This window comes from Streptomyces rugosispiralis (genome assembly GCF_024505145.1).
GTDB lineage: Bacteria > Actinomycetota > Actinomycetes > Streptomycetales > Streptomycetaceae > Streptomyces > Streptomyces rugosispiralis.
In genome coordinates this window covers 56,724-113,554 of record NZ_JANIAA010000008.1, presented here as the reverse complement: position 1 = coordinate 113,554, position 56,831 = coordinate 56,724, and the positions used below count along the sequence as shown (strand labels likewise).

General features: G+C 71.4%; 53 protein-coding genes and 2 pseudogenes (2 of these 55 cut by a window edge). 31 read left to right on the top strand and 24 right to left on the bottom strand.

Annotated features, from left to right (window positions below; all coding sequences use genetic code 11):
- From NP777_RS15750 to NP777_RS15735, 4 genes are all read left to right on the top strand, one after another.
- A protein-coding gene (locus NP777_RS15750) for a TerB family tellurite resistance protein (RefSeq protein ID WP_256650768.1) crosses the window boundary here: on the top strand, positions 1–405 show its 3' portion. The gene continues 306 nt to the left of window position 1, outside the view; 405 of the gene's 711 nt are visible here — the last part of the coding sequence; its start codon lies beyond the left edge, outside the window; the stop codon is at positions 403–405.
- A gap of 129 nt (positions 406–534) precedes the next feature.
- Positions 535–2,745: an MMPL family transporter gene (locus tag NP777_RS15745; RefSeq protein WP_256650767.1), complete on the top strand. Its 2,211-nt coding sequence runs from the start codon at positions 535–537 to the stop codon at positions 2,743–2,745.
- 272 nt (positions 2,746–3,017) lie between these two features.
- Complete coding sequence (locus tag NP777_RS15740) at positions 3,018–4,463, top strand: sensor histidine kinase (RefSeq protein ID WP_256650766.1); 1,446 nt, start codon at positions 3,018–3,020, stop codon at positions 4,461–4,463.
- On the top strand, positions 4,460–5,239 hold the full coding sequence (locus NP777_RS15735; protein WP_391858522.1) for a response regulator transcription factor: 780 nt from the start codon (positions 4,460–4,462) through the stop codon (positions 5,237–5,239). Before NP777_RS15740 ends, NP777_RS15735 begins: the two co-directional genes overlap by 4 nt.
- On the opposite strand, the gene NP777_RS15730 is transcribed toward NP777_RS15735, so the two are convergent.
- Together NP777_RS15730 and NP777_RS15725 are read right to left on the bottom strand one after the other, a co-directional pair.
- Positions 5,208–5,402, bottom strand: a complete 195-nt coding sequence (locus NP777_RS15730; protein ID WP_256650765.1) for a YegP family protein — start codon at positions 5,400–5,402, stop codon at positions 5,208–5,210. The genes NP777_RS15735 and NP777_RS15730 overlap by 32 nt on opposite strands.
- Before the next feature lie 151 nt (positions 5,403–5,553).
- Complete coding sequence (locus NP777_RS15725; protein ID WP_256650764.1) at positions 5,554–6,198, bottom strand: GNAT family N-acetyltransferase; 645 nt, start codon at positions 6,196–6,198, stop codon at positions 5,554–5,556.
- A 124-nt stretch (positions 6,199–6,322) separates the two neighbouring features.
- On the opposite strand from NP777_RS15725, the gene NP777_RS15720 reads away from it, so the two are divergent.
- Entirely contained in the window at positions 6,323–6,871 is a 549-nt protein-coding gene (locus NP777_RS15720; RefSeq protein ID WP_256650763.1) for a GNAT family N-acetyltransferase, read from the top strand.
- Positions 6,872–6,976: 105 nt separating this feature from the next.
- Here the strand turns inward: NP777_RS15720 and NP777_RS15715 are convergent, their stop codons facing one another.
- The 7 genes from NP777_RS15715 to NP777_RS15685 all read right to left on the bottom strand — a co-directional run bounded on the left by NP777_RS15715 (position 6,977) and on the right by NP777_RS15685 (position 13,235).
- The gene (locus NP777_RS15715; protein ID WP_256650762.1) at positions 6,977–7,240 is read right to left on the bottom strand and encodes a hypothetical protein; all 264 of its coding nucleotides are present in this window, start codon (positions 7,238–7,240) and stop codon (positions 6,977–6,979) included.
- Complete coding sequence (locus NP777_RS15710; protein ID WP_256650761.1) at positions 7,237–8,580, bottom strand: S8 family peptidase; 1,344 nt, start codon at positions 8,578–8,580, stop codon at positions 7,237–7,239. The genes NP777_RS15715 and NP777_RS15710 overlap by 4 nt, the downstream gene beginning before the upstream one ends.
- Positions 8,581–8,767: 187 nt before the next feature.
- Positions 8,768–9,619 (bottom strand): NmrA/HSCARG family protein, encoded by an 852-nt coding sequence (locus NP777_RS15705; protein WP_256650760.1) that lies wholly within the window; start codon positions 9,617–9,619, stop codon positions 8,768–8,770.
- Positions 9,620–9,809: 190 nt separating this feature from the next.
- Positions 9,810–10,496, bottom strand: coding sequence for a DJ-1/PfpI family protein (locus NP777_RS15700; RefSeq protein WP_256650759.1), 687 nt, complete (start codon positions 10,494–10,496; stop codon positions 9,810–9,812).
- A 207-nt stretch (positions 10,497–10,703) separates the two neighbouring features.
- The gene (locus tag NP777_RS15695; protein WP_256650758.1) at positions 10,704–11,177 is read right to left on the bottom strand and encodes a carboxymuconolactone decarboxylase family protein; all 474 of its coding nucleotides are present in this window, start codon (positions 11,175–11,177) and stop codon (positions 10,704–10,706) included.
- A gap of 197 nt (positions 11,178–11,374) precedes the next feature.
- Positions 11,375–11,524: a hypothetical protein gene (locus NP777_RS15690; RefSeq protein ID WP_256650757.1), complete on the bottom strand. Its 150-nt coding sequence runs from the start codon at positions 11,522–11,524 to the stop codon at positions 11,375–11,377.
- A 1,063-nt stretch (positions 11,525–12,587) separates the two neighbouring features.
- On the bottom strand, positions 12,588–13,235 hold the full coding sequence (locus NP777_RS15685; protein WP_256650756.1) for a CGNR zinc finger domain-containing protein: 648 nt from the start codon (positions 13,233–13,235) through the stop codon (positions 12,588–12,590).
- Positions 13,236–13,342: 107 nt separating this feature from the next.
- Here NP777_RS15685 and NP777_RS15680 point away from each other — a divergent pair, with 107 nt between their 5' ends.
- On the top strand, positions 13,343–14,044 hold the full coding sequence (locus tag NP777_RS15680) for a haloacid dehalogenase type II (RefSeq protein ID WP_256650755.1): 702 nt from the start codon (positions 13,343–13,345) through the stop codon (positions 14,042–14,044).
- Between the two features lie 108 nt (positions 14,045–14,152).
- On the opposite strand, the gene NP777_RS15675 is transcribed toward NP777_RS15680, so the two are convergent.
- Positions 14,153–14,722 carry a TetR/AcrR family transcriptional regulator gene (locus NP777_RS15675; RefSeq protein ID WP_256650754.1) on the bottom strand — a complete coding sequence of 190 codons (570 nt, stop codon included), beginning with the start codon at positions 14,720–14,722 and terminating at the stop codon, positions 14,153–14,155.
- Positions 14,723–14,988: 266 nt separating this feature from the next.
- Here NP777_RS15675 and NP777_RS15670 point away from each other — a divergent pair, with 266 nt between their 5' ends.
- The 4 genes from NP777_RS15670 to NP777_RS15655 all read left to right on the top strand — a co-directional run bounded on the left by NP777_RS15670 (position 14,989) and on the right by NP777_RS15655 (position 18,528).
- Positions 14,989–16,449: an MDR family MFS transporter gene (locus tag NP777_RS15670; RefSeq protein WP_256650753.1), complete on the top strand. Its 1,461-nt coding sequence runs from the start codon at positions 14,989–14,991 to the stop codon at positions 16,447–16,449.
- A gap of 218 nt (positions 16,450–16,667) precedes the next feature.
- A complete protein-coding gene (locus tag NP777_RS15665) occupies positions 16,668–17,366 on the top strand; it encodes a hypothetical protein (protein WP_256650752.1) in 699 nt (232 codons plus the stop codon).
- Positions 17,367–17,516: 150 nt separating this feature from the next.
- Positions 17,517–17,894 carry a VOC family protein gene (locus NP777_RS15660; RefSeq protein WP_256650751.1) on the top strand — a complete coding sequence of 126 codons (378 nt, stop codon included), beginning with the start codon at positions 17,517–17,519 and terminating at the stop codon, positions 17,892–17,894.
- A gap of 166 nt (positions 17,895–18,060) precedes the next feature.
- Positions 18,061–18,528 (top strand): DUF1062 domain-containing protein, encoded by a 468-nt coding sequence (locus NP777_RS15655; RefSeq protein ID WP_305889806.1) that lies wholly within the window; start codon positions 18,061–18,063, stop codon positions 18,526–18,528.
- 49 nt (positions 18,529–18,577) lie between these two features.
- On the opposite strand, the gene NP777_RS15650 is transcribed toward NP777_RS15655, so the two are convergent.
- Complete coding sequence (locus NP777_RS15650) at positions 18,578–18,781, bottom strand: hypothetical protein (RefSeq protein ID WP_037946278.1); 204 nt, start codon at positions 18,779–18,781, stop codon at positions 18,578–18,580.
- 580 nt (positions 18,782–19,361) lie between these two features.
- On the opposite strand from NP777_RS15650, the pseudogene NP777_RS15645 reads away from it, so the two are divergent.
- Positions 19,362–19,490: pseudogene (locus NP777_RS15645) on the top strand (hypothetical protein); the annotation flags it as partial.
- A gap of 95 nt (positions 19,491–19,585) precedes the next feature.
- Here NP777_RS15645 and NP777_RS15640 read toward each other — a convergent pair.
- From NP777_RS15640 to NP777_RS15630, 3 genes are all read right to left on the bottom strand, one after another.
- Positions 19,586–20,254: a class I SAM-dependent methyltransferase gene (locus NP777_RS15640; RefSeq protein ID WP_256650750.1), complete on the bottom strand. Its 669-nt coding sequence runs from the start codon at positions 20,252–20,254 to the stop codon at positions 19,586–19,588.
- Between the two features lie 123 nt (positions 20,255–20,377).
- On the bottom strand, positions 20,378–21,559 hold the full coding sequence (locus NP777_RS15635) for a methyltransferase domain-containing protein (protein WP_256650749.1): 1,182 nt from the start codon (positions 21,557–21,559) through the stop codon (positions 20,378–20,380).
- Positions 21,556–21,984: an ATP-binding protein gene (locus NP777_RS15630; protein WP_256650748.1), complete on the bottom strand. Its 429-nt coding sequence runs from the start codon at positions 21,982–21,984 to the stop codon at positions 21,556–21,558. Before NP777_RS15630 ends, NP777_RS15635 begins: the two co-directional genes overlap by 4 nt.
- Positions 21,985–22,146: 162 nt before the next feature.
- Between NP777_RS15630 and NP777_RS15625 the strand changes: the two genes are divergently transcribed.
- The 4 genes from NP777_RS15625 to NP777_RS15610 are packed head-to-tail and all read left to right on the top strand — an operon-like array spanning position 22,147 to position 24,937.
- Positions 22,147–22,995, top strand: a complete 849-nt coding sequence (locus NP777_RS15625) for a Scr1 family TA system antitoxin-like transcriptional regulator (protein WP_102934623.1) — start codon at positions 22,147–22,149, stop codon at positions 22,993–22,995.
- Between the two features lie 10 nt (positions 22,996–23,005).
- On the top strand, positions 23,006–23,209 hold the full coding sequence (locus NP777_RS15620; RefSeq protein ID WP_256650747.1) for a DUF397 domain-containing protein: 204 nt from the start codon (positions 23,006–23,008) through the stop codon (positions 23,207–23,209).
- Positions 23,210–23,224: 15 nt separating this feature from the next.
- Complete coding sequence (gene recO / locus NP777_RS15615; protein WP_256650746.1) at positions 23,225–23,974, top strand: DNA repair protein RecO; 750 nt, start codon at positions 23,225–23,227, stop codon at positions 23,972–23,974.
- A 57-nt stretch (positions 23,975–24,031) separates the two neighbouring features.
- Entirely contained in the window at positions 24,032–24,937 is a 906-nt protein-coding gene (locus NP777_RS15610; RefSeq protein ID WP_256650905.1) for an isoprenyl transferase, read from the top strand.
- Between the two features lie 139 nt (positions 24,938–25,076).
- Here NP777_RS15610 and NP777_RS15605 read toward each other — a convergent pair whose 3' ends face one another.
- On the bottom strand, positions 25,077–26,021 hold the full coding sequence (locus tag NP777_RS15605; protein ID WP_256650745.1) for an NAD-dependent epimerase/dehydratase family protein: 945 nt from the start codon (positions 26,019–26,021) through the stop codon (positions 25,077–25,079).
- 201 nt (positions 26,022–26,222) lie between these two features.
- Between NP777_RS15605 and NP777_RS15600 the strand changes: the two genes are divergently transcribed.
- The 5 genes and pseudogenes from NP777_RS15600 (at position 26,223) to NP777_RS15580 (ending at position 29,967) form a co-directional block, all read left to right on the top strand.
- A complete protein-coding gene (locus tag NP777_RS15600; RefSeq protein WP_256650904.1) occupies positions 26,223–26,588 on the top strand; it encodes a hypothetical protein in 366 nt (121 codons plus the stop codon).
- A gap of 64 nt (positions 26,589–26,652) precedes the next feature.
- Entirely contained in the window at positions 26,653–27,231 is a 579-nt protein-coding gene (locus tag NP777_RS15595) for a TetR/AcrR family transcriptional regulator (RefSeq protein WP_256650744.1), read from the top strand.
- Between the two features lie 128 nt (positions 27,232–27,359).
- Complete coding sequence (locus NP777_RS15590) at positions 27,360–28,241, top strand: SDR family NAD(P)-dependent oxidoreductase (protein ID WP_256650743.1); 882 nt, start codon at positions 27,360–27,362, stop codon at positions 28,239–28,241.
- 58 nt (positions 28,242–28,299) lie between these two features.
- Positions 28,300–29,559: pseudogene (locus tag NP777_RS15585) on the top strand (RHS repeat-associated core domain-containing protein); the annotation flags it as partial.
- Positions 29,560–29,565: 6 nt separating this feature from the next.
- On the top strand, positions 29,566–29,967 hold the full coding sequence (locus tag NP777_RS15580; RefSeq protein ID WP_256650742.1) for a hypothetical protein: 402 nt from the start codon (positions 29,566–29,568) through the stop codon (positions 29,965–29,967).
- Positions 29,968–30,427: 460 nt separating this feature from the next.
- On the opposite strand, the gene NP777_RS15575 is transcribed toward NP777_RS15580, so the two are convergent.
- The 5 genes from NP777_RS15575 to NP777_RS15555 form a co-directional block, all read right to left on the bottom strand.
- Positions 30,428–31,594, bottom strand: coding sequence for a Cmx/CmrA family chloramphenicol efflux MFS transporter (locus NP777_RS15575; protein ID WP_256650741.1), 1,167 nt, complete (start codon positions 31,592–31,594; stop codon positions 30,428–30,430).
- A 377-nt stretch (positions 31,595–31,971) separates the two neighbouring features.
- Positions 31,972–32,397, bottom strand: coding sequence for a Fur family transcriptional regulator (locus tag NP777_RS15570; protein WP_256650740.1), 426 nt, complete (start codon positions 32,395–32,397; stop codon positions 31,972–31,974).
- Between the two features lie 166 nt (positions 32,398–32,563).
- Positions 32,564–33,436 carry a metal ABC transporter permease gene (locus NP777_RS15565; RefSeq protein ID WP_256650739.1) on the bottom strand — a complete coding sequence of 291 codons (873 nt, stop codon included), beginning with the start codon at positions 33,434–33,436 and terminating at the stop codon, positions 32,564–32,566.
- A 1-nt stretch (position 33,437) separates the two neighbouring features.
- On the bottom strand, positions 33,438–34,313 hold the full coding sequence (locus tag NP777_RS15560; protein ID WP_256650738.1) for a metal ABC transporter ATP-binding protein: 876 nt from the start codon (positions 34,311–34,313) through the stop codon (positions 33,438–33,440).
- A gap of 11 nt (positions 34,314–34,324) precedes the next feature.
- Complete coding sequence (locus NP777_RS15555) at positions 34,325–35,314, bottom strand: metal ABC transporter substrate-binding protein (protein WP_256650737.1); 990 nt, start codon at positions 35,312–35,314, stop codon at positions 34,325–34,327.
- A gap of 150 nt (positions 35,315–35,464) precedes the next feature.
- Here NP777_RS15555 and NP777_RS15550 point away from each other — a divergent pair, with 150 nt between their 5' ends.
- Complete coding sequence (locus tag NP777_RS15550; protein ID WP_256650736.1) at positions 35,465–36,847, top strand: glycine--tRNA ligase; 1,383 nt, start codon at positions 35,465–35,467, stop codon at positions 36,845–36,847.
- A 137-nt stretch (positions 36,848–36,984) separates the two neighbouring features.
- Positions 36,985–37,278 carry a hypothetical protein gene (locus tag NP777_RS15545; RefSeq protein ID WP_256650735.1) on the top strand — a complete coding sequence of 98 codons (294 nt, stop codon included), beginning with the start codon at positions 36,985–36,987 and terminating at the stop codon, positions 37,276–37,278.
- Here the strand turns inward: NP777_RS15545 and NP777_RS15540 are convergent.
- Positions 37,247–37,750, bottom strand: a complete 504-nt coding sequence (locus NP777_RS15540; RefSeq protein ID WP_256650734.1) for a hypothetical protein — start codon at positions 37,748–37,750, stop codon at positions 37,247–37,249. The two genes, NP777_RS15545 and NP777_RS15540, sit on opposite strands and share 32 nt — an antisense overlap.
- Before the next feature lie 174 nt (positions 37,751–37,924).
- Here NP777_RS15540 and NP777_RS15535 point away from each other — a divergent pair, with 174 nt between their 5' ends.
- Together NP777_RS15535 and NP777_RS15530 are read left to right on the top strand one after the other, a co-directional pair.
- Positions 37,925–39,139 (top strand): sensor histidine kinase, encoded by a 1,215-nt coding sequence (locus tag NP777_RS15535; protein ID WP_256650733.1) that lies wholly within the window; start codon positions 37,925–37,927, stop codon positions 39,137–39,139.
- Positions 39,127–39,777, top strand: a complete 651-nt coding sequence (locus NP777_RS15530) for a response regulator transcription factor (RefSeq protein ID WP_256650732.1) — start codon at positions 39,127–39,129, stop codon at positions 39,775–39,777. The genes NP777_RS15535 and NP777_RS15530 overlap by 13 nt, the downstream gene beginning before the upstream one ends.
- 269 nt (positions 39,778–40,046) lie before the next feature.
- Here NP777_RS15530 and NP777_RS15525 read toward each other — a convergent pair whose 3' ends face one another.
- On the bottom strand, positions 40,047–40,262 hold the full coding sequence (locus NP777_RS15525) for a hypothetical protein (RefSeq protein ID WP_256650903.1): 216 nt from the start codon (positions 40,260–40,262) through the stop codon (positions 40,047–40,049).
- Positions 40,263–40,266: 4 nt separating this feature from the next.
- A complete protein-coding gene (locus tag NP777_RS15520; RefSeq protein ID WP_391858521.1) occupies positions 40,267–41,736 on the bottom strand; it encodes an MFS transporter in 1,470 nt (489 codons plus the stop codon).
- 101 nt (positions 41,737–41,837) lie between these two features.
- Between NP777_RS15520 and NP777_RS15515 the strand changes: the two genes are divergently transcribed.
- Positions 41,838–42,764, top strand: coding sequence for a helix-turn-helix transcriptional regulator (locus NP777_RS15515; RefSeq protein WP_391858520.1), 927 nt, complete (start codon positions 41,838–41,840; stop codon positions 42,762–42,764).
- Between the two features lie 365 nt (positions 42,765–43,129).
- Here the strand turns inward: NP777_RS15515 and NP777_RS15510 are convergent, their stop codons facing one another.
- Complete coding sequence (locus tag NP777_RS15510) at positions 43,130–44,620, bottom strand: MFS transporter (RefSeq protein ID WP_256650731.1); 1,491 nt, start codon at positions 44,618–44,620, stop codon at positions 43,130–43,132.
- A 195-nt stretch (positions 44,621–44,815) separates the two neighbouring features.
- Between NP777_RS15510 and dusB the strand changes: the two genes are divergently transcribed.
- The 6 genes from dusB to ppdK form a co-directional block, all read left to right on the top strand.
- The gene (gene dusB, locus NP777_RS15505; protein WP_256650730.1) at positions 44,816–46,078 is read left to right on the top strand and encodes a tRNA dihydrouridine synthase DusB; all 1,263 of its coding nucleotides are present in this window, start codon (positions 44,816–44,818) and stop codon (positions 46,076–46,078) included.
- Positions 46,079–46,240: 162 nt separating this feature from the next.
- Positions 46,241–47,512 (top strand): hypothetical protein, encoded by a 1,272-nt coding sequence (locus NP777_RS48085; RefSeq protein WP_256650729.1) that lies wholly within the window; start codon positions 46,241–46,243, stop codon positions 47,510–47,512.
- Complete coding sequence (locus NP777_RS15495) at positions 47,509–49,743, top strand: VMAP-C domain-containing protein (protein WP_256650728.1); 2,235 nt, start codon at positions 47,509–47,511, stop codon at positions 49,741–49,743. The genes NP777_RS48085 and NP777_RS15495 overlap by 4 nt, the downstream gene beginning before the upstream one ends.
- Positions 49,744–49,760: 17 nt before the next feature.
- Positions 49,761–50,723 (top strand): AAA family ATPase, encoded by a 963-nt coding sequence (locus tag NP777_RS15490; RefSeq protein WP_256650727.1) that lies wholly within the window; start codon positions 49,761–49,763, stop codon positions 50,721–50,723.
- Positions 50,720–54,229, top strand: coding sequence for an SAV_2336 N-terminal domain-related protein (locus NP777_RS15485; protein WP_256650726.1), 3,510 nt, complete (start codon positions 50,720–50,722; stop codon positions 54,227–54,229). The genes NP777_RS15490 and NP777_RS15485 overlap by 4 nt, the downstream gene beginning before the upstream one ends.
- 614 nt (positions 54,230–54,843) lie before the next feature.
- Positions 54,844–56,831, top strand: partial view of a pyruvate, phosphate dikinase gene (gene ppdK / locus NP777_RS15480; RefSeq protein ID WP_256650725.1) — the 5' portion only. The gene runs 730 nt beyond the window's last position; the window shows 1,988 of its 2,718 coding nt (coding positions 1–1,988); the start codon lies at positions 54,844–54,846; its stop codon lies off the right edge, out of view.

Below are 56,831 nucleotides of genomic sequence, written 5' to 3'. Positions count from 1 at the left end.
GTCCTCGCCGCGGGCGGCACCGAGTCGACGGCGGTCCGGCAGGTCGCGGTCGGCGCGGTGCGCGCCGCCGGGTTCGCCGACTGCAGCGAGGAGCAGCTGCTCGCGCTCATCGAGGCCCTCGCCGCCGACACCGGGCGGCTGCCGGGCGCCTGCGGCGAGCGGGACGGCCTGGACCCGTGCGGTACGGCGCTGGCCATCGAGCTGCACGAGGCCCTGGAGCCGCTGGCCCCGCATCTGGCCCCCACCGGCCGGGAGGCCATCCTCCTCCAGGGCGCCCGGATCGCCGTGGCCGACGGCCCGTACCGCCCGGCCGAGCGCGCGGTCCTGGAAACGGTCGGCCGGGCGCTGATGATCTGTCCGGACGACACGGCCCGCCTGCTGGCGGCCACAAGGGCGGCGTTCTGAGCGGAGGGCTCCGGTCCGCTCTCCGTACTCCCCAGGGAGTAATCGCCCCCGTCCCGCCCCCGGGGTAGTAGCCGCCATTTCCGTCGTCGGCGCGACGTATCGGCCGCCGGGCGCCGGAAGCCTGGGGGCATGCAGACGACATCGTCAGGGATCCCGAGAGATCACCTTCAACCGGACGCGTCGCCGCCAGGCGCGGCCGAGGTGCCGCCCGCCGCGGCCGGCGGCGGCAAGCGGCGGCGCTCGCTGCCCTGGGCGGTCATCGCGGGGTGGGTGCTGCTCCTCCTCGTCGCCGTCCCCTTCGCGGGCAAGCTCGAGGGCGCCAAACGGGACACGGCCGTCGACTACCTCCCGGCGGGCGCCGACTCCACCCAGGTGGCCCGGCTCCAGGAGCGGCTGCCCGGTGGCGACACCATCGACCTCGTCCTCGTCTTCCACCGCGACGGCGGGCTGACCGATGCCGACCGTAAGGCGGCCGGCGGGCGGGTCGCCGAGGTGGCGGGGCGTCATGACCTCGTGGGCGGCACCGCGCCGCGCGCCGTCCCGTCCAAGGACGGCACGACCGTGATGTACCCCATGGCGCTCACCGGACTGACGGACGAGAAGGAGCGCGCCGACGCCGTCAAGGACGTCCGCGCCGAGCTGGCCTCCCACCCCGAGGGCCTGACCGTCCAGGTCGGCGGTCCCGGGGCGCTCAGCGCCGACTCGCAGGAGGTCTTCGCCTCCACCGACGGCACGCTGATGTTCGCCACCGCCGGGGTGGTCGCCCTGCTGCTGATCATCACCTATCGCAGCCCGCTGCTGTGGCTGGTGCCGCTGGGGGCGGTCGGCGTGGCCGCCATGGCGGCGATGGCGATCGTCTACGGCCTCGTCCAGGGCTTCGACCTCATCGTCACCAGCATGAGCTCCTCGATCATGACGGTGCTGGTCTTCGGCGCGGGCACCGACTACGCCCTGCTGATCGTGTCCCGCTACCGCGAGGAGCTACGCCGCCACCGCGCCCCGTACGACGCGATGCGCGCGGCCCTGCGGGGCTGCGGCCCGGCCGTGCTCGCCTCCAGCGGCACCGTGGCCGCCGGGCTGCTGTGTCTGCTCGCCGCCGACCTCAACAGCAGCAGCGGACTGGGCCCGGTCGGCGCGGTCGGGGTCATCTGCGCGCTGGCCGCGATGATGACGCTGCTGCCCGCGGTGCTGGTGCTGCTGGGGCGGCGGGTGTTCTGGCCGCTGATCCCCGTCTACGGCGGTGAGCCGCGGGCGACCCGGCGCGGGTTCTTCGAGGCGATGGGCGGCTCGGCCCGCCGCCGGCCCGGAACAGTGCTCCTCGGCGGTGCCGCGCTGCTGGGCGTGCTCGCCCTCGGGGTGCTCAATCTGTCCGGCGACCTCAAGCAGGAGGACACCTTCGCCGACAAGCCCGAGTCGGTGGCCGCCGTCCAGACCCTCGCCGACGCCTATCCGGACAGCAGCAGCCAGCCCATCAGCGTGATGGCGCGCACCGCGGGCGCGGACGAGGTGCTGCGGCGGGCGCGCGACACGGAAGGCGTCGTGCGGGCGGACACCGGGCGCAGCGGCGGCGGCTGGACGGAGATCGACGTCTTCCCGCGGGGCGCCCCGCAGTCGGCGGAGGAGACGGCCACGCTGCACGCCCTGCGCTCCGGTCTGGTGCGGGTCGAGGGCGCCGACACGCTGGTCGGCGGCCCCAGCGCCCAGCAGCTCGATATGAAGGACACCAACGCCCGCGACCGGATGCTGGTCATCCCACTGGTGCTGATCGCCGTGCTGCTGATCCTCGCCGCCCTGCTGCGCAGCCTCGTCGCGCCGCTGCTCCTCGTAGTCGCCGTGGTCGCGGTGTGGGGCGCGGCGATGGGGCTCGGCGGGCTCTTCTTCGACCCGGTCTTCGGCTTCGCCGGGGTCGACCCCGGGCTGCCGCTGCTCTCCTTCGTCTTCCTGGTCGCCCTCGGCGTGGACTACGGCATCTTCCTGATGCACCGGATGCGGGAGGAGTCGCTGCGCGGGGCGGACGTCCCGGACGCGGCGATGACCGCGCTGCGCACGACGGGCGGGGTGATCGCCTCGGCCGGTCTGGTGCTGGCGGCGACCTTCGCGGTGCTGGCCACGCTGCCGATGGTGATGCTGGTCGAGATGGGGTTCGTGGTGGCGGTCGGCGTGCTGCTCGACACGTTCCTCGTGCGGACGTATCTGGTGACGTCGGCGAGCGTGCTGCTGAAGCGGTGGGTGTGGTGGCCGGGCGCCCTCTTCCGCCGTACGCCCGCCTCGCCGGTCCGGGCCGCCCAGGACGGGTCCGCCGCCGGGTCCCGTCCCGAACCGGCCGTACGCGGCGGCTGACGCCGTCCCTGGCCCGGACCGGCCGAACAGGGGACGGCCGGTCCGGGGCCGCTTCGTACGACCCCCTTCGTACGCCCTGTAGCCGCCCCCTGGCCGCTGTTTGGCCGCTCTCCGGACCCCCTGCCGCCCTGCGGGAGCCGCGCCGCCCTGTGGGACGCATACAGGCCCTGTGGGAGTGGCGCCCCCATGGGACGCCTACAGCCCCATGGGACGCATACAGCCCTATGGGACGCATACAGCCCTATGGATCGGCCCGAGGCGGATCCCCGAGGATGGAGCCCGTGCCCGTACCTCCTGCGACCACCCACTCCACGGCGAAGCCCGCGAGCACCTCACGGGCGCGCTCCGCCGTCCACCGCGCGATCGCCTCCGCGTCGCGCGCCCTGCACAACGGCCCCCGCCCCGCCGAGGCCCCGGACGAGGCCCGCGGGCGGCGGCGGGTGGACGCCCGGATCGCCGGTGCGGTGCTGGTTCTCCAGGTGGCCCTGGCACTGCTCAACCCCGACCGGAACGGCCACCGCCCGGACGCGTTCGGCTGGGCGCTGCTCGCCGCCAGCGCCACGGTGCTCATCGGGCGGCGGCACAGCCCGATGGTGGTCACCGTGGTGGTGGTGTTCATGGTCGGGCCGTACCACGCCATGGACAACGTCCATATCGCGGTCGTCCCGGCCGGGCTCCTCGCCGTCTACACGCTCGCCGTCATGGGCCCGCCGCTGCGGTCCTTCCTCACCGTCGCCGCGGTGATCTCGATCATGGTCTCGGTGATGGCCCTGAGCGGGAAGCCGCACGCCGGTCTCGACATGCTGCGCACCTCCGGCTGGGTGCTGTCGGTCGTGGTGATCGGCGAGGCGGTCCGCATCCACCGCAAGTACATCGCCGCGATCCTGGAGCGGGCCGAACGCGCCGAGCGGACCCGCGAGGACGAGGCGGCCCGGCGGGTCGCCGAGGAACGGCTGCGCATCGCCCGCGATCTGCACGATCTGCTCGCGCACAGCATCACTCTCATCGGCGTCCAGACCTCCGTCGCGGCGCATGTCCTGATCGCCGACCCCGAGCGGCTGGACCGCGAGACGATGGCCAAGGCGCTCGACTCGATCGCCGACACCTGCCGGGACGCCCGCGCCGAGCTCCGGGCCACCCTCCAGGTGCTCCGCGGCGGCGCGGGCGGCGACGCCGACCGCGCGGACGAGGAGGACACCGGGCCGCTGCCGGGGCTCGCCGGACTCGCCGACCTGGCCGCGGCGGCGGAGGCGGCGGGCGTCCGTGTGGACCTTACGGTCGACGTGGAGGCGTCCGAACTGTCGCCCGCCGTGGGCGCGGCCGCGTACCGGATCGTGCAGGAGGCCCTGACCAACGCCGTCCGCCACGCGCCCGGCACGAGGGTGCGGATCACGCTCGTACGGGGCGAGGGGGAGCTGTACGTCGCCGCCGTGGACGACGGGCCGAGGGGCGAGGACGCGCCCCTTACCGAGCCCGTCGAAACGGGCTACGGCATCGTGGGCATGCGCGAGCGGGCCCGCAGCGTCGCGGGCACCCTGTCCGCCGGACCCCGCGAGGACGGGCCCGGCTTCGCGATCAGGGCCGCGCTGCCGTGGGGGAGGGGCGGTCCGCCCGGCGGCCGTACGGGCATCGCCACCGGCTCCGCCTCCGGCGTCACCACTGGCACCGCCACCGCCACCGGACAGACCGCCGCACCGCCCAGGGAGGCCACCGCATGACCACACCGCCGGATCCGCCGTCCGGGACCAGCTCCGCCGACCCGCCGTCCGGGGGCACCTCACCGGACCCCGCCCCCGGGGCCGCGGCGCCGATCAGGGTGTTGCTCGCGGACGACCAGACGCTGGTCCGTTCCGCCTTCGCCATGCTGGTCTCCTCGGCCCGTGACATGGACGTGGTCGGGCAGGCGGGCACCGGCCGCGAGGCCGTCGAACTGGCCCGCACCACCCGCGCCGACCTCGTGGTCATGGACATCCGGATGCCCGATCTCGACGGCATCGAGGCCACCCGCCGGATCGCCGCCGACGAGGACCTCGCCGGGGTCAAGGTGCTCGTGCTGACGACGTACGACACCGATGAGCACATCGTCGAGGCGTTGCGCGCGGGCGCGTCCGGCTTCCTGGTGAAGGACACCCGGCCGGCCGAACTCCTCGACGCCATACGGACCGTGGCGGCGGGGGATTCCCTGCTCTCGCCCGGTCCCACCGCCCGGCTCATCGCCCGCGTCCTGCGCCTGCCGGAGGCCCCGCCGCCCGGCGTACCCGCGCCCGCCGCACTGGCCGCACTCTCCGAGCGCGAACGGCAGGTGCTGGCGCTCGTCGCCCGGGGCCTCAACAACGCCGAGGCCGCGCAGACGCTCGGCCTCTCACCGCTCACCACCAAGACCCATGTCAGCCGCATCATGGGCAAGCTGGGCGCCCGCGACCGCGCCCAACTCGTCATCGCGGCCTATGAGTCCGGCCTGGTCAGCCCGTCTTGTCGGTCGGGATCTCCTTGATCTCGGCCGTCGGGGCGTTCTTCTTGACGGATTCGACGCCCTTCTGCGCGGCGGACTTGGACTCGTAGGCCTCGCCGACCGCGATGATCTCGCCGTTGCCCGCCTTCAGCCGGAAGCGGTGCTTGCCGCGCTTGTCCTCGTAGATCTCGAACTTGCCCGCCATGGATGCCACCTCCATTAGCCGTCCCGGCCCCCTCAAACCACCGTAGAGCGGGCGATGCGGGCTCGCACTCCCGCGGCCACGGCTCGCACCCCCGCGCGGCCACGGCTCGCACCCCCGCGGCCAAACCTCGTGCTCCCGCGGCCGAAGGGCGTCAGGAAGCGCCGAACAGCGCGCGGCACGGCTCCAGTCCGGCGACCTCGACCGGGGTGGCGCGGTGCTCCTCCCAGGCCGCGCGGTCCAGCCGCAGCCGCTGAAGGGTACGTGCCGCGCCCCTTACGGCGAGCACGGACAACCCGTCGGGGCGGTAGCCGAGCCGCCGGGACACCCCCAGCGAGCGGCCGTTCTCCACCATCGCGCCCGAGATCAGCGACAGCGCGCCCAGCCCCTCGAACGCCAGGTGCGCCACCGCCGCCCGCATCTCCGTGCCCAGGCCCTTGCCCTGGTGGGCGATGCCCAGCCAGGAGCCGGTCTCGGCCTCCCGGGTGATGGCGAACTCGGTCGCGAACAGGTCCTGCCGCCCGATCACCGTCCCCTCGTGCAGCACCGCGAGGCTCAGCGTCCACCGCTCCGGCCGCCATTCGGCGATGGTGCGCAGCACATGCTGGAAGGCGCCGCGTCCGCGCTCCTCCGGCGGCACCTCGGTCCAGGGGACGGCGAAGGGCATCTCGTCCGGGTCGTGCACCCCGCCTGCCGCGACCGCGGCCAGCTCGTCGAGCAGGGGGACGTCGGGGAGCCGCAGCTCCAGGCGTGGCGTACGCAGGCGGAGCCCGTACAGGGGCCAGTAATGGGGGTCCATGACGGGAGGCTGCCGGAGCCGCGGCCGCCGAGTCGAACCAATTACGGCCGACCGCGCGGCCCGTCCCGCGCGTGGGCGCACAATTCGTTTGCCGTCGCGCGGCATCCGGACGCATCCTGACCCGATGTTGATCCGACGCGAGACCCGCTCCGACATCGACGCCGTACGGGCCGTCACCTCGGCCGCGTTCACGAAGTCGGACACCTCGGACACCGTGGGCAACGCGAACGCCCCCGCTCCGGTCGAGGCCACGCTGCTGGACGAACTCCGGATCAGCGACGGCTGGCTGCCCGCGCTCTCGTTCGTCGCCACCGGCGACCGCGGCGAGGTGATCGGACATGTCGTGTGCACCCGCGGCCATGTCGGCTCCGACCTGGCCCTCGCCCTCGGTCTCGGCCCGCTCAGCGTGCACCCCGCCCATCAGGGCCGTGGCGTGGGCCTCGCGCTCGTCCACGCGGTGCTCGGCGCCGCGGACGCGTTCGGCGAATCGCTGGTCGCCCTGCTGGGCAGTCCGGCCTACTACGGCCGGTTCGGCTTCCGCCCGGCGACCGAGTACGGCATCACGGCCCCGGATCCGGCCTGGGGCGAGTACTTCCAGGTCCGGACCCTGACCGCCTATCAGCCGACCATCAAGGGGCCCTTCAAGTACGCCGAGCCGTTCGACCACGTCTGACGCGGCCGGGCCGTTCGTCCACGTCGGACTGCGGCCGGGCCGTTCGTCCACGTCCGACTGCGGCCGGGCCGTTCGACCACGTCCGACGCGGCGAGAGCCGGGGGCTCACTGAAGCGGTGCGTCGGGCGGCGGAAGCCGGACGATCCGTTCCCGGTCCACCGACTCCACGCCGTCCACCGCCTCCAGCACCGGGATCCGGTCCTCCGCGATCGTCCCGGACAGCGAGCCCAGGATCGGCTGCTCACCGGCGACCGTCAGCCCGACCCCGCGCGCGGCCTCCACGACCTGGGCGAACCGGTCCGGGTCGACCGAGAGGATGACCCCGACCGGCCCGGACCGCGCCGTCTGCCCCATGGCGCCGCCGCTCACGGGGCCTGGAGCAGACCCGCGCCGATGTCCGCGGCCGGTTGCGCCAGCGGATGGGCCCCGGACAGCAGACGGGTGCTCAGATCGGCCGCCGAGGCGTCCGGATGCGCCTGGGCCAGCAGCGTGGCCACACCGGCGGCATGCGGCGTCGCCATGCTGGTGCCGCTCATCGTCTGGTACGTGCCGTCGGGCGCGGCCGAGAAGATGTCGACCCCGGGCGCCGCGATATTGACCTCGCCGCCCGCGCCGTTGATGGCGCCGCAGGAGAAGAACGCGGTCCCCAGGTCCTTGCCGAGCGCCGCCACCGCCAGGATGGACGGGCAGTTGGCGGGCCGCCCCACCGGCGCCACGAAGCCGGGCCGGCGGCTCTCGTTGCCCGCCGCGGCCACGATCACGGTGCCGCGCCGCAGCGCACGCCGCGCCACGTTCTCGTACGTCTGCGGGAACAGCTCGCCCGGCTCCACCGGAGCCCCGAGCGACATGGAGACCACCCGGGCGCCCTGGGCGACCGCCCAGGCCATCCCCGCCAGGATCTCGCCGTCCGAGCCCACGCCCTGGTCGCTGAGCACCTTGCCCACCAGCATCCGGGCCTCACCGGCCACGCCGTACCGCGGGGCGTGCCCGGGTCTGGCGGGACCGGCCACGGTGCCGACGCAGTGGGTGCCGTGGCCATGGCCGTCCTCGACACTCGCCCCGGACACGAAGGAGGCCGTCGCCTCGACGCATCCGGTCAGGTCCGGGTGGTCGGTGTCCACCCCGGTGTCCAGCACGGCGACCTTCACCCCGCCGCCCGTCAGATGCGACCAGTTGGCGCGGATCCCCTGGAGTCCCCAGGTGGTGTTCCGCTCGTCCCACGCCGGTCCCAGCGAGGTGGCGAGCTCGGCCCGGGTGTGCCGGGAGACCTCGTCATCGTCGCTGCGGTACGTCGGGAAGAAGCCGGTCAGCGTGCGCTGCGGCTCCGTGATCACCGACGCGTACACCACGCGCTCCGGCTCCGTCGCGATGATCGTCGACTCCGCCTCCGCCGTGGTGACCAGCGCATGGCGCTGGTCCGGCTGCACATCGACGACGGCGACGCCGAGCTCGTCGAAGACCACCGACACATCGGGGCGCCCCAGCAGCTCCGCGGCGCCGGGCTCGGCCCCGCGGACGCGCTCCACGGACGAGATCCCCACGGACGAGCGCAGCGCCTCCATACCGCGGTCGGGCTCCTGCTGATCGAGCAGGACCACATACCGCCCGGTGTACTCGGTCCGCTGTGCCCCCATCGCCATACCGGCCCGCGGCCGCTCCCCGTTCGGCCCCTTGCCCATGGGCCCCACGGGCCCAGGTCCGTTCGTCATTGCCTTTCTCCGCTCCTGTGCGCGGTCAGTGTGCTCCCGGCATATTCCGGGCTATTCCGGGATATTCGCCCGCCCCCACAGTCCCCCGAGCCCCCCACGTCCCCCTTATGCCCACCGTCACCCCCCGCGTGGGGGCCCGCAACTCGGGGCCCGCGCGCCCCCGTGCCGGCCCGGACCGGCCGCCCGTTCAGCCGCGCGGTCGCGGCCACTCCTGCTCGGCGGCCCAGGCCGCGAAGGAGGTCCAGGCGACGCCGGGGAAGTCGGCGTGCAGCCGAGGCAGATCCACGTCGTAGCCGGTCTCCGTCAGGAAGGTGAACATGGCCCCCATGTCCGCGCTCGCCTTACGGACCGCGTCCAGCGGCACATGGCGGTACTCCACCGGGCCACCGGCCGCCGAGGCGAGCGCCTCGGCCATCTGCCGGGGGGTGGGCGCGTCGCCCGCGACCTCCACCCGCCGCCCGATCCACCGCCCGGGGTCGGCGATCACTGCGGCCACCACCGCGCCCAGGTCGCGCAGGGCCACCTGCTGGAGCGGTGTGTCGCCGGGGATCGCGAGCGGCAGCACGCCCTGGGCGATGTCGTCCCGGCTGCCCAGGGCGTTCTCGTAGAAGTACGTCGGCGCGACCACGGTCGACGGCAGGCCCGCCGCCTCCAGGTTCCGCTCGATGACCGCCTTACTGTCGAAGTGGGGGATACCGGTGGAGCGGTCCGCCGAGCCCACCGAGGCGAGCACCAGATGCGTCAGCGCGGCCCGGCCGGCGGCCTCGATGATCGCCTGCCCCTGCCGTACCTCGGCGTCCGTGCCCGACTCGAACGGCGTCGTCACCGCGAAGGCCGCCGACGAGCCGTCGAAGGCCGCCGTCAGCGACGCGGCGTCGCTCAGGTCGCCGACGACCACCTCCACACCCTGCTGGGCGAGTCGGCGTGCCCTGGGCTCCTCGCGGTCACGGACCACGGCCCGGACGTTGTGGCCCGCGGACAGCAACGCCCGTGTCACCGTGCCGCCCTGGCCACCGGTGGCTCCCAGCACTGTGATCATGAGTACTCCGTAAAACAGCCGAGACCGACGGCGCCGGAACGCCGTGGGGCACGCTCTGCCCCGCGGGACCCATGGTCGTACAGGATCGGCCGGCGGGCGGGAGACGCGCCGGTCGGCCGCGCCGCCGGTCGGCGGCGGCGGTCGGCGGCGGCGGCGGAGGCGTGGGGTGAGGACGCGAGGCGAAGGCCCGTCACACGCTCGGCGCGGCGCGCCGCTCCAGTGCCCGCGAGACGGCGCGGGCGATGCTCTCGTCGACGCGTTCGCCGAAGGTGGCCTCGCTGAACCGGGCGAAGCGGGCCACCACTTCGGGCCCGGCGCCCTCGGGGGAACCGGCGTCGAAGGGCGGCTGCGGGTTGTACTCCATGGCCAGCTGGGAGAGTTTCGCGGCGTCCTCGCCGAGGACGCGGGCCACGAGGGTGAGCCCGAAGTCGATGCCCGCGGTCACACCGCCGCCGGTGATCCTGTTCCGGTCGACGCATACGCGCTCGCTCGACACCTCGACGCCGAACCGCGCCAGCTGATCCCGCGTGGCCCAGTGCGTCGCGGCCCGGTAGCCGTCGAGCAGACCCGCCGCCGCGAGCGCGAGCGAGCCGGTGCAGACCGAGGTGAGGTACGAGGCCGTACGCCCGCGGTCCGCGAGGAACTCGACCTTGGCGCGGTCGAGCAGCACCTCGTCGACGCGCCCACCGGGGACGAACAGGATGTCCAGGTCGGCGGGGCAGCTCTCGAGGGTGACGGTCGGCAGGACGGCCGGCCCGGTGTCGGACACCACTGGGTCCAGTGAGTCCGACACCAGGTGGACCCGCATGCCCGCACTGGCGAAGGCCAGGTGCGGACCGACGAAGTCGAGCATGGTGTGACCCCCGTACAGCACCATGCCGACTTCCATCGGACGTGCGGTGTCCGTCCCCCGGCCGTTCTCCCGCGTCGTTTCGCCTGCCAACTGAGCCTCCGTGGTGTGCCTGCCGAACGCGTGGAAATCACGCTTTTCGGCAGGCTGGGCACCGGGCACGGCATCAACCATGAGCGTTTCTGCCGACCCTCCACGGATTCTCGCCAGCGCCTCGCGGGACGGCGCCGGGACTCACCCGAACTGGCCGGGCTGATAGTCGCCGGCGGGCTGCTGGACGATGACGTTCAGCCGGTTGTAGGTGTTGATGATGGCGATGATCGACACCAGGGCGGCGAGCTGCTCCTCGTCGTAGTACTTGGCGGCGTCCGCCCACGCCTCGTCCGTGACACCACCGGCCGCGTCGGCGATGCGGGTGCCCTGCTCCGCCAGCTCCAGGGCGGCGCGCTCGGCGTCGGTGAACACCGTGGCCTCCCGCCAGACCGCGACCAGGTTCAGGCGTGTCGAGGTCTCCCCGGCCTTCGCGGCGTCCTTGGTGTGCATGTCGGTGCAGAAGCCGCAGCCGTTGATCTGGCTGGCGCGGATCTTCACCAGTTCCTGCGTCGCGGCCGGCAGGGCCGAGTCGCCGATCACCTTGCCCGCGGAGTTGAGGTGCTTCAGGAACGTGCCGAGGAGCGGGTTTCCGAAGAGGTTCAAGCGAGCGTCCATGGTGGGCTCTCCTATGCGGTTGCCGTGGTTACACCTCCCTGACGGAACGGCTCGGAGAGATGTGACAGGACCGAATGTGACCTGCGTCTCTCATAGCGGGCGTCGGCTTCGGGCCGGCCGCCGCCCCCGGACCCCGGGGGCGGCGGCCGCTCGGCCTCTTCCCGGCCTCGCTGCCTCGCTGAGGGCCCCGCGAAGGGCTAGTGCGTCAGCGTGTACCAACCGGTGCTGCCCACCGTGATGCACACGGCCCAGGCCCACCGCAGCGCTTTGGGGGAGATGCGGACGGAGAAGGTCACGTGCTCGTCGAGGTTGACCTCGAGGTGTCGCCGGCGCTTGCGTTCGGCCATACAGATTCTCCCTAGATTTCGTGGCCCGCGGTCATGTGCCGGGGCCCGTCTGATGAGGGGCTGACGGGGTGTTCGGCTCCAACTGCCAGGAAGGGGGAACACCACGTCGGATACGTACGCCTGCCCGCGGACAGGTGTCGTGTAGTTAACGCAGCCACGTCGCTCGACGCAACTAAACCCGCACTAACCACTGACAAAGCGTCAGCCGTCGGCTGTCGGAGGGTGACACTACAATTCCCCTGCGCTTCAGGGACATTGACCCGCATAGCTCTCATCGTCGCCCATAGCGGCCATACTTACCGGCAGGTACACCGCAACTTTGCGATAGGAAGCGCATGTAAATGCACTTAACGCGCCACTTGGCCTCGTGATCGGTATGGCCAACGCCACATTCCAGGTGGCCATGAAGCACCCCAAGAGGCGCTTGGCTCGCATATTCGGCGTGTCTTCGTGAAGACGTCATGTCCGGCATGGGGCGCGGCGACGCTCAGCAGGAGTTTTTGGCTCTACGGTGTCGGCCAATTGCCACTCAAATTGGCGGCCGCCTGCTATCCGGCTAAGTGATTGCCCGAGCGATCTATCCCTAGCGGATGCAACGAGATCATTGCGAATGCAAACCGCGCATGGATGGCGTGCGCGAGCGGTGAGCAATGACGGTGCCGGCCGGAAACCGCCGCCCCTCCCTTCCTGGCAGTTGGAGCAGGGGCGGCGGCCCTCACCAGACGTGGAGAACCACGCCCGCTTACTTCGTCGTTGACCCCACGGATGTGCGGTCAGCGTCGCTGTTCCGGCCTCCGCCCAGTCAACGACTGGACCGAGGATAGTGTTTTTCTGTGCGGTTCGGATGCACTACAAGGGGTGAATATGTGTTATTCGTAACACTGTTCTGGCCGTTCAGAAGAATGAAAAACCTCGACTTCGGACCCGATCTATCAGCGCGTTCTGATAGCGGAACCTCCGATCCCGCCAGGGCATCCAGGTGCCGCATGATGAGCATGTGGCCGGTTTTCGTCACCTTCTAATAGCGCGGCCGATATTGCCGACGGCCGTGCTGGCGGCCGACTTACTCGGGGCCGACGGGCCGGTCGCGCGGACTGGTGGGCCGGTCGTGGGTCGCGGCCCGGCGGGCGCGGTGGTTGGCGACGTTGACGCGGTTGCCGCACAGTCCGGGCATGCAGTAGCGGCGGCTGCCGGGCCGGGTGGTGTCGATGAACGCTCCCCGGCAGGTGGGCGCGGTGCACGGACGGAACCGCCGCTCGCCGAGGGTGTGGACGACCCCGAGGACGCCCATGCCGCAGATCAGTGAGAGGGCGTCGGCGATGGTCGCCCCGTCCCGGAGCGGGACGGCCCACCGTATGCGGCCCTCGTGTGCGGGATCCGGTATCAGGGTGGCGCCCTGGGCGGACGAGGTGAGCCTGGTGGCACCGGCGACGAGGTGGTCGCGGCCGGGGTGATCGATCAGGTCCCGCACGGTGGTCCGCAGCGCGTGCACCGCCCGGAGGTCGGCTGGGCCTCCGCGGCGGGCGAGTTCGGCCAGCGCGCCCGGAGCGCCGCCGTCCGCTCCGGGGCGGTCGCCGTGCGGTTCGGTGAACGCGACGAGGGCGGCCAGATCGGGCAGCCGGTCGTCGCCGCGCCAGACCTCGGCGGTGGTGTTGACCAGCTCGGTCGCGATCCCCGCCGCCCAGACGTAATCGTCCAACGCCACTTGCATCGTTGACGCACCCCTCGCTACGTTCGGCTAAACGCAACTTTAACCCTTACGGGCCATGCCGATCACCGGCCCCCGCCCCGCCCTCGCTCCGTCTGGAGGCCCCGCCCATGTCAGAGCTGGAGATCGACGCCATCGTCTTCGATGTGCTCGGCACGCTCGTCGACGAACCCACCGGCATCCGCACCGGTATCCGTGAACTCGCCCCGGCGCTGGACGATTCCGGGGTCGAGCGGCTGTTGTCGCTGTGGCAGCGGCATATCGACCGCGAACAGCGCCGCGTCCTCGACGGCGCCCGGCCCTACGCCACCACCGAGGTCCTCGACCGGGAAGCCGCCCGGCTCGTCGCCGACGCCGCCGGAGTCGACGATCCGGCCGCCGTGGCGGCGTCGGCCCTGTCCGGCCGTAGGCTGCCGCCGTGGCCCGACGCCGCGGCGGGGCTGGCCCGGCTCGCCGAGCGGTTCCCGCTGATCGGCCTCTCCAACGCGAGCCGGACAGCGCTGCTGGAACTCAACGCCCACGCCGGACTGCGCTGGCATCAGGCCCTGTCCGCCGAGGACGCCCGCACCTACAAGCCGGACCCGGCGGTCTACGACCTGGCCGTCGCGGTCTCCGGACGGCCGCCGGAGCGGCTGCTGATGGTCGCCGCCCACGCCTGGGACCTGCGCGGCGCACAGGCCCTCGGTCTGCGCACCGCCTACGTCGCCCGCCCCGTCGGCGACCCGCCCGCCCCCTCGGACCGGTTCGACCTGCACGCCGACGGCCTGGCCGACCTGGCCGATCAACTCGATGGGAACTCGCCCCCGCGATAGCGGCGCTCGCAATCATCCGCGGAGCGGATCTTCCACGGCCACGGCCACGGCCACGGCCACGGCCAGGCGCTCGGCTCGCCTCCGGCTGAGGGGCGTATGGCGGAGTGGTCAGCGCACCAGGGGGAGGAAGGCCGTGTCCACGATCTCTTCGAGGGCGTCGTCGGGCACGGCGGCGAAGGTCGTGAGGATCTCGTGGCGCAGCAGGTCGAAGGGGAGCGACTTGATGCGTTCGGTGAGGCGTTCCGGTTTGACCTCGCCGCGGTCGATCGCGCGGGCGAAGAGTGCGTCGAGCGCTTCCGCGCGTCCCGTCGCGAGGGGGTCGCGCAGGTCACCGGGGCTGTTCCCGGTCTCCTGGTGGTAGTCGGCCAGGTGCATGCTCATGATGGTGATGAACTGGACGCGGGTGGAGTTGATCTCCCGCATGAGGGTGAGGACGTCCTCCCGCAGGCTTCCCGTGTCGGGAACGTCGATGCGGGACTCCTTCAGGGTGTGGACGATGGCTGCCCGGACCAGGTCGTCGCGGTTGGACCAGCGGCGATAGAGAACGGGCGGGCTGGTGCCCGCGCGCTTGACGACGGCGTCCATGGTGAACCTGGCGTAGCCGGTGTCGGTGAGTTCTTCCCAGGCCGCGTCGAGGAGCGCCTTCTCCAGTGCCGCGCCGCGGCGTCGCTCGGGCATGCGGTTGCGTCCCTCTCTTAGATAGACTTGCCTTTCTTATTCTAGCTCCTTACTCTGGCCGCCATAAGATAGACCTATGTATCTTAAGGTGGCTGTTCATGAGCACTCCTCCCAGCCGATCCGACCCCGCATCAACGGCGGCGGACCGCGATCGCGTGGGTCCCGATCGCGTGGGTCCCGATCGTGTGGATCCCGATCGTGTGGATCCCGATCGCTTGGACCCCAATCGTGCGGACCGCGATCGCGTGGATCCCGCCGTCCGGCACATGGCGGTCACGCTCATCGTGGGCGCCCTCGCCGTCGTCTTCGACACCACCATCGTCAGCGTCGCGCTCAACGACCTGGCGAAGGACCTCGACGCCCCGCTGTCCACCATCCAGTGGGTGAGCACCGGCTATCTGCTGGCGGTGTTCGTCACCATCCCCCTCGCCGGATGGGCCCAGTCACGGCTCGGCGGCCGGCGTCTGTGGATCGCGGCCCTGGGCGTGTTCCTGCTCGGCTCGATCCTGACCGCGCTGGCCTGGGACCCGACCAGCCTGATCGTCTTCCGTATCGTCCAGGGCGGCGCGGGCGGCATCATGATGCCGCTCATGGCCACGCTGCTCATGCAGGCCGCCCAGGGCCGCAACATCGGCAAGGTCATGGCCATCATCACCGTGCCCACCGCACTCGGCCCGATCCTCGGCCCGGTCCTGGGCGGCCTCATCCTGCATCTGGCCGACTGGCGCTGGCTGTTCTTCGTCAACATCCCCTTCTGCGTCGTCGGCGCCCTGCTCGCCCGGCGCAATCTGCCCGACGACCGACCGGCGCCCGACCGCCCCCGCGCCCGCCTGGACACCGTCGGCCTGCTCCTGCTCTGCCCGGGCTTCGCCGCCCTCGTCCACGGCCTCTCCCAGGTCGAGGGCAGCGCGGGCTTCGCCGACGCCAAGGTTCTCGTCCCGCTGATCGGCGGACTCGTCCTGGTCGGGGGCTTCACCGCACGGGCGCTCACCCGCACCACCGGCGCCCTGGTCAATGTGCGGCTGTTCCGCCATCGCGCGGTGGCCTCCTCCGCCACCCTGCTCCTCCTGGGCGGCATCTCGCTGTACGGGTCGATGCTGCTGCTGCCCCTGTACTTCCAGCGGGTCCGCGGCGAGGACGCCCTCGGCGCCGGACTGCTGCTCATCCCGCAGGGTGTCGGCGCGCTCCTCGCCCGCGGCCTGGCGGGCGCGTACACCGATCGCGTCGGCCCCCGCGGAGTCGCCTTCGCGGCATTCGCCTTCGTCGCGGCGGCCACCGTGCCGTTCGCCTACGTCACCGCCGACACCAGCGAGGCCCTGCTCATGGCCGCGCTGTTCGTACGCGGTATCGCTCTGGGCGCCGCCATGATCGCGCCCATGGGCGCCGCGTACGTCGGGCTGGAGCACGGGGAGATCCCCGACGCCAGCATCATCACCCGCGTCGCCCAACAGCTCGGCGGCGCGGTCGGCATCGCCGTCCTCGCCGTCATCCTGCAGCACAGCACCGGCGGCGCCCACACCCCGGGAGCCCTGGCCGACGGCTTCGGCACCGCCTTCTGGTGGTCGGTGGCCCTCACCGCCGTCGCCGTACCGCTGTGCCTGCTCCTGCCCAGCCTCCCCGAACCGGCGGCCACCGCCGCCACGGACGCCGCCGACGCCGCCACGGACGACGCCGACGCCGACGCCACCGCCGACGCCGCCGATTCGGAAGCCGCCGCCAAGGCCTGAAACGCGACCGCCCGTGCATACGGCGCGCACCCGACACCGCCGGTCATGTCGCACTCGCCTCGGCCTGGCTGCGCCTGGTCGCGTGACCAGGCGCGTCAGTGCCCACACCCGTGTTAGCCGACCGTTAGCGGGGCGGCAGTCTTGCGGTAGCGGGCCCGACCAGAGTTGGTGACGCACCGAGAAGAACGCCACGTCGACTGCCCCTGGGGGGACCCGAAATGAACTCCACCACCGCTGTCCGGACCGTCCGTCGCCGCACCATGCGCGTTGCCGCCGCGGTCCTGATCGCGGCCGCCGGCTTCAGCCTGACCGCCTGCAACGACTCGGACGCCAACGCCTCGAAGCCCGTGGCCTCCGCCAGCTCCAGCGGTACGGACTCCTCCACCGGAGCCAAGGGTTCCGACGGCAACGGGGCGAAGGGCACCGACACCAAGGCCGACACCGGAGCGGGCACCGAGGACAAGGCGGGCGGCAAGGCGGGTGACAAGGCGGGTGACAAGGCGGCCTCCCCGGACCGCACCGAGACCCTGGTGGACGGCAGCACGGGCGAGATCTACAAGCTCGGCGAGCAGCACTACCGCCTCAAGATCGTCAACGACGGTGACGTCCTGGCCACGTTCGAGGCGAACGGGCAGGACGCAGGGCTCGACGGCAACGGCATGTACGTCGTGCTCACGGCGGGCGGCGAGGTCCAGTCCTGGATGGGCGACGAGCACCAGGGGCCGGGCACCTTCGAGCTCGCGGGCGGTTGGACGGCCAAGGTCACGAAGGTCGGCGAGGGCCGGTACCGTGCGGAGATCATCGGCCACGGTGACGTCATGGGCACGATGGAGGCGAACGGACACGACGCCGGGCTCGACGCCAACGGCGTGTACATCGTGCTCAGCACCGGCGGTGTGATCAGCGCCCACGAGTAGCCCACGAGTAGCCCACGAGTGGCCACGAGCAGCTCACGAGTAGACGTCAACGCCCACCCACCCACCCGGCCGCGGCGGTGGAGCCACCCTTCCGGTGCCTCCACCGCCGCGGCCGGTGGCTTTTCGGGTTCTCTCCGTAGACTGACCGGCATGGCATGCCGCATCAGTGAGCTGGTCCTCGACTGCGCCGACCCCGAGCGCCTCGCCGCGTTCTGGAGCGAGGTGCTCGGCTACGTCGAACTCGCTCGGGAGGACGACGGAAGCATCGAGATCGGGCCGCCCGACGCCGGTTTCGGCGGCCTCCAGCCCACCCTCGTCCTCAGCCCCACCAGCGACCCCCGGCCCGAGAAGCTCCGGCTGCACATCGACGTCAACGCCACCGACCGCGACCAGGACGCCGAGCTGGAGCGGCTGCTCGCGCTCGGCGCCAGGCCCGCCGACGTCGGTCAGACCGGCGCCGAGGACTGGCACGTCCTGGTCGACCCCGAAGGCAACGAGTTCTGCCTCCTGCGCCGCCGGCTCCAGTAGACGTAGGAGATGCCCCGCCGATCGCCGGGGTGGCCGTTTCGTCCCAAGTGGGCGTCTCGTTGATCGCCGTGGGCAGCCGCATCGCGGCCCGATCCCCACAGTCGAAGCGTTCCTGCTGCTCATGCTGGGGCGATACGCGCTGAGCTGGGCGGGCGCCTATGTGGGCCTGTTGGTCAGGAACGAGCGGACCGTCGCCCAACTGGCGCCGCTGTGCGCCATTTTTTGCTGCGGATTTCTCACTGAAACCGGTGTACTTCGACGCCTGGCTCCTCGTGCGCTGCACGGCAACCACCTCGGCCTGACGGCCGAGTTGCTCCAGGATCCGGTCGTGCGGCGCCGTAATCGCGTCGCCCTCGACTGGGACGACGCCTGGCGTCTCGACACCGGCGGATCGGATCACCTGGACCGCGGATGGGGCCGCCCCCGCTCGGGCGAAGCCGAGCGCCTGGGGAAGATCGACGTCTCGGTCCGCTTCGCGGCGCGGATCCCCGTCCGGCCGGTGCGGCTGATCGCTGAAGGCTGCGGCCTTTCGCGGGCCGAGGCCGAGAGGCTGATCACGGAGGGGAAGCTCGTCTCGGCGGTCCGGCTGAGCACCAAGCTCACCGGCGACTTCACCTTCACGCTGAAGCGCTGAGCCCTCCCCGGGACCAGGGGCCCGTCCGGCACGATCCGCCGGACGGGCCCTAGTCCCGGAACGAACCGTCCGCCCTGCGCGCATGCCTGGACAGCAGGTGCCCGCACTGCGGGCAGTGCCGCCTGAACCCCTTCTTGATCAGGTAGCTGATGCCGATCGTCACCACATGCATCAGCCCCACCGCCGCGTTCTGGAACAGCCGCCCCAGCCACGACCTCGTACACGTCTCACAGTCCCGGCAACCGGCCGCCATGGCGTATCCCCCCAACTCGTCTCTGACCTGCCCCGCTCCACCAGTGTGCGCAATGGGGAACGCCGCCGGGCCGCCAACTGGCCTCCCCGTGCCGGGTTGTGACCGGCCCAGATCGCGCCCAGCACATGGCTGTGACATCGCGGCGGCGATGTCGCGGCCACGGCATCGCACAGGCCGCGGCATCGCACCGCGCCGCGGCACCCACAATCTGACCGGCCTGCTCCTCGGCTCAGCCGCCACCGACGCGGTCCGGCCCACCGGGCTGGCTTCACTGGCCCCGCAACCCGGCACGGAGTCCCCTTCGCGGAGACCGAATGCGGGTCGCGTGGCCGACTGCTGGGCTCGGTGTTGCCGAAGGCCGGGGTCTTCCTGGTGATACTCGGCGAACTGGCCGTCTTGCTGGTCATCTCCCGGTTCGGGCTCAGGCGCGGCTACACGCTGCCGCGGGTCCGCTGACACCCATACGGGGCTCGGCTACGCCAACGGCGCCGACGCCGACCGCCCGCTGGACATCGCCGTCGACGGCGGCCATGCCTGGGGCGCCGGAACCACCGGCCAGGACGGCGCCAAACAGAAGGCCATGGGCAGCGGCTCCAGCGCCCAGCAGTACTTCGGGCCCTGCCCCGGCGGTTCGACGCATCCGTACACCTTCACGCCCTACGCGCTGAACACCGCGACCGTGCCCGGGGTCAACTCCGGCTCGTCGATGGCTCAGATCGAGACGGCGATCAAGAACGCGAGCATGGCGAAGGTGGCGCTGCGCGGCAACTCGGACGCGATCCGCTCCTTCCGGCTACCCCTCATTCACTTCGGAGCCCTCGCGCGCACCATGAGGGTCCCGACGTCGGTCGGCCTGGGCGCGGGAAGCACACGGGCGTCGATGTCGACGAACCCGGTCCGCTTGAGCAGATCGGCCCACCACTGTGGCGGGTACGACCAGCGCAGGAGGGTGAGCTTGCGGCCGGCGAGACCGTTCCCGTACATCGGCTGCGGGCCGTAGTAGCCCTCGAGCGGCTCGGCCTGCGAGAAGGCAAGGGTGCCGCCTGGGCTGAGGCGCTTGGCGATCAGTGGGACCAGGTCGTCGGGGTCGGTGAACCAGAGTGCACCCCAGATGGAGAAGACGGCGTCGTACGTCGCCTCAGTCGTAGCGAGATAGCCGCATGCCTCGGCTTGGACGAATGTCAGCCCAGGGGTGCCGTCCCACCATCGACGGGCACGTGCGACCTGGGCGGTGGAGAAGTCCAAAGCGGTCACCGCGACGCCGGTTCGAGCGAGGTACACGGCCTCCTTGCCCTCGGCGCAGCCCAGCTCCAGCGCGGTACGCGGGCTGCCCAGGAACTCCTCGCCGGGGCCGTGCCCGTCGTACTGGGTCCATGCGAAGGCCTCAACGTCAGGCGTCGGCTGCTCGCCCTCCTCGCGGTACGGCTTGTAGCTGTCCCAGTACTCCGGCAAGGTGGTCGACTCGCGCGGCATGGGCGTCCTCCGGGGTGTCCGACAGGCAGGACACCGTACCCATGTCTGATCGACGATCTCGTCTCTGACTTGCGGGATGAGGGCGTCCGACAGGCTGGATGCGGCACCTACGCCTCCCATCCGTCACGGTGGGATCGCGTTGCCCTCCCCCTGGACGTCAGCGGGGACGACGTAGTTCGGACAGTCGAGCCACACCCGCTGACCGGCGGTGGTAACAGTGAGTCCGAACCTCGTGCGCGTTGGCCGCCCGGCCCGCGTCCACCAAGCGTGGGCCGCCTCCAGCTCATTCCAGAGAAGCCGTGGACCTCGCTGCCACACCTCGTAGTCGGTGGCGCCCGGCTCGTAGTCGACGGACGCCCATGAGCCGGAGGCCGAGTCGGCGAGCCAGAGGGTCCACTCGCCGTCGGGCCCTGGGCCTACCGCCGACCGGCAGCCCGGGACCAGGACTCCGGCTGCGAACCATGCGTCGTCGTCGCCGAGGAAGCCCGGATCGAGGCGAGTCCGGGAGCCGTCGGCCTCCCCATGGACGACGGCCATAACGTCCCGCTCGGGTGCCTGCGCCCGCAGCCACATGAACGGGCTGTCGCCGACGACCGGGCCGGAGGCCACGGGCCCGTCGGGGCCGTCCTCGACGGTGAGCCGCAGCAGCGCGCCATTGCGCAGCGCCGTGCCCCAGGGGAGGACGATGAGCCCCCCGGGCGCGGTCTGCTCGATCCAGGCGCTCGGCACGTCGTGTACGGCGCAGGTGGCGATGACGCGGTCGTACGGCGCGCCCGGGGGCCATCCGTCGACACCGTCCGCGGTGAGCACCGCGGGTCGGTAGCCCGCGGACCTCAGAGCGGTGCGCGCCCTGTCGGCGAGGGCGGGATCGACCTCGACGGTGGTCACCTGCTCGCTGCCGAGTTTGGCGGACAGGAGAGCGGCGTTGTATCCGGTGCCCGCACCGATCTCGAGGACGCGCTGCCCGTCGTGGACGTCGAGCGCCCGGAGCATGGTGGCGACGACACTCGGCATGCTCGCTGAGCTGGACGGGGTACGCACCACCGCGGCGCCGGGCCGATCCTCGACCTGGATGACCAGCGCTTCGTCACTGTAGGCCAGCTTCCGCCAGCGGTCCGGCTCTGCGGCGCGGTCGACGGGCTCGTACCCGTCCGCGACGCGGACCCAGATGCGATCGGGGAGGAACCCCGCGCGATCGACGCGAGTGAAGGCGCCGAGCCACGCGGCCGGGAGGTGGCCGCCGTCCGAGACCCGCTGGGCGAGGTCGGCCGTGCCGTCGGGGGTCAGCGGCGTAGCCCCGGTCATTCGGTGACGGGTTCGCGCAGCTCGAACCAGATGTGTTTGCCGGTGGGGCGCAGACCGTTCTCCCAGGTGACGCCCCATGCGTAGGCCAGCTCCCGCATCAGGAACAGCCCGCGCCCGCCCTCCTCGTCGGGCGCCGCGTCGCGGGGGTACGGGTGGCGTTCCGGGGAGCCGTCGCGTACGGCGATCGTCGCGATGCGGTCCCGGACGAGGGTGTCGATGTGGATCAGCTGCGTGTCGGTGTGCTGATTGACGTTCGTCACGGCCTCGGAGACCAGGAGTTTCGCCGTGTCCGCGAGGTCGTGCAGGTCGTTGGCCTGGAGGAGTGCGGCGATCGCGTCGCGGCAGACCCTGGGGCTCTTGGGGGAGTTGGGGGCGCTGAGTCGGTAGGCGTATGGGGGTTCGGCGGCTTTGGCGACTTCGGGCATGGCGGTGCTCCCAACGCGGTGCGTGATTGGTTCGATGCGTTGCGCTAGCAGGACCATAGGCCATTGATGAGCACGAGTGCTATCACTCGATAGAATTCGTGCTCTAGCTGGACGTGTGGGAGCGTTCCACGCAACACTGACCGCAAGCGAAGGGGAGAGCGCATGCCGAGGACGGCGCCGACCGCGAGGCAACGACGCCTGGGTGCGGAGCTCCGCAAAATGCGCGAGCACGCCGGGATGAACGTGGTGCAAGCCGCTCAGCATCTGGGTGTGGACCGAACTCGGATCAGCAACACGGAGGCCGGTCGTTTTGGCGTGAGCGAGGAGCGCGTCCGCTCGTTCGCCGAGATCTACTCCTGCGGCGATGCGGCGTATGTCGACGCCCTGGTGGGGATGGCCGTCGAACGTGTCCAGGGGTGGTGGGAAGAGTATCGCGGCAAGCTGTCTGTGGGCGCTCTCGACCTGGCCGAACTGGAACACCATGCTGTGAGCATGCGCACGGTGCAGACCATGAACATGCCTGGTCTGTTGCAAACCGAGGACTACGCCAAGGCGGTGTTCGCTACCGCTGTACCCGAGCCGACGGCTGTGCAGCTACGCCGCAGGCTTTCCTATCGGCTGAAACGGCGAGACGTACTCGACCGGGACGATCCGCCAACGTGCACGTTCGTCATCCACGAGGCCGCGTTGCGAGTCACGTTCGGCGGCCCGAAGGTTGCCCGTGGCCAGCTTGAGTACGTCTTGGAGGCGTCGGAGCGGGACAACGTGACCGTACGTGTCATCCCGTTCTCCGCCGGAGGCTTTCCGAACGCGGGGAGCTCTGCGCTCTATGCCTCCGGACCGGTGCCGCAGTTGGACACGCTGCAACTCGACGCGCCCACAGGTGTGATGTTCCTCGACGGAGAGACCCACCTTGCCAACTACCAGCGCATTCTCGACCGGACGGAAGAACTGTCCCTCACGTCTGAAGACACGCGCGACTTCATCCATGCCATCGCGCAACGACTCTGAAGGTATAGACATGTCTCCCATACAGTGGCGGAAGTCCTCGTACTCGACCGAGAACGAGGAGAGCAACTGCGTCGAGCTGGCCCAGATCCCGGACGCCGCGATCCTTCTCCGAGAGAGCGACGAACCCGGGACCGTGATCGCCACCACCCCCGCCGCCCTCCGGGCGCTCACCCGGGCCGTCCGGGCCGGGCGGTTCGATCAGCTGTCCCGCTGAGGGACAATAAGGCGCATGAGTCTGTTCCGCGACGACGGCATCGTGCTGCGCACCCAGAAGCTGGGCGAGGCGGACCGGATCATCACCCTGCTCACCCGCAACAACGGCCGCGTCCGCGCCGTCGCGCGGGGCGTGCGGCGGACGAAGTCGAAGTTCGGCGCGCGGCTCGAACCGTTCAGCCACGTCGACGTGCAGTTCTTCTCGCGCGGGGGTGGCGAGCTGATCGGGCGCGGGCTGCCGCTGTGTACGCAGAGCGAGACGATCGCTCCGTACGGTGGATCGATCGTCACCGACTACGCCCGTTACACCGCCGGTACGGCCATGCTGGAGACGGCCGAGCGGTTCACCGACCACGAGGGCGAGCCCGCCGTACAGCAGTATCTGCTGCTCGTCGGCGCGCTGCGCACCCTCGCCGCCGGGGATCATGAGCCGCATCTCGTCCTGGACGCGTTTCTGCTCCGTTCCCTCGCCGTGAACGGCTACGCACCGAGTTTCGACGACTGCGCCAAGTGCGGGATGCCCGGTCCGAACCGGTTCTTCTCGGTCGGTGCGGGCGGGGTCATCTGCGGAGAGTGCCGGGTGCCCGGAAGCGTCGTACCCTCGGCGGAGTCGCTGACGCTGCTGGGCGCGCTGCTGACGGGCGACTGGGAGACGGCGGACGCGTGTGAGCTGCGGCACGTCCGGGAGGGCAGCGGCCTCGTGGCGGCGTATTTGCACTGGCACCTGGAGCGGGGGCTTCGGTCGCTGCGGTACGTAGAGAAGTAGCTGCAAACAGCAGTATGAGCGGCACAGAGAGCAAGGGCTGAGGGAGACATGGCAGGCATCGCAGGACGCGGGTTTCTGGGCCGACAGCGGCGCGAGTACCGGACCCCGGAACCGCACCCGTCCGGGGCCAGGCCGCCGAAGATCCCCGGTGAGCTGGTGCCGCAGCACGTGGCCTGTGTGATGGACGGGAACGGCCGCTGGGCCAAGGAGCGCGGGCTGCCGCGCACCGAGGGGCACAAGGTCGGCGAGGGCGTCGTGATGGACGTGCTCAAGGGCTGCCTCGAGATGGGCGTCAAGAATCTCTCCCTCTACGCCTTCTCGACCGAGAACTGGAAGCGCTCGCCCGACGAGGTGCGCTTCCTGATGAACTTCAACCGCGATGTCATCCGCCGCCGCCGCGACGAGATGGACGCGATGGGCGTACGGATCCGCTGGGCGGGCCGGATGCCGAAGCTGTGGAAGTCGGTGGCGCAGGAACTCCAGGTCGCGCAGGAGCAGACCAAGGACAACGACGCCATGACGATGTACTTCTGCATGAACTACGGCGGCCGCGCGGAGATCGCGGACGCGGCGAAGGCGCTGGCGGAGGACGTCCGGGCGGGCCGCCTGGATCCGTCGAAGGTGAACGAGAAGACGTTCGCGAAGTACCTCTACTACCCGGACATGCCGGATGTGGATCTCTTCCTGCGCCCGTCCGGCGAGCAGCGCACGTCCAACTACCTGATCTGGCAGAGCGCGTACGCCGAGATGGTCTACCAGGACGTGCTGTGGCCGGACTTCGACCGCCGCGACCTGTGGCGGGCGTGCCTGGAGTACGCCTCGCGGGACCGCCGCTTCGGCGGGGCGATCCCCAACGAGGAGCAGCTGAAGAAGGACTCCCCGGAGGGCCCCCAGAAGGGCTCACAGATGGGCTCGCGGGAGGGCTCCCGGAAGGACTCCCCGGAGGGCCCCCACTCCGCATAAGCGGAAGGGGCGCGGCCCGGACGCGCCCCACCCCCTATTCCGCCGCCACGAGCAGCTTGAGCCCGACACCGACCCGGCCGTCACCGCCGTCCCGGGCGACCCGCTCGCCCTCGTGCGCGAGCTCAAGCGGGAGGACGGCTCAACGCTCATTGCCCGCCCGCAGCCAGGCGATGTACTCGGCCACCGCGCGCTCGGTGTCATAGGCGGGCTCGTAGCCGGTGTCCTGCTGGATGCGGGTGATGTCGAGGTGGCGCGGCGGGGTGGTCCCGCCGGTGGGGAGGTCGACCCGGGCGTCGGGGACGACCTTCTTGATGGCGGCGATGATCTCGGCGTTGCTCGTGGCGCGGCCGGAGGCCACGTTGTAGGTGCGGTGGTTGAGACGGTCCGCGAGCTGGAGGAGCGCGATGGCCCGGCCCGCGTCCTTCGCGTAGCACAGGTCGAGCGCGTCCTCCGCGTACGCGGGCGCCGGGAGGGGGGAGAGGTCCGGCGCGGTGCCGCGCGCGGCGGCGTGGACGAGTTCGGGGGCGGCGAAGAACAGCGGGCCGTGCGGTTCGAGCGGCCCCCAGATGCCGGAGATGCGGTAGTTGATGATCTCGATGCCGGTGGCGTCGGCCAGGTGGTCGTTGAGGAGTTCGCCGATCTTCTTGAAGGTCGGGATGAGGTGCCCCGAGCTCAGCGACACGGGCATGTCCTCGGTGAGCGCGGCCTCCGTTCCGCCGCCGTAGACGCCGATCGTGCTCGCGACGCCCACCCGTCGCACGCCCCAGTCCCGCGCGGCCTGGAGGACGTTGAGCAGGCCGCCGATCGCGGTGCGCGTCGCTTCGACGGGTTGCTCGGGGTCCGGCGGCCAGGGCATGGACCCCGCGAGGTGCACAATGCCGGTGATCTTGTGGCGCGTGCCGATGTCGAGCAATGCGCTCAGATCGGTGATGTCGGCCCGTTCCACCGCGACCGGCGCGTCGAAGCGACCGGCCGGCGGCTCGGTGGAGCCGCGCTGGACCAGCACACACTCCTCGCCCGCGGCCAGCAGGGCCCGCACGGTGTGGGAGCCGATGAAGCCGAGCCCCCCGGTGACCAGAATCATTCCTGAACTCTCCTTACGGCACGGTTGCCGCGCCTCCGACAGAAGCGGATCGTCGTTCCGATTAATATACGGATCCACGTTCCGTTTCGTCAATGGCCCTTGTTCGGGGCCGGGCCGGAAAAGATCGTCCGCAAGTTCCGGGAGCGGTGGAGACTGTGGGCCGGTTCTCCCCGATGCGATCAGGAGCCCCCAGTGGACGACATGGAGTTCGCCGATGCCCTGAAGGCGGTCCTGCGGGACCTCCGGGCACAGTGCGCGGTGCGGCCGGACATACGTACGGACGACGCGTGCGGGATCATGCTCTGGGCCCCGGACGGTTCGGCCCTGGGCCTGACTTCACCGCTGGGCGGCACCGCCGCGGAGCTGCTGGCGCACCTGGCGGATCAGGTCCAGGACTGGGCGGTGGAGGCGCTGTGGTCCGAAGGTGTATCGGCGGTCTGGCCACAGTGTCCGACGCACCCGGACACGCATCCGCTGACGGCGGCTGTCCGCACGGACACGGCGGTGTGGGTGTGCCCGAAGGGGCGGACGACGGTGGCGCGGATCGGGGAACTGGAGGCTCGATAGGGCGGGTGGGCGCCTGTGGCCGGCGACAGCCAGGGCCGGCCGTGCGGCGGCTTATGCTGGGCGCGTGACACCGAAAGGCGGGCAGGGGCCGGCGCTGCGGGCGGATGCGGCGCGGAATCGTGCCCGGGTGTTGCGGGTCGCCCGGGAGCGGTTGGCCGCCGGTGACGACTCGCTTCAGCTGAATGCCATCGCCCGGCTCGCCGGGGTGGGCGTGGGGACCGTGTATCGGCATTTCCCCAACCGCCACGCGCTGTGGGAGGCGCTGTCGGCCGAGCGCTTTCGGGAACTGGTCGACGAGGCCCAGGCCGCGGCCGCGGGGGAGGACGCCCTCGCGGGGCTGCACCGCCTGCTGCGGTTCGCCCTTCTGAGGGTGTCGGACGACAGCGGCTTCGCCGCCGTTCTCGAATCCGACAGCGATGCCGACGCGGAGACCGCGGCGCTGAAGGCCGAGCTCGACGGGGCCGTGGCGCAACTGCTCGACCGGGCCCGCCGGAGTGGCGCCATCCGGCGTGATGTCGAGGCCGACGACGTGCGCCGTCTGCTCTGCGGTATCGAGCACGCCGTACGTTCCGGCGACGGCGACCCGAAGCGCGCCGAGGTCTACCTGGACGTCCTCCTCGAGGGGCTGCGTCCCCCGCGCTGACAGCGGCGGTTCAGCCCGGCAGACTCCATCCCACCACCAACCGGATGGGTATCCGGTTGTGCTAGCGTGCCTCCATCGAATCGGATAGCTATCCGGTTGCGGATGGCGAAGCGGCGGAGGGCAGACCCATGGAGCGGCGGGCAGTGGTCACGGCGGGGACCGGGGGGATCGGTTTGGAGACCGCGTTGGGGCTGGCGGCGCGCGGGTTCGCCGTCACGGTGGTGGGCCGGGACGCGGAGCGCGGTGCCCGCGCGGTCGAGCGGATCGCCGCGGTCGCGACCGGCGGCGAACCGCACTTCATGGCGGCCGACCTCGCGTCCCTCGCCGATGTCCGGGCGCTCGCCGCGAAGCTGGCGGCCGAGGGCCCGCTGAAGGTCCTGGTCAACAACGTGGGTGCGATGTTCGCGGACCGGCAGCGGACCGTCGACGGGATCGAGGCGACGTTCGCCGTCAACCACCTCTCGCCGTACCTGCTGACCGAATCGCTCCTCGACCAGCTCCGCGCCGGTGGGCCGAGCCGGATCGTGAACGTCAGCTCCGGTGCGATACGCCTCGCCAAGCGCACCTTCGACGCCGTCGAACCGCCGGGCGGCTACTACGGCTTCCAGTGGTACGGCCGGGCCAAGCTCGCCAACCTCGCCTACACCCTGGACCTGGCGGAGCGCCTGCGGGGCAGCGGTGTCGCGGTCTTCGCGGCCGACCCCGGCGGGGCCGCGACCGAGATGACCAACGGCACCATGAGCAGACCGACGATCGTCTCCCCGGCGCTGCGCCCGCTGTGGCCGCTGCTCCGGCGGATGTTCGAACGCTCGACCGCCGGACCCGCGGACCTGGCCGCCCGGTCGTCCATCGCCGCCGCGTCCGACGCCGCCCTCGACGGCCGGACCGGCCTGCTCATCGGCCCCGAGGCCACCCCCGTCCCCGCCTCCCGCGCAAGCACCCACCCTCGGACGGTCCAGGACGTGCTCAGGCTCAGCCGAGAGCTGGCACCCCTGGGCGAGGGCCGCTGACCGTGCCAAAAGCCGTTCCGGGGCGGCACTCTTTACTCGCTGTAGGGGCCACATTGAACTCACCGAGATCCGCGAACTTACCTCGGGCACGCGCCGCTTCGACCTCGACCCGGTCGGGCGCGTGAGGGCGGTCCACGCCCACGGCTGGACCGAGACGTACGCCTACGACACGGCGGGCAACCTCACGAATGCCACGGCCCCCGGCCATGAGGCGCCCGGCGACCGCGAGTTCACCGGCACGGTGATCCACCGAGCGGGCCGCACGACGTACGAACACGACGGCCAGGGCCGCCTCACCCGCCGCACCCGCAAACTCCTCAACGGCCGGACCCGCACCTGGACCTACACCTGGAACGCGGAAGACCGCCTGACGGACGCGACCACCCCGGACGGCGACCACTGGCACTACACCTACGACCCACTGGGCCGCCGCATATCCAAACAACGCCTGGCCGGGGACGGCACGGTGGCGGAATCGCTGACCTTCGCATGGGAGGACACCCGCCTGGCCGAACAATCCACACCGGAGGGCCACCACACCACCTGGGACTACACCCCGGACACCCACCGCCCCCTGACCCAAACCGACCACACGTCACTGGTGCGCGAGCCCGGCGAATCCCTCATAGCGAAATTCACCGGCGCCGACGACGACACCACACCCCGCTTCCACGCCATCATCACGGACCTGGTCGGCACCCCAACGGAACTGGTCACCGCGACCGGCGACCTGTCCTGGCAACACCGCACCACCCTCTGGGGCACGGATTTCCCCTCCCCAATAAGCCCGGAGTCCGTCGACTGCCCCCTCCGCTTCCCCGGCCAATACGCCGACCCCGAAACGGGGTTGCATTACAACTACTTCCGCCACTACGACCCGGAGACGGCGCGCTACGTCACCCCCGACCCGCTGGGCCTCCAGCCTGCCCCCAACCATCATGGATATGTAGTCAACCCGATGGCGTGGCTCGACCCTCGGGGGCTGTCATGCACGAAGCGTCCTGATCTCAGTGTGAATGAGAAGCAGTTCGGTAAGAAGTGGGGTAAGCACGCACAGGACTACAGCCTGGATCCCGCTGACGGAAGCTCCAGGACATGGTTCCGCGACCGAATGAGCGCTATCCATGCTGATCCGGACGAGGTCCGGCAAGGCTCATGGAACCCCCAGAGCGGAGGAGGCGAGGACTACCTCTTCTATCGGAAGGGGAAGGATCTTCTGGTCACTAAAGCCGATGGGGAATTCGTTACAATGTTCCCGCAGGATAAGCCGAACGGATGGTTCGCGAACGCGGATGTGATTCATGGGGAAGGAGGGTGATGGCCTATGCGGCTTGACTCCCTTACTGATTGCACGGTCGTGGCAGTCAAGGGTATCTATTACCTCCCTGAAGAGAGCGATCCGACGGTGTCCCCGGAGGCCATCGAGCTGATTTTCAAGGAATCCGGTTCGCTGGACCTGACCTCGGGGACAGACTGGACGCTGCGTATCGAAAAAGGTGATTGGCCGGAGCTTCCCAAGTGGTGTTACCCCCCCGATGAATGGGCCTATCGCGATATTTCCGCTCTTTCCTCAGAAGTCCTCGGCAAAATTCATGCTGTGCGGAAACAGGTCAACGGGTATGGGGATCTGGTCCAGGTTGAGCTCCAATTTGAGGGAGGATCCCGCATCGTTGCCGCGTCCGGCGAATCGCTCACGGTGACGTTCACCTCCGCGGACAAGGGCTGAAGTCAACGGCGGGGCCGGCAGAGTGAACAGCGGCCCTTGGGCAGTGCGTGAGCGGTGCCGGGCGACTTCATGGGGTGGGTGTCGGACCATCCGTCCAAGAGGTCGATCAGGCGGTGAAGGCCGAATTCATCGAAGTGATCGACGAAGAGTACGGAACGCTCCGCAGGGACTACGGTTTCGTGGAACTCTACTTCTCCGGCGGCCCGGTGGCGTGGGTCATGAGCAGCGGGGTGATCGAACTGCACCGGCTGGCTGCCGATGAGGAGGGCATGGCAGCGGAATGGCATCGGGATACGGGCGTGCAGTTCCCGGAGTGCTGCTCCTGGAGCGAGCTGAGGGAGCCCGGGACGCGGGGACGAGCCTGGGCCTGGGCTGATGCCTCGGAGGGGGTGCTGGGTCAGCACGCCCACCAAAGCCTTGCTGGGCGTGCTGACGTCGCATTCGACCACCGGCCGGTGGGTTATCCGGCCGCCTCGACCTCGGCGCGGGCAGCCCGCGCGCGGGAAGCCGCGACGGCGGCGACCGCCGTCGCGGCCAGGGCGGTGCTGACCCACGCCGCGTCCCGGTAGTCGCCCGTCGTCCCGGTCGTGACGCCCGCGACCAACGGGCCCAGGAAGGCACCCGCGTTGAGCGCGACCGTGGCGAACGAGCCGCCCAGCGAGGGGGCTTGGGACGCGACATGCATGACGCGGGCGACGAGCGTCGAGCCGATGCCGAACGACAGGCCGCCCTGGACGATCGTCACGACGAACAGCGGGGCGGTATACGCACTGGTCGCGGCCAGTACCGCCCACCCCACCGGCAGGGCGCACAGCGCCAGGAGCAGTCCCCTCCCCAGCCCGCCGTCGGCCTTACGCCCGGCCGTGGTCACCCCCACGAACGCGCCCACCCCGAACGCGGCGAGGAGGGCCGGGACCGCGGCGGCCGGAAGGTGGGCGATGTCCGTGGCGATGACGGCCAGGTAGGCGAAGGTCGCGAAGGTCGCCCCGTTCACCACGGCCGCGAGGACCATGGCCCACCGCACCGGACGCGACCGCAGCGCCCCCGCCTCCCGCCTGACCGAGACCTCCGCCCGACCCGCCGCGTCGGCGGGCGCCTGACGGAAGACCAGCGCCAGCGCGGGCAGGCACAGGGCGGCCACGGCCCAGAACGCGGAACGCCAGCCGGACCAGTCCCCGAGCAGCGCCCCCGCGGGGACACCCGCGACGCACGACAGCGTGACCCCGGACAGCAGCACGGCGGTGGCCCTGCCGCGCCGCTCCGCGGGGACCAGCGCCGTCGCCACGGACATCGCGACCGCCAGGAAACCGGCGTTGACGATCGCGGCGACGACACGCGTTCCGAAGAGCACGGCGAACTCCGTCGTGACCGCCCCGATCACATGCACCACGACGAACGCCGCCAGAAAGCCCGCCAGCGCGCGACGCCGCGGCCAGCGCGCACTCAACGCCGCCATCACCGGCGCGCCGACGATCATCCCGATCGCATACGCGGACGTCAGACTCGCCGCGGCCCCCACCGATACGGACAGGTCGCGGGCGATTCCCGGTACGAGACCGGACAGCATGAACTCGGACGTCCCCTGCGCGAAGACGGCAAGCGCGAGGACATAAAGGAAGACAGGCAAGGGGTCGACTCCAGCGATGAATGAGCGAATGCGGGCAAGAGCGGCCGCGCGCTGGATGTCGGACTACGTCACGAGCCCGAAGCGGAACCAGACACACGGAGTCGTGTCCGGTCGCCGGAAGCGAGATCGACCCAGAAAAACCGGGTCAGAGGTCAGAGAACGACTCGCCGCCGAACGACCGGCGGCTCCGTTCTGTCTGATTCAGGGCTCATCACGTCGGGCACCGTACCCATAACCCGCACCGAGATCAATCCGATTTCGGCGCGCCCCAGCCCCTCCGGTACGCGGCCCGGTCACCCGGCGTCGCCGCGAAGTGCCGCCGCCACCCGCTGGGCCACTTCAGCCGCGGATGCGCCCAGCCGCCACCGGCGTGAGGGTCAGCCCTGGGCTGCCTTTGGCGTGGCGCAGTCGCCGCAGGTGCCGAAGATCTCGATGGTGTGGGCCACGTCCACGAAGCCGTGCTCGGCGGCGATCGCGTCGGCCCATTTCTCGACGGCGGGGCCCTCCACCTCGACCGCCTTGCCGCAGGCGCGGCAGACCAGGTGGTGGTGGTGCTCCTCGCTGTTGCACCGGCGGTAGACCGCCTCGCCCTCCGTGGTGCGCAGGACGTCGACCTCGCCGGCGTCGGCGAGGGACTGGAGAGTGCGGTAGACGGTGGTCAGGCCGACCGAGTCGCCCCGGTGCTTGAGCATGTCGTGGAGTTCCTGCGCACTGCGGAACTCGTCCACCTCGTCCAGTGCCGCCGCCACCGCGGCGCGCTGCCTGGTGGACCGGCCGCGTACTGGGGGACCGGCGGTCGTCACGGCTGCCTCCTCAACCTCGCATGCTCCGTCGCTCTCGGGGCTCGTTCCGCGCCCACTGCGCTTTCTGCCCGGCCATTGTGCCAGTTATCGCTTGGGTAGCGGACGAGAGTGATGGGATGGGCGACGGAGCCGAGTGGTGGCCGGGCAGTGGGCCGTGAGCAGTGGACTATACGAGTACATCGTCCCTCAGAGTGCATCGTTCCTCGGCCGCGGCCACCCGCCCCGCGCGTCTTTTCGCCAGGGGCGCGGCCAGGGCCGTGATCAGGGCGAAGACGCCGATGGCGAGGACGACGATGCTCGCGCCGGGCGGGACGTTCTTGTAGAACGAGAAGACCGTGCCGGACAGGGTCACCACGACGCCGATGGTGATCGCCAGCGCGAGCGTCATCGCGAAGCCGCGGGTGGCCTGCTGGGCCGCGGCGACCGGGACCACCATCAGGGCGCTGACCAGGAGCAGGCCCACGACGCGCATGGCGACGGTGACCGTGACGGCCGCGGTGACGGCCAGCAGCAGGTTGAGCGTGCGCACCGGGAGGCCGGTCACCCGGGCGAACTCCTCGTCCTGGCAGACCGCGAACAGCTGACGGCGCAGCCCCAGCGTGATCAGTACGACGAAGGCGGCCAGCAGGGAGATCGCGACGACGTCCTCGGGGGAGACCGTGGTGATCGAGCCGAAGAGATAGGTGGTGAGGTTGGCGTTGGAGCCGGTCGGCGAGAGGTTGATCAGCAGCACACCGCCCGCCATCCCGCCGTAGAAGAGCATCGCGAGCGCGAGGTCGCCGCGGGTCTTCCCATACCAGCGGATCAGCTCCATGGCGATCGCGCCGAGGGCGGAGACGGCGACGGCGGTCCACACCGGATTGGCGCCGGTCAGGAAGCCGAGGGCGACGCCGGTGAGGGCGACATGGCCGATACCGTCGCCCATGATCGCCTGGCGGCGCTGGACGAGGTAGATGCCGACGGCGGGCGCGGTGATGCCCACCAGGACCGCGGCGAGCAGGGCCCGCTGCATGAAGGCGTAGTCGAGGATCTCGAGCATCTCAGGTCAGCAACCCTGTCCGGATCGGTTCGGCGTCGGGCGCCGCATGGGGATGGACGTGATCGTGGCCGGGCAGCGCGTGCTGGCCCACCGCCTTGGGCGGCGGTCCGTCGTGGACGACACAGCCGTCGCGGAGCACCACCGCGCGGTCGATCAGCGGCTCCAGCGGGCCGAGCTCATGGAGGACGAGGAGGACCGTGGTGCCCTCGGCGACCTGTTCGCGGAGGGTGCCCGCGAGGATCTCCTGGCTGGCGAGGTCGACCCCGGCCATCGGCTCGTCCATGATCAGCAGCTCCGGTTCGCCCGCGAGGGCGCGGGCGATCAGCACGCGCTGGTGCTGACCGCCGGACAGGGCGCTCACCGGGTCCCGGGCACGGTCGGCCATGCCGACGAGCTCCAGGGCCCGCTGGACGGCCGCCCGGTCGGCCTTGCGCGGCGGGCCGAACCGGCGGCGGGCCAGCCGCCCCGCCGAGACGACCTCGCGCACGGTCGCGGGGACCCCGCTGGCGGCGGTGGTGCGCTGCGGTACGTAACCGATCCGCGCCCAGTCGCGGAAGCGGCGGCGTGGGGTGCCGAAGAGGGTCAGCTCACCGCCGCTGAGCGGCACCTGGCCGACGATGGACCGTACGGCGGTGGACTTGCCCGAGCCGTTGGCGCCGAGCAGCGCCACGACCTCACCGCGGCGGACGGTCAGATCGATACCGCGCAGCACGGGGCGGCCACCGAGGGTGGCCGTCGCGCCGCGCAGGGATATGGGGTCCGCGGCCGGGTTCTCGGCCGGGTCCGCGGCCACCCCGGGTTCCCGGGTCTCCCCGGATTCCCGGGTCTCCCCGGATTCCCGGGTCTCCCCGGATTCCCGGGCCTCCTCGGCTTCCATGGCTTCCTCCGTCACTTGGCGCCCAGCGCCTTCCGCAGCGCCGTCAGATTGGCTCGCATGACCTGGATGTAGTCATCGCCCTTGGACTTGGAGCCGATGCCCTCGATCGGGTCCAGCACATCGGTCCGCAGATGGAGATCGCCCGCCAGCGTCTTGGCGGTGCGGTCGCTCACCAGGGTTTCGAAGAAGACGGTGTTGACCTTGTCCTTCTTGGCTATGGTGTGCAGTCCCTTGACCCGGGCCGGGCTGGGCTCGGATTCGGGGTCGAGCCCGGAGATCGCCTCCTGCCGCAGGCCGTAGCGCTCGGCGAGATAGCCGAAGGCGGCATGGGTCGTGATGAAGGTGTCCGAAGAACGGCCCTTCAAACCACTCCGGAAGTCCTGATCGAGCGTGTTCAGCTCCTTGACCAGGGCGGTGGTGTTCTTCTTGTACGTCGCGGCGTGATCGGGGTCGGCCTTCTCCAGCGCCTTGCCGACGCCCTCGGCCACCTGGGCGTAGCGCACCGGGTCGAGCCAGATGTGGGGGTCGGCGGCCGCGTCGCCGGAGTGGTCATGCCCCTCGTGCCCGGCCTCGCCGTCGTGCCCCGCCTCGCCGCCGTGCCCGTGCTCGCCCTCGACCTCCGTGCCGTGGTCCTCCAGCGAGGTGTACGAGGCCGCGTCGGCGACGTGCTTCGGGTCGGCCTGCGCGATGGCCCGGTCGACGGAGGGCTGGAGCCCCTTGAGGTAGACCACCAGACCGGCCTTGCCGAGATCGGCGGTCTGCCGGGGGCTGATCTCCAGATCGTGCGGTTCGACGCCCGGCTTGGTCAGGGAGGAGACATGGACGTCGTTCCCGCCGATCCGCTGGGCGAGGAATTGCATGGGATAGAACGACGCCACCACATCCAGCTTGCCGTCCGTCCTTCCGTCTCCGGCGTCGGTGGAGCAGGCTGTGAGGGTGGTCAGACCCAGTGCGGCGGCTCCGACGAGGGCGGTCGTGGGCCTGAAACGGCGTATGTTCATGACTCTCATTTTCAACAAAGATGGAAACGATTGTCAACAAGTGTCCTCTTGCTGATCGCTTCGGCTATCGATTTGATCCGGGGGGTGCCGCCGCCGGTAACCTGAAGCATTCGCTTCGTCGTCAATGTCGTCATCAATGAAGAGAGCACCGTGGCCGCCGACAAGATCGACACCATCGTCAGCCTCAGCAAGCGCCGTGGCTTCGTCTACCCGTGCAGCGAGATCTACGGCGGCCAGCGCGCCGCCTGGGACTACGGACCGCTCGGTGTGGAGCTGAAGGAGAACATCAAGCGGCAATGGTGGCGTTCCACGGTCACCTCTCGTGACGACGTCGTCGGACTCGACTCGTCCGTGATCCTGGCCCGTGAGGTGTGGGAGGCGTCCGGCCACGTCGCCACCTTCACGGACCCGCTGACCGAGTGCACCTCCTGTCACAAGCGGTTCCGCGCGGACCACCTGGAGGAGGCGTACGAGGCCAAGCACGGCCGGCTCCCCGAGAACGGCCTGGCCGACGTCAACTGCCCGCACTGCGGCAACAAGGGCAGCTTCACCGAGCCCAAGCAGTTCTCCGGGCTGCTCGCCACCCACCTCGGCCCGACCCAGGACTCCGGCTCGGTCGCGTATCTGCGCCCCGAGACCGCCCAGGGCATCTTCACCAACTTCCTCGCGGTCCAGCAGACCTCGCGCAGGAAGCCGCCGTTCGGCATCGCGCAGGTCGGCAAGTCGTTCCGCAACGAGATCACGCCGGGAAACTTCATCTTCCGTACGCGTGAATTCGAGCAGATGGAGATGGAGTTCTTCGTCAAGCCGGGCGAGGACGAGAAGTGGCACGAGTACTGGATGGAGCAGCGCTGGAACTGGTACCGGGACCTCGGTCTCCAGGAGGCGAACATCCGGTGGTACGAGCACCCCAAGGAGAAGCTCTCCCACTACTCCAAGCGCACCGCTGACATCGAGTACCGCTTCAACTTCGGCGGCTCGGAGTGGGGCGAGCTGGAGGGTCTGGCCAACCGCACCGACTACGACCTGAAGGCGCACTCCGCGGCGTCCGGCCAGGACCTGTCGTACTTCGACCAGGAGGCCGGCGAGCGCTGGACCCCCTACGTCATCGAGCCGGCGGCGGGCGTGGGCCGCGCCATGCTGGCCTTCATGCTCGACGCGTACGTCGAGGACGAGGCGCCCAACGCCAAGGGCAAGATGGAGAAGCGCACCGTGATGCGGCTCGACCCGCGGCTGGCGCCGGTCAAGGTCGCGGTGCTGCCGCTGTCCCGCAACCCGCAGCTCTCGCCGAAGGCCAAGGGGCTCGCCGCGGATCTGCGCAAGCACTGGAACATCGAGTTCGACGACGCGGGCGCGATCGGCCGCCGCTACCGCCGCCAGGACGAGATCGGCACGCCCTTCTGCGTCACCGTGGACTTCGACACCCTCGACGACAACGCCGTCACCGTGCGCGAGCGCGACACGATGAAGCAGGAGCGGGTCTCCCTCGACCAGATCCAGTCCTACCTCGGCGGCCGTCTGATCGGCTGCTGACCCGGTCCGGGCCGGCGCGCCCGGACCACGGGTACCGGACACATACCCGACGACGGGCTCCGGTGCCGCGGACGCGAGATCCGTGGCACCGGGGCCCGTCGGCTCGGCAGAACGGGGGTTCACCAGTCGTGCGAGGCGTGACGCATCACATCACCGCCATCCACGAGGACGGCACGGTCTTCGAGGTGAGCTACGGCTACGGTCCGGGGCGGCGGCGGCTGCTCGGCTGCCGGCACTGCGACTGGCAGGAGCGGATCACCCACGGCGGCGCCCGGCACAAGGGACTCGATCACCTCGCCCAGGCGCACGGGGCCCTCGGCTCGCCGCGGATGACCGCCGACGCGGCGGCGCGGCGGCAGGTCGTCCTGATCATGCTGGCCTGCTTCGCGGTGGCCGCGGTCATCGTCTGGTGGGCCGCATCCCAGGGGTGAGCGGGCGGTCGTCGCGGACGGTCCGCCGTTCCCGGCCGAGGGCCAGCGCCGCGCACACCGCCGCCAGCGGCAGCTCCGCGCAGAGGGCCATCGCGACCGCCGCCGCCAGCTCCCCGCCCGGCGCGGCCGTCACCGTGTCGAACCACGCGTCCACCACCAGCAGCGCCCCCGTCGCCGCTGCGGTCAGCCGGTGGCGGTCGTCGCCGCGCCGCCGCAGCGCGGCGGTGGACAGCAGCCCGAGCGCCTCGAGGGCGTCCAGGCCCACCCACGCGACGTTCCAGTGGCCGACCCGCGCCGTGGACGGCAGCGTCCGGGCCAGTACGTACAGCCAGGGGACCAGCGCCGCCCCCGAGACCAGCAGCACCGACTCCGGCCGCACCAGCCGCCGGGCAAGCGTGAGCCGCGTCCTCCGCGACGTCCCCGGGCCGGTGGCCGGAGCAGCGGTGGGCGTGGGCGCGAACAGGGTGGTCATGCGGCGGATCTCCTTCCGGGCCCGGTCGGTCGTCCCGGGCACACCACCAGCCTGGTCGGCGCCGCCTCCGGTGTCGGTCACACCAGTTGCCGACTTGGGGTGGCACCAGTTGCACCCCGGATCCGGGCATGTGGTCCAGCGCGCGGCCGCCCGGGGCCGCTCTAAGGTCGTCGCATGAGCCTCCTCACCGCGATACGCCCTGCCTTCGGGCGTTCGCTGCACCGGCTGCGGCGCGACCTCCGGTTCGGTGTCGTCGGCGCGGCGGTGCAGTTCGTGGCCTGGGCGGTGCCGATGGCCGTGCCGTGGTTGATCTACGACGACGCCTCGTCGCCGATGGACGTCCTGCTCGCGCTCACCGTCCCGCTGGCCGCCCCGGCCGTGGCCACGCCCGTGCTGACGCGCGCTCAGCGGTGGCGCTTCAAGGCGCTGCTCGACATCGGGATCACCGGGCCCGGGAGGGCCCCGCGGCAACTGTGGTACCACCTGCTGGCCGGACCGGCGGTCGCCTGGGGCGGGGTGCTGGCCGTCACGATGGCCCTCGTCGGTCTCTGGGCCGCCACCGTCTACATCTGGATATGGGGCGTTCCACTGTCCTGGCGGGTCGAACACATCGGGTACTCGACCACGGCCGCGTATGTCACGGCCGGCGGCATGATCCTGCTGGCCCTCGCCTACGCGCTCGTCGGCGCCCTCGCCCGGCTCGACACCCGCGCCGCCACCGTGCTGCTGGGCCCCGTCCCCGCCAAGGAGCTGGAGCGGCGGGTCGAGGACCTGACCGAGAGCCGGGCGGGGGCGGTCGACGCGGCGGACGCCGAGCGGCGCCGCATCGAACGCGATCTGCACGACGGCGCCCAGCAGCGGCTCGTCTCCATGGCGGTCAACCTGGGCCTGGCCAAGGCCACTCTCAAGGATCTGCCGGACGATGCACGGCAGGTCATCGACGAGGCGCACCGCGAGGCCAAGGAGGCCATCGAGGAACTCGGCAACCTGGTGCGCGGGCTGCACCCGGCCGTCCTCGACGAACTCGGCCTGGACGCCGCCCTCTCCGGCATCGCGGCGCGTGCCCCGTTGCCGGTGCGGCTGCATGTCCACGTGCCGGAGCGAGCCGCCCCGACCGTCGAGGCCGTCGCGTACTTCGTCGTGTCCGAGGCGCTCGCCAACGTCGCCAAGCACGCCAGGGCGGAGCGGGCCGACGTCACGGTCGTCCGCGCCGGGGGCATGCTGCGGATCGTCGTCGAGGACGACGGGGTGGGCGGCGCCGACCCCGCGCGGGGCAGCGGCCTCGGCGGGCTGGCCAAACGGGCCGGGTCGGTGGACGGCACGTTCGACATCAGCAGCCCCCGCGGGGGCCCGACCGTCATCACCGTGGAGCTGCCGTGCGCGCTGTGATCGCCGAGGACTCGATTCTGCTGCGGATCGGCCTGGTCAAGGTCGTACAGACCGCGGGCTTCGAGGTCGTGGCGGAGGCGGACGACGCCGAGGGGCTGCTGGCGGCGGTCGAGGAACACCGTCCGGACATCGCGGTCGTGGACGTCCGGATGCCGCCGGGCTTCACCGACGAGGGCGTCCGGGCGGCCCTGCTGATCCGGCGGCAGTGGCCGGACACGGCCGTACTGCTGCTGTCGCAGTACGTCGAGGAGCGGTACGCGGCGGATCTGCTGACGTCCCACACCGAGGGGATCGGCTATCTGCTCAAGCAGCGGGTCGCGGACGTGGAGGAGTTCATCGACGCGCTGCGCCGGGTGGCGGGCGGCGGCACCGCCCTGGACCCGCAGGTCGTGGCCCAGTTGCTGGTGCGACGGCACAGCGATCCGCTGGACCGGCTGACCTCGCGCGAGCGGGACGTACTGGAACTGATGGCGGGCGGGCGGTCGAACGCGGGGATCGCGGGGGCGCTGGTGATCAGCGAGAGCGCGGTGGCCAAGCACATCAACTCCATCTTCGGGAAGCTGGACCTGCCGGTCGCCGAGGCGGACCACCGCAGGGTGCTGGCCGTGCTGCGTTTCCTGGGCGTGGGCGTGGGCTGAGGGGCGCCCCGAAGGGGCGCGGGGGTGTGCCGAAGGGGCGCGGGGGTGTGCCGATGTGCGGCTCCGTGGCATGGGCGCGAGCCGCCTGCGGCGGGCTTTCCCCTACCCGCCCCTTCCCGAACCATGGGGCTCCGCCCCTGGACCCCGGACGGGCTGAAATCAGCCCCTCCGGCGCTTGAGGAGCGGGGTCTGGGGCGGAGCCCCAGTTGTGGGAAGGGGCGGGTAGGGGAACAGCCCGCCGCAGGCGTACGCGTACCGGCGGGCACCCCCTAGCGGGCCCGCAAACCGTCCAGCACCAGCTCGCAGAGGGCCGCGAAGGCAAAGGCCATGTCCGGTTCCGACCACCGCGGCGCGTAGCCGGGGTCGTGGAACTGCGCCGTCGCCTCCCACAGCGCCCGGCCCGTGGCACGGGCGTCCCGCATCGTGAACTCCCCGCTCGCGAGTTCTTCCGCGTGTTCTTCTGCTTGTCCCGCTCGTTCCGCGATCTCCTTACGAGACCTTGCGCGGCAGCCGCAGGCTCATCAGCAGGGTCAGCGCGATCGCCGCCAGCTGGGCCACGAGCGTGATGACCAGCGCGTCACGCATGCCCGCCGAGGGCTCCAGGGACAGGAAGAGGGTGCCGAGCGTCGCCACGCCCAGCGCCAGCGCCGACTGCTGGGTGGTGACCATCACACCGCTCCCCACCCCGGCCCGCTCGCTCGGCACATCGGCCAGCACGATCCGGATCAGCACCGGAAGCTGCAGCCCCTGCCCGAACCCGGCCAGCGCGACGCCCGGCAGCAGCCCGGCCAGCGACAGATCCGGCCAGTCCCGCCATACGGCCACCGTCAGCAGCGCGATGCCGACGGCCTGGATCAGCCCGCCCGCGGTCACCACGCGGCTGCCGTAGCGGCCCACCAGGCGCGGCCCCATCAGCGAGGCCACGAAGAACGTCGTGGCCATCGGCGCCAGCGCCAGCCCGGCCTCCACCGGCCCGTACCGCAGTCCCTGCTGCAGCGCGACCGCGATGACGAACATGAAGCCACCGAAGCCGATCGAGAACGGCACCACCATCGCCAGTCCGCGCCGCAGTCCGGGCAGCGCGAACAGGCTCGGCGGCAGCAGCGGCGTCCTCCCGGCGCGGTCCGCGCGCCGCTCCACGACGTAGAACGCGGCGGCCACGAACGGGAACGCGCCCAGCCCCAGCCACGTCCACAGCGGCCAGCCCGCCGCCCGCCCCTCGGTCAGCGGCACCATCAGCGTGATCAGCGACAGCGCCAGCAGCACGGTGCCGGGCACGTCCACCGGCGCGGGCCGGTTGGAGCGGGTCTCGGGGACCGTACGGACCGCGAGAACCAGGCCGATCAGCGCGACCGGCACATTGACCAGGAAGACCGCGCGCCACCCGGTGCCCGCGATGTCGGCGGCCACCAGCACACCGCCCAGGATCTGCCCCGCGACCATGGACAGACCGGCCGTCGCGCCGTACATGCTGAGCGCGCGGGCGCGGCGCGAACCACTGGTCGAGGAGTGGATCGTGGCCAGTACCTGCGGAAGCATCAGCGCGGCCGAGGCGCCCTGCGCCACCCGGGCGGCCACCAGGCTCCAGGCGTCCGGCGCGAGCCCGCAGGCCAGCGAGGTCACCCCGAACGCCGCCATCCCGGCGAGGAAGAGCCGGCGCCGCCCGAAGGTGTCGCCCAGCCGGCCGCCGAGGACCAGCAGCACCGCGTACGCCACGCCGTATCCGGCGACGACCAGCTCCAGTACGGCCGGACCGGCGTGGAGGTCGTGGTCCATGGTGGGCAGGGCCACATTGACGATGAAGAAGTCGATCAGCGGCAGCGCGGCGCCCAGCAGCACGGTGAACAGACCGAGAGGGCTCAGCGCGGGGCCGGAGGAGGCGTGGGTCCGCCCGGGGGTCTTCGCCGCACCCGGGGCGGCGGTTCTCGTACGTATCGTGGAAATCTGCGTTTCGGTCACGCTTACGAAGATCTCGCCTCGCTCAGGCTGGTACCAGAGTGTCTTTATCCTGGTACAAGAAGTACCTGGCAACCGGCTGAGCCCTCGGGCACCCTGGAGCCATGACCACGATGGTGCACGATGCGGCGGCGACTGCTACGGCCGAGAGCAGGAGTGCGGGGTCCGAGATACGGCGGGGCGAGCTGGCGGCGTTCCTGCGCAGCCGCCGGGAGCGGATCACGCCCGAGCAGGTGGGGCTGCCCAGGGGCCGCCGCCGGCGCACCCCCGGGCTGCGCCGCGAGGAGGTCGCGCAGCTCTCGACCGTCGGCGTGACCTGGTACACGTGGCTGGAGCAGGCCCGCGACATCCATGTCTCGGCGCAGGTCCTCGACGCCATCGCCCGCGCGCTGCTCCTGGACCGCAGCGAGCGCGCCCATCTCTTCGCGCTCGCCGGTGCCATCGACCCGACCCCGGCGAGCGAGTGCACGGGCATTCCGGAGTCGCTGCGGCTCATGCTGGAGCGGCTCGAGCCGTTCCCCGCCTGCGTCCAGAACAGCCGCTTCGACCTGCTCGCCTACAACCGCACCTACCGGCTGCTGATGTGCGACCTGGACCAGGTGGCGCCGGAGGACCGTAACTGCCTGTGGCTGGCCTTCACCAATGACGAGTGGCGTTCCAGCCTGGTGGAACGGGACGAGACGATCCGGCTGATGGCGGCCAAGTTCCGCGCCGTCATGGCCGAGCATGTGGCCGAGCCCGCCTGGAAGGCGATGGTGAAGCGGCTGGAGGAGGCCTCGCCGGAGTTCCGGGAGATCTGGGCGCGGCATGAGGTGATCCGGCCCGGCGACAAGATCAAGGTCTACCGCCAGTCGCGGGTGGGCATCCTCCGGCTGGCCTCCACCAGCCTGTGGACCGGCCCCCAGCAGGGCTCCAAGCTGCTCACGTACACCCCGGCGGATGTGGAGACGCAGGAGCGGCTGGGGCGGCTGCACGAGATGTCGCTGGCGGCGGAGGCCACGACGGAGGCGGCGGCCCCGGCGAGGGTCTGACCCGCCGGGCCCCCGGGGGCGTCCGGCGGATCTCTCCCCTCCCCGCCCCTTCCCGATACCTGGGGCTGCGCCCCTGGGCCCCGGTTTCCTTGGGACTCCGCCCCCGGGCCCCATGCCCCGGGGCTCCGCCCGTCTCTGGACCCTGGGGTACGGCGGGCCGCACCGGTGGGGCCGGTCGCGGGCGGCCCCGGCGGTGCAGCGGGTGGCCGAGTCCGGCCGGGGTGTTCGGCCGGGGGCTGGGGCGGAGCCCCACCACGCGGCGGAGCCGCATATCGATGCCGCGGGAAGGGGCGGGGTGGGGAACGGCCCGCCGCAGGCGGTACGGGCCCGCCGGAGGGCCGACCCCCCCGGCGCCCCCGCGCCCATTACGCCTTCGCGTTCGCCGAGGTCTGCCCCATCGGCTTGCCCTCCTCGAACAGCGCGGCCGCGTGCCGGGTCGTCTTCTCGGCCCAGTGGCCCGTGGTCAACAGCCCCAGCAGCAGGATGACCGCACCGCACGCGGCGATGATCCACCACGCGGGACGGGCCGCGTCCACGAACGACGCGGCGGCCGCGGGCGAGGCGGCGTGGCCCAGTCCGCCCGCCGCCGCCGTCGCGGCGCCCGCCGCCAGCACCGCGCCGATGACCGCGACGCCGAGCGACTGGCCCACCTGGCGGCTGGTGGAGGCGACGGCCGCGGCCACCCCGGCCTGGGAGCGTGGCATCCCGGAGACCGCCGTATTGGTGATGGGCGCGTTGACCATGCCGAAGCCGAGGCCGAACAGCACATAGCCGATCAGCAGCCCCGCATCGCTCGCCTGGGCGTCGAAGACGGCGAACAGGACCCCGCTGGCCGTTATGGCCACCCCGGCCACCAGCATCGACGGCCGTGGTCCGCGGGCGCCCACCAGCCGTCCGGACAGCGGCGCGCAGACGAAGCACATGAACGCCATGGGCAGCATCCACAGCCCGGCGTGCAGCGCGTCGAGCCCGCGCACGTCCTGGAGATAGAGCGTGTTCATGAAGAGATAGCCGCCGAGCGCCGCGAAGGCGCACACCGCGACGACCGTCGCCCCGCTGAACGGCGCGCTGTGGAAGAACCGCACATCGATCAGCGGTTCCGCACGCCGCCGCTCGTAGTGGATCAGCGCGAACAGTCCCAGGGTGGCGATCCCCGCGCAGGCGGCGATCAGCGGCGAGTCCCAGCCGCGGTCCGGCGCCTCGATGATCGCGTACGTGAGGGTGCCCAGCACCGCGATGACCAGTAGCTGGCCGACGGGGTCGGCCCGGCGCGGCCGGGGGGCACGCGACTCGGGGACGTAACGGGCGGTGAGGAGCAGCGCCGCGAGCCCGACCGGAATGTTTATCCAGAAGATCGAGCGCCAGCCGACGGACTCCACCAGCAGCCCGCCCACGATCGGCCCGGCCGCCATGCTGATGCCGACGACCCCGCCCCAGACCCCGATGGCGCGGGCCCGCTCCCTGGGCTCGGTGAAGACGTTGGTGATGATCGACATGGCGACGGGGTTGAGCATCGAACCGCCGATCGCCTGCACCATGCGGAAGAGGACCAGCGTCTCCAGGTTGGGCGCGAGGCTGCACAGCCCCGATCCGAGGGTGAAGATCACCAGCCCGGTCTGGAAGGTGCGCTTGCGTCCCACCCGGTCGGCCGTCGACCCCGAGAGCATCAGCAGGGCGGCGAGGACCAGGGTGTAGGCGTCGATCGTCCACTGCATCCCCGAGACGGAAGCGTGCAGATCACTCCGTATCGAGGGCAGCGCGACATTGAGAACCGTGTTGTCGAGGCTGACGAGCAGCAGGCTCATGCAGCAGATCGCCAGCACAAGCATGCGCCGCCGATGGCTGAGCTCACGCATGGTTGAACGCTACATCGATACCGTCGGCGCGGCGGTCATCACCGCCCTTTCGGTCCCTCTCGCGGGTGCGGGACACCCTCTCTCGGCTGCGGGACACCCTCCCGCGGGTGCGGGACACGTTCCCTTCCGCGGGTGCGGGACAATGAGAGATCGGCCCCGCCCTCCCACCGTAGTACGCACGAGGAAGCTGATCCCATGACGCAATCGCCGCAGACGCCGCACACGGAGCGGACGCAGCTGCGGATCGGACCGCATACGGTCCAGCCGCCGGTCGTTCTGGCACCGATGGCCGGGATCACCAACGCTCCGTTCCGCACCCTGTGCAGGGAATTCGCCGAAGGCGTCGGCTGGGGGTCCGGGGGTTATCCCCCGGGAGGCAGGGGCTCCGGCGGCCGCGGGCTGTTCGTCAGCGAGATGATCACCACCCGGGCGCTGGTGGAGCGGGACGCCAAGACGATGCGGCTGATCCACTTCGACGGCACCGAGAAGCCGCGCTCCATCCAGCTGTACGGGGTGGACCCGATGACCGTCGGCAAGGCCGTCCAGATGATCGTGGACGAGGACCTCGCCGACCACATCGACCTCAACTTCGGCTGCCCGGTGCCCAAGGTGACCCGTAAGGGCGGCGGCTCGGCGCTCCCGTACAAGCGGCATCTGCTGCGCTCGATCCTGCGCGAGGCCGTGACCGCGGCGGGCCCGTTGCCGGTGACCATGAAGATGCGCAAGGGCATCGACGACGACCACATCACCTACCTCGACGCGGGCCGGATCGCGGTCGAGGAGGGCGTGACCGCGATCGCCCTGCACGGCCGCACCGCGGCCCAGCACTACGGCGGCACCGCCGACTGGGAGGCGATCGCCCGCCTGAAGGAGACCGTCCCCGAGATCCCGGTGCTGGGCAACGGCGACATCTGGTCCGCCGACGACGCGGTCCGGATGATGCGCGAGACGGGCTGTGACGGCGTGGTCGTCGGGCGCGGCTGCCTGGGGCGGCCCTGGCTCTTCGGCGACCTGGTGGCCGCGTTCGAACCGGGCGGCGAGGCGTCGGTGTCCGGCCCCGGGGCGCCAATGTCCGGCCCGGGGGCCCCGGCGTACGCGCGGCCGACGCTCAAGGAGGTCGCGGCCGTGATGTGCCGCCACGCCGAGCTGCTCGCCGAGTGGCTGGAGGACGAGGAACGCGGTGTGATCGACTTCCGTAAGCATGTCGCCTGGTACACCAAGGGCTTCTCGGTGGGCTCGGAGATGCGCAAGCGGCTGGCGATCACCTCGTCCCTCGCCGAGCTGGACGCCCTGCTGGCCGAGCTGGACCTGGACCAGGAGTGGCCCCCCGGCGCCGACGGCCCGCGCGGCCGCACCTCCGGCCGCAACCGGGTGGTGCTGCCCGACGGCTGGCTGGACGACCCGTACGACCGCGCGGGCGTCGGCGCGGACGCGGAGCTGGACACCTCCGGAGGCTGAGCCGGGTAGTCCGGGCCGTGAGCCGGGTGGGGGCCGCCGGGAAGGGGCCGTAGACCGGATGGACCGGGGCGGGCCCCGTAGTCCGGGGGCCACATGGGGTCATCACCGGTTAAAGTGATGGGCTCGTGGTCGCGGTGGGATCTGGACGATCTGGGGGGATCGGTGACAAGCGTCGTCTTCGTCCACGGCACGGGGGTCCGGGCCAAGTCGTACGAGAAGAGCTTCGCGCGGGTCGTGAGCGGCCTGGGGCGGGTGAGAGCCGAGATCAAGGTCGCCCGCTGCTTCTGGGGCGAGGAGCACGGAGCCTCGCTGGGGCTCGGCGGGGCGTCGCTCCCGGTGCGCACCAAGAACCGGGGCGTCGGCGGTGACGGCGTGGGCGTCGGCGGTGACGGCGTACTGGACGAGGACGATCCGCTGGCCGTATGGGCGCTGCTCGAGGTGGATCCGCTCGCGGAGCTGCGGGAGTTCGCGCAGGCGGCGCACGACGACGGCGAGGAGACGGGCTTCGTGCCCGGCCGTGTCGACCCCTGGGAGACCGTCGCCGACACGGTGCGCGGGCTGACGCTGGAGCCGGTGGCGCCCGACCCCGGGCAGACCGGTGGCAGCCTGCCCCGGCTCGTCGCGGACCTCGCGCCGCATCTGGAGGAGGCCGCCGACCGCGTGGCCGACGAGATCTCCGGCAGCCTCGGCGGCACCTCGCCCGCCGACGGCATCGAGCCCATCGCGGCCCGCGCCGTGTACGCCCTGGCCGTCCAGCTGGCCGAGGGCCCGTACGGCGACGACGAGCCGCTCGCGGTGGACGGCGCCGACCGCGACACGGTCGTCGGCGCGCTCACCGATCAGCTGGGCGGCACCGACCGGGGCGGATTCGTCGCCGGTGCCGCGAAGGGCGTCGCCGTACGGGCGCTCAACTCCTACCTGTCACCGCTGTCCGCACTGGCCCACACGTTCCGTGGCGGCATCACCACCAAGTCCGTCCCGGCCAGCGGCGACATCCTCCGCTACCAGGTGCGCGGCGCCGGGGTGCGCGCCGCGATCCGGGCGGCGGTGCGCGACGCGGTCGAGTCGGGGAACGGCCCGGTGGTGCTGCTCGCCCACAGCCTCGGCGGTATCGCCTGCGTCGATCTGCTCGCCGAGCCCGAGCCGCCCGCCGGGGTGGAGCTGCTGGTGACGGTCGGCTCCCAGGCGCCGTTCCTCTACGAGCTGGACGCGCTCACCGCGCTGCGCCGCGACGAACCGCTGCCCGGCGCCTTCCCCCGCTGGATCAACGTCTACGACGAGCGGGATCTGCTCGGCTTCGTCGGCGAGAAGGTCTTCCCCGGCCGGGTCACCGATCTGCGCGTCAACACCCGCCAGCCCTTCCCGCGCGCCCACACCTCGTACTTCGCCCACCAGCGGCTGTACGACCTGCTGGCCCCGGAGCTGCCGAAGTGACAGCGGTGGAGCACGACTGGCGCCGCACCCACGCCGTGATCGTGGCGGTCGAGCGGTACAGCGGCAGCGACGGCTGGACCCTCGACGGTCCGGTGAACGACGCGCTCGCGATGCGGACATGGCTGACCGGGCTCGGTGTGCCGCCGGAGAACGTCCGCCTGCTGGCCTCGCCCACGGAGGGCAACAAGGCCGCCGTGGAAGCGGCGGACCGCGACTACCGCCCGGCGGACGGCCCCACCATCCGTAAGGTCTTCATGGAGGAGCTGCGCTCCCTCGACGCGGACCGGTTGTGGATCTACTGGGCGGGGCACGGCGTACAGGCCCCGGGCGGCCGCTGGAGCCTGCTGTACCCGGAGACGCGGGACCAGGACATGCGGGGGCTCGACGCGCAGAACCTGATGACGCTGCTGCGCACCGAGCATCTGCCGAAGCAGGGCGTGGGCCGGGTCACCGTGATCATCGACGCCTGCTGGCAGGCCCTGCCCCTCCGTACCCACATGATGGTCGCCGCCCCGGACGAACTCACCAGGAAGCCGGAGATCAACCGGGCCCGCGAGATCTACTGGATGCGCGCCTGCCGGCCCGGGGCGGTGTCCAAGAACCAGCAGGGCGCGGGCCTGTTCACCTCCGTGCTGTTACGGCAGCTCGAAGCGGCCTCCGCCGGTGGCGCGGTGCCGGACCTCGACCGGGTGTGGCAGGGGGTCCGGGACGAGTTCGCGCGGCTGGGCCGGGACGAGGGCCTGCGGCAGTTCCCGACCGTGCACATCAGCAGGGGGGACGGGAACGGCGAGGACGTCCCGCTCGGCCCGCCCCGTTCGCCGCTGGACGAGCAGCAGCGGCGGGAGCGCGGCAAGCTGATCCACGCGATCGGCGCGCTGCTGGGGGCGGAACCCGGCCGCGCGGCGGAGGTGGTCGTCGGGCTCTGCGAGCAGTTCGCCACCGACCCGCCCACCACGACGCCCCCCTCGGCCGAGGAACTGGTCGACTGGGCGCTGGAGAACCCGCACGGCACCGTCACCCTCCTCGCCGAACTCAGCGCACAGGCCCCGGTCCGCGCGGAGATCCGCAAGGCGTGCCATGTGCTGCAGAACCAGTGGCTGACCCGCGCCGAGTACACGGAGCTGGCCGGGCTGCTGGAGCGGCTGGGGCGGCGGGGGCGGCACGACTTCGCCGAGGTCGCCCGCGACAAGTACCCCACCATGGCCCTGTCGTCCCTCGAACCGGCCGCGCTGGTCGACGACCTCGAAGCCGTGCTGCTCCCGCCGCCGAAACAACTCCCGCAGCTGCTGCGCGTCGTGGAGCACTTCGCCGCGCTCCGCGGGGGAGCGGTCGCGGGGGAACTGCAAGCATGGTCGCTGGAGTGCGCCAAGCGGATCGATCTCGAGGGTCAGCTGCACGAACGGCGCGGTGAAGCGCAGGAGCACGCCGAGCGCGTACGAGCCGACCCGGACACCGTCACGGACGAGGGGGCACCTCCCGGCGGTGGCTGGGGGAGCATCCAGATACGGCTCCACGCACCGAGCGGGGACGGGCAGCGGCGCACCTATGAGGTCTGGTCGCGGCGCGGTGACCACGTCAACTCCCTGGCCAAGGTGGACACGCCCGCCTCGCTGGAGGAGATACAGCGTGGCCTCGACCACCTCCTGAGCGGCCATGCCCGCACCCATGACACGCTGGTGGAGTTCTTCGTGACCCCCACCGACCTGGAACTGGCCGTGCACCGCTGGCAGCTCGACGCCGAGGGGCCGCTGGAGCGTTCGCTCGGCACGGACTATCCGGTCGTCGTGCGTTGCACCGAACTCCGGGAACATCAGCGGCATCTGTGGGAGCGGCGCTGGGAGCGGGCCGGTACGGCGGGCACCGGGGATCTGCACTGGCTGTCCGCCCACTACGAGACGTTCAAGCAGGTCAACGGCGACCTCCAGGGCCAGGAGGACGCTCCGGGCGTGGTGATGACCTCCCCGGTGCGGGCTCGTTCGGAGGTCTTCAACGCCTGTCTGTTCGGCGGAGTGCCCGTCCTCATCTGGCATGGCGAGGCGGAGGGCGCCGCCGCGCAGGCCGAGTTGGAGGCCCTGCTCCGCACCGAACGGCTGAGGTCCCTGCCTCAGCACCTACGCAAACTCCGGTCGGCGAGCGAGGCCGATGAGAGCCACCACGGCAGGCATATGGCCCTCCTGTGGGACGATCCGCACCGCCCGCTCCCCGACCAACTCGACCTGTCCGCACCCTGAAGGAAGAGACGAAGAAGATGGCACAGGACTGGAGGCTCTTCCAGGGCGGCGACACCCGGCCCCACGAGGTGCAGACCTGGCCGCCCGCCCCGCCGTGGCGGCGCTTCGGCGATGACGCGCGGCGCCGGGACAAGGAGCGGCCGCTGCCGTATCTGATCTCCGACGAGGACCGCGACGTCGTCAACATGGCGCTGCATCTGCACCGCCCGCTGCTGGTCACCGGCCGCCCCGGCACCGGCAAGTCGACCCTGGCCCACGCCATCGCGCGCGAGCTGATGCTGGGCGAGGTGCTGCACTGGCCGGTCAACAGCCGCTCCACGCTCACCGAGGGCCTCTACTCGTACGACGCGGTGGGCAGGCTGCGCGAAGCCTCCCTCAAGCGGCGCGCCGACGAGACCGCCGGGACCGAGCCGGACATCGGCGACTATCTGCGGCTGGGCGCGCTCGGCACCGCGCTGCTCCCGGCCGAAAAGCCGCGGGTGCTGCTCGTGGACGAGCTCGACAAGGGCGATGTCGACCTGCCCAATGACCTCCTCACGGTCTTCGAGGAGGGCGAGTTCGAGATTCCGGAGCTGGCCCGGCTGGGGAAGGGGGAGACGGTCCATGTGCAGTACGCCGGCTCCCGGGAGAAGGTCGGGATCACCAGCGGCTGGGTCAGCTGCTCCGTCTTCCCCGTCGTCGTCATCACCAGCAACGGCGAGCGCGAGTTCCCCCCGGCGTTTCTGCGCCGCTGCGTCCGGCTGGACCTCAAGCAGCCCGACGAGGCGCAGCTCCGGCAGATCGTCACCATGCATCTGGGCGAGGAGGTCGGCGCGCGGGCCCAGGAGCTGATCGCCGACTTCGTGTCCCGGCGCAACGAGCGGGAGCTGGCCACCGACCAGTTGCTCAACGCGGTCCGGCTGCGCTCCTCCGGGGTGCGGGTCGACCAGGACGTCCTCGACAAGCTCTTCCGCTCGCTGAACGAAGTCGACGCGCAATGATCGAGCGGCTGTGCGCCCTGCTGGAGGACGCGGGGGTCGAACTCTCCGAGGTGGAGCTGCGCGACGTCCTGTGGTTCGCCGCCACCACCGCCCCGGCGCGCGGCGAGGGGGACGGCGACGAACCGGCGCCGGCCCGGCGTTCCGCCGCCCCCGCCTCCGGCGCGGCCGACGGCGAGGACGAGGCGAAGGGCGCCCAGCGGCAGCCCACCGGGCCACTCACCCCCGGCGAACCCGAGCCGGGACCCCTCGTCCCCGCCGGGCTCTACGCCCCCGGCGTCGCGCGGCCCGCCACGGCTCGCCCGGCCCGCGCCGTCGGCGTCCGGGGCGTCCGGGCGCTCCCCGGGACGCGCCGGCTCTCCCGCGCGCTGCGACCGCTGCGGCGCAGTGTGCCGTCCCGCACGTCCTTCCGCGTCGACGAGACCGCCACCGCCGAGTGGATCGCCGAGACCGGTCTGCCGGACGTGGTGCTGCGCCCCCGCCCGGAGCGCTGGCTGAGCGTCGCGCTCATCGTGGACGACGGCCCGTCGATGGTGCTGTGGCAGCAGCTCGCCGCCGAGGTGCGCGGACTGCTGGAGCGACAGGGCGCCTTCCGCTCCGTACGGACCTACGGCCTGGACAGCGCCCACGAGGACCGGCCGGTGCTCAGGGCGCGCCCGTACGCCCCCGGCGCCCCGCGCCGCACCGCCCGCCAGCTCACCGACACCTCCGGCCGCACCGTGATGCTGGTCCTCTCGGACGGGGTGGGCCCGGGGTGGCGCGGCGGCGCGATTCCGCGGCTGCTGCGCCGCTGGGCCCGCCACTCGCCGGTGGCGGTACTCCAGCCGCTGCCCGCGCGGATGTGGCCGGAGCGCGGTATGCCCACCCAGCGGCTGCTGGTCGACGCGGGCGGCCGCGAGGGCGCGCCGGGCCGCGCGCTGACGGTGCGCCACCCGGTGCTGCCGCGCGGCCTGGTGTCGTACGACGGCTCGACACCGGTGCCCGTGCTGGAGCTGGCCGAGGGCGAGCTGGGCGCGTGGGCGGCGCTCACCGGTACGGGTGGCGGCGGCGGGCCGCTGCCGGTGATGCTGCTGGACGGCGCGGCGAAGCCGGTGGCCGCGCGGGCCACGGCCCATGTCCCCGAGCCGAGCGCCGAGGAGCGGCTGCGCCGCTTCCGGGGCGCCGCCTCGCCCGAGGCCCAGCGCCTGGCCGGGGCGCTGGCCACGGTCCATCCGCTGACGCTGCCGGTGATGCGGCTGATCCACCAGTCGGGCGCGGGCCGCGGCGAGCGCTTCCACCCGGCGCAACTCGCCGAGGTGTTCCTGGGCGGGCTGCTGCGCGGACGGGCGGGGAGCGCGGAGGAGTACGAGTTCCACCCCGGCGTCGCGGACCTGCTGCTGGACGCGGTCCGGACGTCGGACGCGCTGGAGACGGCGGCGCAGGTCACCGAGTTCCTGCTGCGCCGCCAGGGCAGTGGCCCCGAGTTCCGCGCCCGGCTCTCCGGCGACCACGGGGACTCCCGCGTCGCCGAGGAGGCCCGCCCGTTCGCGGCGGCGTCACCGGAGCTGCTCTCGAGGCTGGGGCTGCTCGCGGACGCGACGGAGGAGGAGCCGCCGGAGCGGCCGAAGGCGCCGGAGCGGCAGCCGGTGGCACCGGCCGCCGCCTTCCCGCCCCGCTCCTACACCTCCGAGCACGTCCAGCCGCCGGTGATGGCGGTGGTGCGGCGGATCGCGGCGGACGACGGGCTGCCGAAGTCGGTGCGTGACTACGTCGACAAGATGCTGGACGAAGCCGATGAGCGGAACGAGGAAACCGGCTGGTGGGGGGTGCGGACCCTGCCCGACCTGGCCAAGCAGCTCGTCGACGCCGGGTGGCCGGAGTACGCGGACCAACTGCGGGAGACGGCGCGGGAGCAGCTCGAGGGGCTCGGGTCCCGGGAGGACCTCGAATCCCGCAACCTCCGCGGACATCTGGCGATCACCCTGAACCAGCTCGGGGAGCACGATGAGGCGGAGCGCGAGCTGCGCGCGGTGGTCGCGACCTCGGGGCGGGTGCACGGCGTGGAGCACGACTACACGCTCTTCGCCCGCGGCTACCTCGTCGAGCTGCTGAGCGACGCCGAGCGGGCCGAGGCGGCGGAGGAGGAGTGCCGCACGCTGATCGAGGCATGGGAGCGCCGGGAGGGCGACGACCACCGGCGGCATGCCGAGACCAAGCATCTGCGGCGCGGGCGGCTGCTGTTGGACCTCGGGCGGGTGGCGGAGGCCGAGGAGGAGATCCGGGTCTCGGTGTCCATGGCGCGGGAACTGTACGGGCCCACGCACTTCGACACCGTCAACGCACGCGCCTGGCTGTCGACCGCGCTGCGGCGGCTGGATCGCTTCGACGAGGCGGAGGCCGAGATGCGGGCGGCGGCCGAGGAGTGCGCCGCGGCGGCGGAGTCGGAGGTGGATTCGCCCCTGATGACGGCCCTCTTCACACTCGCCGACCTGCTGAACGTCAGGCGGCGCGATGAGGAGGCGGAGGCGCTCTGGCACGATCTGGTCAACAGGACGTCGGCGGGCCTGAGCCCCACCCACTGGCGGGTGCGCCGGGCGCGCCGCAACCGGGTCGACCGCCTGCGCGTCCTGCGGCGGTACGCCGAGGCGGAGGCCGAGGCCGACGCACTGGTGGAGGAGTCGTTCGCCGCCGTCGGGGAACGGCACGACGAGTCGTTCACCGCGCTGCGGACGCGAGCGATGGTCCTGGACGACCAGGAGCGGTACGACGAGGCGCAAGCGGCGTACCGCGACCTTCTGGCACGGCAGACCGCCGTGCTCGGGGACGGGCATCACAACACCCTCGCCACCCGGCACCAACTGGCGATCAGCCTGGGGAGGGCCGGACGGCACGAGGACGCGCTGGCGGAGTACACCGAGGTGCTCCAGGGCCGTATCCGCGTGTCGGGACCGGACGCCCAGGTGACGCTGGTGGCGCGATACAGCCGCGCCGGGGCCCTGATGCGCGTCGAGCGGGTGGCGGAGGCCGAGCGGGAGTACCGCCTGACCATGGAGGGGGAGGCCCGGGTGCTGGGTCCGGACGACCCGAGCGCTCTGCTGACCCTCGTCCAACTGGCCGGTCTGCTGCGCGACCAGAAGCGTTACGAGGAGTCCGAATCCCTGTTCCGGCGCGTGGTCGAGGGGCGCACGCGATCCGTGGGCGCCGAGGCCAAGGAGACGCTGGCGGCCCGGCACAGCCTGGGCAATGTGCTCAACAAGCGGGGCCGGTTCGCCGAGGCCGAGACGGAGATCCGGGAGACGCTCGCGGCGCGGCGGCGCGTCCTGGGACCGGAGCACGTCAACACCCTGTGGACCCGGTTCAACCTCGGCACCACCCTCAAGGGGCTCGGCCGCCTCGACGAGGCGGAGACCGAATGGCGGGCCGTGCTCGAGATCGGCGAGCGCGTCCTGGGCGATGAGCACAACTGCACGGTGAAGACCCGCGAGGCCCTCGCCGGGCTGTGGGAGCCCGGGGACGACCAGGCGTCCTGAAATATGGCGCGATAAATATGGCGCGATTCGTTCGCGGGGAACGCTGGGCCCCTGCCCCCTGATGAGGGAGAGGGGCCGGGTGAGGGGACGGCGGAGGAGCTGGTCCGTGGCCCCTCGGCGTCCGTGGAGGAGCTGGTCCGCCGCCCCTCGGCAGCCGCGGAGGCGGGCGGTCACCCCTCTCGGCGTGTCGCTCATCTGAGCGTACCCCCTCTCGTTGTATCCAAAAGGCGAGACAATGGGCCATGACAAGGCGTGATTCTCGCCACTCTGATCGGGCCTTCGCTCAGATGAGCGGCAACGGAGGGGTGAACCGGCGGCATCCGGCTGTGCTCACCTCTCCAATGCGTGGCACTCAGTGCCACCCACTTGATGTTCGACACCTCGAACCATCGGTTACGTATAGTGAAATTCCAAGCGTCCACTACGGGCAGAGGGTGGGTGTGCGTTCGAGGTTTGAAGGCATCTCATAGGCGCCTCGTTCGGGCGGCGCACTTTCGAACACGTGGCAGGCGGGTGGTTACAGCCGTATGACGGTGGAGTGGACCTGCTCAGGGGCCTTTGATCTGGGTACGCTCCCCGCCGTCAGGGCAGCCGAGCCGAGGAGATCGAGTCCCGTGCCGGAAACACAAGATCAGCAGAAGTTCGTTTACGACTTCACCGAGGGCAACAAGGATCTCAAGGACCTGCTCGGCGGGAAGGGAGCCAACCTCGCCGAGATGACCAATCTCGGTCTCCCCGTGCCACCGGGCTTCACCATCACCACCGAGGCCTGCAAGGTCTACCTGGACAGCGGTGCGGAGCCCTCGGCCCTGCGCGACGAGGTGAGTGCGCACCTCGACGCGCTCGAGGCGAAGATGGGCAAGAGGCTCGGCCAGGCGGACGACCCCCTCCTCGTATCCGTACGGTCCGGCGCCAAGTTCTCGATGCCCGGGATGATGGACACCGTCCTCAACATCGGTCTCTCGGACCAGTCCGTGGCCGGGCTGGCCGCGCAGGCGGGTGACGACCGGTTCGCCTGGGACTCGTACCGGCGCCTCATCCAGATGTTCGGCAAGACCGTGCTCGGCGTGGACGGCGACCTCTTCGAGGAGGCCATCGAGCAGGCCAAGCACGCCAAGGGCGTCACCGTCGACGTGGACCTCGACGCCGCCGACCTCAAGAAGCTGGTCGGCGAGTTCAAGGAGATCGTCGCCAAGGAGACCGGCCGGGGCTTCCCGCAGGAGCCGCGCGAGCAGATGGACCTCGCCGTACGGGCCGTGTTCGACTCCTGGAACGGCGACCGCGCCAAGCTCTACCGCCGCCAGGAGCGCATCCCCCACGACCTCGGCACCGCGGTCAACATCTGCTCCATGGTCTTCGGCAACCTCGGCCCCGACTCGGGCACCGGTGTCGCCTTCACCCGCGACCCGGCCAGCGGCCACCAGGGCGTCTACGGCGACTACCTGCAGAACGCCCAGGGCGAGGACGTGGTCGCGGGCATCCGCAACACCGTGCCGCTGGCCGACCTCGAGCAGATCGACCAGCGGTCCTACGACGAGCTGATGCAGATCATGGAAACCCTCGAGACGCACTACAAGGACCTGTGCGACATCGAGTTCACCATCGAGCGCGGCAAGCTGTGGATGCTGCAGACCCGCGTCGGCAAGCGCACCGCCGGGGCCGCCTTCCGGATCGCCACCCAACTCGTCGACCAGGGGCTGATCGACGAGGCCGAGGCGCTGCGCCGGGTCAACGGGGCGCAGCTCGCGCAGCTGATGTTCCCGCGCTTCGACGACGAGGTCGCCTCCGGCGACAGCGTCCAGAAGATCGGCCGGGGCATCGCCGCGTCCCCGGGCGCCGCCGTCGGCAAGGCCGTCTTCGACTCGTACACCGCCGTCAAATGGTCGCGCTCGGGCGAGAAGGTCATCCTCATCCGCCGTGAGACCAACCCCGACGACCTCGACGGCATGATCGCCGCGGAGGGCATTCTGACCTCGCGCGGCGGCAAGACCTCACACGCCGCCGTCGTCGCCCGCGGCATGGGCAAGACCTGTGTGTGCGGCGCCGAGGAGCTGGAAGTCGACACCAAGCGGCGCCGCATGGTCGTGCCGGGCCAGGACGGGCTCGTCATCGAGGAGGGCGACGTCGTCTCGATCGACGGCTCCTCCGGCAAGGTCTACCTCGGCGAGGTCCCGGTGGTGCCGTCGCCGGTCGTGGAGTACTTCGAGGGCCGGACACACGCGGGCGCCGACGACGCCGACGAACTGGTGGGCGCGGTGCACCGGATCATGGCGTACGCGGATCGGGTACGCCGACTGCGGGTACGGGCCAACGCGGACAACGCCGAGGACGCCGCCCGCGCCCGGCGGTTCGGCGCCCAGGGCATCGGGCTGTGCCGCACCGAGCACATGTTCCTCGGCGAGCGCCGGGAGAAGGTCGAGCGGCTGATCCTCGCCCACACCGAGGAGGAGCGGGACACCGCGCTGGGCGAGCTGCTGCCGCTGCAGAAGAACGACTTCGTCGAGCTCTTCGAGGCGATGGACGGACTGCCGGTCACCGTCCGGCTGCTGGACCCGCCACTGCACGAGTTCCTGCCCGACATCACCGAGCTGTCGGTGCGCGT

Coding starts and splice junctions, on each gene's coding strand:
- NP777_RS15510 (WP_256650731.1), bottom strand. CDS start 44,620: ATGCGTGAGCTCAGCCATCGGCGGCGCATGCTTGTGCTGGCGATCTGC.
- NP777_RS15600 (WP_256650904.1), top strand. CDS start 26,223: ATGGAGTTCGCCGATGCCCTGAAGGCGGTCCTGCGGGACCTCCGGGCA.
- dusB (WP_256650730.1), top strand. CDS start 44,816: ATGACGCAATCGCCGCAGACGCCGCACACGGAGCGGACGCAGCTGCGG.
- NP777_RS15490 (WP_256650727.1), top strand. CDS start 49,761: ATGGCACAGGACTGGAGGCTCTTCCAGGGCGGCGACACCCGGCCCCAC.
- recO (WP_256650746.1), top strand. CDS start 23,225: ATGAGTCTGTTCCGCGACGACGGCATCGTGCTGCGCACCCAGAAGCTG.
- NP777_RS15690 (WP_256650757.1), bottom strand. CDS start 11,524: ATGGCCGAACGCAAGCGCCGGCGACACCTCGAGGTCAACCTCGACGAG.
- NP777_RS15605 (WP_256650745.1), bottom strand. CDS start 26,021: ATGATTCTGGTCACCGGGGGGCTCGGCTTCATCGGCTCCCACACCGTG.
- NP777_RS15580 (WP_256650742.1), top strand. CDS start 29,566: ATGCGGCTTGACTCCCTTACTGATTGCACGGTCGTGGCAGTCAAGGGT.
- NP777_RS15590 (WP_256650743.1), top strand. CDS start 27,360: ATGGAGCGGCGGGCAGTGGTCACGGCGGGGACCGGGGGGATCGGTTTG.
- NP777_RS15680 (WP_256650755.1), top strand. CDS start 13,343: ATGTCAGAGCTGGAGATCGACGCCATCGTCTTCGATGTGCTCGGCACG.
- NP777_RS15720 (WP_256650763.1), top strand. CDS start 6,323: ATGTTGATCCGACGCGAGACCCGCTCCGACATCGACGCCGTACGGGCC.
- NP777_RS15515 (WP_391858520.1), top strand. CDS start 41,838: ATGACCACGATGGTGCACGATGCGGCGGCGACTGCTACGGCCGAGAGC.
- NP777_RS15710 (WP_256650761.1), bottom strand. CDS start 8,580: ATGACGAACGGACCTGGGCCCGTGGGGCCCATGGGCAAGGGGCCGAAC.
- NP777_RS15695 (WP_256650758.1), bottom strand. CDS start 11,177: ATGGACGCTCGCTTGAACCTCTTCGGAAACCCGCTCCTCGGCACGTTC.
- NP777_RS15665 (WP_256650752.1), top strand. CDS start 16,668: ATGAACTCCACCACCGCTGTCCGGACCGTCCGTCGCCGCACCATGCGC.
- NP777_RS15640 (WP_256650750.1), bottom strand. CDS start 20,254: ATGCCGCGCGAGTCGACCACCTTGCCGGAGTACTGGGACAGCTACAAG.
- NP777_RS15685 (WP_256650756.1), bottom strand. CDS start 13,235: ATGCAAGTGGCGTTGGACGATTACGTCTGGGCGGCGGGGATCGCGACC.
- NP777_RS15560 (WP_256650738.1), bottom strand. CDS start 34,313: ATGGAAGCCGAGGAGGCCCGGGAATCCGGGGAGACCCGGGAATCCGGG.
- NP777_RS15540 (WP_256650734.1), bottom strand. CDS start 37,750: ATGACCACCCTGTTCGCGCCCACGCCCACCGCTGCTCCGGCCACCGGC.
- NP777_RS15700 (WP_256650759.1), bottom strand. CDS start 10,496: ATGGTGCTGTACGGGGGTCACACCATGCTCGACTTCGTCGGTCCGCAC.
- NP777_RS15555 (WP_256650737.1), bottom strand. CDS start 35,314: ATGAACATACGCCGTTTCAGGCCCACGACCGCCCTCGTCGGAGCCGCC.
- NP777_RS15735 (WP_391858522.1), top strand. CDS start 4,460: ATGACCACACCGCCGGATCCGCCGTCCGGGACCAGCTCCGCCGACCCG.
- NP777_RS15745 (WP_256650767.1), top strand. CDS start 535: ATGCAGACGACATCGTCAGGGATCCCGAGAGATCACCTTCAACCGGAC.
- NP777_RS15670 (WP_256650753.1), top strand. CDS start 14,989: ATGGCGGTCACGCTCATCGTGGGCGCCCTCGCCGTCGTCTTCGACACC.
- NP777_RS15485 (WP_256650726.1), top strand. CDS start 50,720: ATGATCGAGCGGCTGTGCGCCCTGCTGGAGGACGCGGGGGTCGAACTC.
- NP777_RS15630 (WP_256650748.1), bottom strand. CDS start 21,984: ATGCCCGAAGTCGCCAAAGCCGCCGAACCCCCATACGCCTACCGACTC.
- NP777_RS15675 (WP_256650754.1), bottom strand. CDS start 14,722: ATGCCCGAGCGACGCCGCGGCGCGGCACTGGAGAAGGCGCTCCTCGAC.
- NP777_RS15535 (WP_256650733.1), top strand. CDS start 37,925: ATGAGCCTCCTCACCGCGATACGCCCTGCCTTCGGGCGTTCGCTGCAC.
- NP777_RS15740 (WP_256650766.1), top strand. CDS start 3,018: ATGGAGCCCGTGCCCGTACCTCCTGCGACCACCCACTCCACGGCGAAG.
- NP777_RS15660 (WP_256650751.1), top strand. CDS start 17,517: ATGGCATGCCGCATCAGTGAGCTGGTCCTCGACTGCGCCGACCCCGAG.
- NP777_RS15725 (WP_256650764.1), bottom strand. CDS start 6,198: ATGGACCCCCATTACTGGCCCCTGTACGGGCTCCGCCTGCGTACGCCA.
- NP777_RS15730 (WP_256650765.1), bottom strand. CDS start 5,402: ATGGCGGGCAAGTTCGAGATCTACGAGGACAAGCGCGGCAAGCACCGC.
- NP777_RS15650 (WP_037946278.1), bottom strand. CDS start 18,781: ATGGCGGCCGGTTGCCGGGACTGTGAGACGTGTACGAGGTCGTGGCTG.
- NP777_RS15625 (WP_102934623.1), top strand. CDS start 22,147: ATGCCGAGGACGGCGCCGACCGCGAGGCAACGACGCCTGGGTGCGGAG.
- NP777_RS15705 (WP_256650760.1), bottom strand. CDS start 9,619: ATGATCACAGTGCTGGGAGCCACCGGTGGCCAGGGCGGCACGGTGACA.
- NP777_RS15565 (WP_256650739.1), bottom strand. CDS start 33,436: ATGCTCGAGATCCTCGACTACGCCTTCATGCAGCGGGCCCTGCTCGCC.
- NP777_RS15635 (WP_256650749.1), bottom strand. CDS start 21,559: ATGACCGGGGCTACGCCGCTGACCCCCGACGGCACGGCCGACCTCGCC.
- NP777_RS15620 (WP_256650747.1), top strand. CDS start 23,006: ATGTCTCCCATACAGTGGCGGAAGTCCTCGTACTCGACCGAGAACGAG.